This is a genomic window from Streptomyces sp. NPDC050509 (assembly GCF_044457965.1).
GTDB lineage: Bacteria > Actinomycetota > Actinomycetes > Streptomycetales > Streptomycetaceae > Streptomyces.
Genome location: NZ_JBITHL010000005.1, coordinates 512,288 through 569,958, shown reverse-complemented (window position 1 = coordinate 569,958; position 57,671 = coordinate 512,288). Strand labels below are relative to the sequence as shown.

47 protein-coding genes (2 of these 47 running past the window's edge) are annotated in these 57,671 nt (G+C 71.5%); 20 read left to right on the top strand and 27 right to left on the bottom strand.

What is annotated here, in order from left to right; all coding sequences use genetic code 11:
• On the bottom strand, positions 1 to 616 hold the beginning of the coding sequence (locus ACIBJC_RS18035) for a hypothetical protein (RefSeq protein WP_399293084.1). 1,967 nt of this gene lie to the left of the window's left edge; the window shows 616 of its 2,583 coding nt (coding positions 1–616); its start codon is at positions 614 to 616; its stop codon lies off the left edge, out of view.
• A gap of 338 nt (positions 617 to 954) precedes the next feature.
• On the opposite strand from ACIBJC_RS18035, the gene ACIBJC_RS18030 reads away from it, so the two are divergent.
• The 4 genes from ACIBJC_RS18030 (at position 955) to ACIBJC_RS18015 (ending at position 7,150) form a co-directional block, all read left to right on the top strand.
• A complete protein-coding gene (locus ACIBJC_RS18030) occupies positions 955 to 1,830 on the top strand; it encodes an isocitrate lyase/PEP mutase family protein (protein ID WP_329829598.1) in 876 nt (291 codons plus the stop codon).
• Positions 1,831 to 2,503: 673 nt separating this feature from the next.
• On the top strand, positions 2,504 to 3,580 hold the full coding sequence (locus ACIBJC_RS18025; RefSeq protein WP_399293082.1) for a bile acid:sodium symporter family protein: 1,077 nt from the start codon (positions 2,504 to 2,506) through the stop codon (positions 3,578 to 3,580).
• 355 nt (positions 3,581 to 3,935) lie between these two features.
• Complete coding sequence (locus tag ACIBJC_RS18020; protein WP_399293080.1) at positions 3,936 to 5,966, top strand: M4 family metallopeptidase; 2,031 nt, start codon at positions 3,936 to 3,938, stop codon at positions 5,964 to 5,966.
• 149 nt (positions 5,967 to 6,115) lie between these two features.
• Complete coding sequence (locus ACIBJC_RS18015) at positions 6,116 to 7,150, top strand: threonine/serine dehydratase (protein ID WP_399293078.1); 1,035 nt, start codon at positions 6,116 to 6,118, stop codon at positions 7,148 to 7,150.
• Positions 7,151 to 7,254: 104 nt separating this feature from the next.
• On the opposite strand, the gene ACIBJC_RS18010 is transcribed toward ACIBJC_RS18015, so the two are convergent.
• From ACIBJC_RS18010 to glgP, 5 genes are all read right to left on the bottom strand, one after another.
• Positions 7,255 to 8,283, bottom strand: coding sequence for an alpha/beta hydrolase family protein (locus tag ACIBJC_RS18010; RefSeq protein WP_399293076.1), 1,029 nt, complete (start codon positions 8,281 to 8,283; stop codon positions 7,255 to 7,257).
• Between the two features lie 13 nt (positions 8,284 to 8,296).
• Complete coding sequence (locus ACIBJC_RS18005) at positions 8,297 to 8,647, bottom strand: hypothetical protein (RefSeq protein WP_399293074.1); 351 nt, start codon at positions 8,645 to 8,647, stop codon at positions 8,297 to 8,299.
• Between the two features lie 14 nt (positions 8,648 to 8,661).
• The gene (locus ACIBJC_RS18000; protein WP_399293072.1) at positions 8,662 to 9,162 is read right to left on the bottom strand and encodes a TetR/AcrR family transcriptional regulator; all 501 of its coding nucleotides are present in this window, start codon (positions 9,160 to 9,162) and stop codon (positions 8,662 to 8,664) included.
• Between the two features lie 59 nt (positions 9,163 to 9,221).
• Positions 9,222 to 10,454, bottom strand: coding sequence for an alginate lyase family protein (locus ACIBJC_RS17995; protein WP_399293070.1), 1,233 nt, complete (start codon positions 10,452 to 10,454; stop codon positions 9,222 to 9,224).
• 204 nt (positions 10,455 to 10,658) lie between these two features.
• Complete coding sequence (glgP, locus tag ACIBJC_RS17990) at positions 10,659 to 13,355, bottom strand: alpha-glucan family phosphorylase (RefSeq protein WP_399293068.1); 2,697 nt, start codon at positions 13,353 to 13,355, stop codon at positions 10,659 to 10,661.
• Between the two features lie 620 nt (positions 13,356 to 13,975).
• Here glgP and ACIBJC_RS17985 point away from each other — a divergent pair.
• The 4 genes from ACIBJC_RS17985 (at position 13,976) to glgB (ending at position 22,174) form a co-directional block, all read left to right on the top strand.
• The gene (locus ACIBJC_RS17985) at positions 13,976 to 15,982 is read left to right on the top strand and encodes an alpha-1,4-glucan--maltose-1-phosphate maltosyltransferase (RefSeq protein ID WP_399293222.1); all 2,007 of its coding nucleotides are present in this window, start codon (positions 13,976 to 13,978) and stop codon (positions 15,980 to 15,982) included.
• On the top strand, positions 15,979 to 17,715 hold the full coding sequence (treS, locus tag ACIBJC_RS17980; RefSeq protein ID WP_399293066.1) for a maltose alpha-D-glucosyltransferase: 1,737 nt from the start codon (positions 15,979 to 15,981) through the stop codon (positions 17,713 to 17,715). The genes ACIBJC_RS17985 and treS overlap by 4 nt, the downstream gene beginning before the upstream one ends.
• Positions 17,716 to 17,987: 272 nt before the next feature.
• Complete coding sequence (locus ACIBJC_RS17975) at positions 17,988 to 19,622, top strand: phosphotransferase (RefSeq protein WP_399293064.1); 1,635 nt, start codon at positions 17,988 to 17,990, stop codon at positions 19,620 to 19,622.
• 278 nt (positions 19,623 to 19,900) lie between these two features.
• The gene (gene glgB / locus ACIBJC_RS17970; protein ID WP_399293220.1) at positions 19,901 to 22,174 is read left to right on the top strand and encodes a 1,4-alpha-glucan branching enzyme; all 2,274 of its coding nucleotides are present in this window, start codon (positions 19,901 to 19,903) and stop codon (positions 22,172 to 22,174) included.
• A 159-nt stretch (positions 22,175 to 22,333) separates the two neighbouring features.
• Here glgB and ACIBJC_RS17965 read toward each other — a convergent pair whose 3' ends face one another.
• Positions 22,334 to 24,676, bottom strand: a complete 2,343-nt coding sequence (locus ACIBJC_RS17965; RefSeq protein WP_399293218.1) for a HelD family protein — start codon at positions 24,674 to 24,676, stop codon at positions 22,334 to 22,336.
• 163 nt (positions 24,677 to 24,839) lie between these two features.
• Here ACIBJC_RS17965 and ACIBJC_RS17960 point away from each other — a divergent pair, with 163 nt between their 5' ends.
• Together ACIBJC_RS17960 and ACIBJC_RS17955 are read left to right on the top strand one after the other, a co-directional pair.
• Positions 24,840 to 25,097, top strand: coding sequence for a hypothetical protein (locus ACIBJC_RS17960; protein WP_399293062.1), 258 nt, complete (start codon positions 24,840 to 24,842; stop codon positions 25,095 to 25,097).
• A gap of 133 nt (positions 25,098 to 25,230) precedes the next feature.
• A complete protein-coding gene (locus ACIBJC_RS17955) occupies positions 25,231 to 25,746 on the top strand; it encodes a hypothetical protein (protein WP_399293060.1) in 516 nt (171 codons plus the stop codon).
• 155 nt (positions 25,747 to 25,901) lie between these two features.
• Here the strand turns inward: ACIBJC_RS17955 and ACIBJC_RS17950 are convergent, their stop codons facing one another.
• The 5 genes from ACIBJC_RS17950 to ACIBJC_RS17930 all read right to left on the bottom strand — a co-directional run bounded on the left by ACIBJC_RS17950 (position 25,902) and on the right by ACIBJC_RS17930 (position 32,791).
• Positions 25,902 to 27,212, bottom strand: coding sequence for an FAD-dependent oxidoreductase (locus ACIBJC_RS17950; RefSeq protein WP_399293058.1), 1,311 nt, complete (start codon positions 27,210 to 27,212; stop codon positions 25,902 to 25,904).
• Positions 27,209 to 28,756, bottom strand: coding sequence for an NAD(P)/FAD-dependent oxidoreductase (locus ACIBJC_RS17945; protein ID WP_399293057.1), 1,548 nt, complete (start codon positions 28,754 to 28,756; stop codon positions 27,209 to 27,211). Before ACIBJC_RS17945 ends, ACIBJC_RS17950 begins: the two co-directional genes overlap by 4 nt.
• Positions 28,753 to 30,189 (bottom strand): FGGY family carbohydrate kinase, encoded by a 1,437-nt coding sequence (locus tag ACIBJC_RS17940; RefSeq protein ID WP_399293055.1) that lies wholly within the window; start codon positions 30,187 to 30,189, stop codon positions 28,753 to 28,755. The genes ACIBJC_RS17945 and ACIBJC_RS17940 overlap by 4 nt, the downstream gene beginning before the upstream one ends.
• A gap of 2 nt (positions 30,190 to 30,191) precedes the next feature.
• Positions 30,192 to 31,919 carry an amino acid permease gene (locus ACIBJC_RS17935; protein ID WP_399293053.1) on the bottom strand — a complete coding sequence of 576 codons (1,728 nt, stop codon included), beginning with the start codon at positions 31,917 to 31,919 and terminating at the stop codon, positions 30,192 to 30,194.
• A gap of 107 nt (positions 31,920 to 32,026) precedes the next feature.
• The gene (locus ACIBJC_RS17930) at positions 32,027 to 32,791 is read right to left on the bottom strand and encodes a DeoR/GlpR family DNA-binding transcription regulator (RefSeq protein ID WP_399293052.1); all 765 of its coding nucleotides are present in this window, start codon (positions 32,789 to 32,791) and stop codon (positions 32,027 to 32,029) included.
• 240 nt (positions 32,792 to 33,031) lie between these two features.
• On the opposite strand from ACIBJC_RS17930, the gene ACIBJC_RS17925 reads away from it, so the two are divergent.
• Entirely contained in the window at positions 33,032 to 33,997 is a 966-nt protein-coding gene (locus tag ACIBJC_RS17925; protein ID WP_399293050.1) for a hypothetical protein, read from the top strand.
• Between the two features lie 77 nt (positions 33,998 to 34,074).
• Here the strand turns inward: ACIBJC_RS17925 and ACIBJC_RS17920 are convergent, their stop codons facing one another.
• Both ACIBJC_RS17920 and ACIBJC_RS17915 read right to left on the bottom strand, forming a co-directional pair.
• Positions 34,075 to 34,431: a thioredoxin family protein gene (locus ACIBJC_RS17920; RefSeq protein WP_399293047.1), complete on the bottom strand. Its 357-nt coding sequence runs from the start codon at positions 34,429 to 34,431 to the stop codon at positions 34,075 to 34,077.
• Complete coding sequence (locus ACIBJC_RS17915; protein WP_399293045.1) at positions 34,428 to 34,883, bottom strand: MerR family transcriptional regulator; 456 nt, start codon at positions 34,881 to 34,883, stop codon at positions 34,428 to 34,430. Before ACIBJC_RS17915 ends, ACIBJC_RS17920 begins: the two co-directional genes overlap by 4 nt.
• 236 nt (positions 34,884 to 35,119) lie before the next feature.
• Between ACIBJC_RS17915 and ACIBJC_RS17910 the strand changes: the two genes are divergently transcribed.
• Entirely contained in the window at positions 35,120 to 36,583 is a 1,464-nt protein-coding gene (locus ACIBJC_RS17910; protein WP_399293043.1) for a glycoside hydrolase family 16 protein, read from the top strand.
• A 108-nt stretch (positions 36,584 to 36,691) separates the two neighbouring features.
• Here ACIBJC_RS17910 and ACIBJC_RS17905 read toward each other — a convergent pair whose 3' ends face one another.
• The 3 genes from ACIBJC_RS17905 to ACIBJC_RS17895 all read right to left on the bottom strand — a co-directional run bounded on the left by ACIBJC_RS17905 (position 36,692) and on the right by ACIBJC_RS17895 (position 39,262).
• Positions 36,692 to 37,726 carry an alcohol dehydrogenase catalytic domain-containing protein gene (locus tag ACIBJC_RS17905; protein ID WP_399293041.1) on the bottom strand — a complete coding sequence of 345 codons (1,035 nt, stop codon included), beginning with the start codon at positions 37,724 to 37,726 and terminating at the stop codon, positions 36,692 to 36,694.
• Positions 37,727 to 37,789: 63 nt separating this feature from the next.
• Positions 37,790 to 38,776 (bottom strand): zinc-binding alcohol dehydrogenase family protein, encoded by a 987-nt coding sequence (locus ACIBJC_RS17900; RefSeq protein ID WP_399293039.1) that lies wholly within the window; start codon positions 38,774 to 38,776, stop codon positions 37,790 to 37,792.
• A gap of 66 nt (positions 38,777 to 38,842) precedes the next feature.
• Positions 38,843 to 39,262: a cupin domain-containing protein gene (locus ACIBJC_RS17895; protein WP_399293037.1), complete on the bottom strand. Its 420-nt coding sequence runs from the start codon at positions 39,260 to 39,262 to the stop codon at positions 38,843 to 38,845.
• 424 nt (positions 39,263 to 39,686) lie between these two features.
• Here ACIBJC_RS17895 and ACIBJC_RS17890 point away from each other — a divergent pair, with 424 nt between their 5' ends.
• A complete protein-coding gene (locus tag ACIBJC_RS17890; protein WP_399293035.1) occupies positions 39,687 to 40,538 on the top strand; it encodes a helix-turn-helix domain-containing protein in 852 nt (283 codons plus the stop codon).
• Positions 40,539 to 40,575: 37 nt separating this feature from the next.
• Here ACIBJC_RS17890 and ACIBJC_RS17885 read toward each other — a convergent pair whose 3' ends face one another.
• From ACIBJC_RS17885 to ACIBJC_RS17875, 3 genes are read right to left on the bottom strand one after another with little or no spacing between them, the layout of a single operon-like run.
• Complete coding sequence (locus ACIBJC_RS17885) at positions 40,576 to 42,204, bottom strand: serine/threonine-protein kinase (protein ID WP_399293033.1); 1,629 nt, start codon at positions 42,202 to 42,204, stop codon at positions 40,576 to 40,578.
• 49 nt (positions 42,205 to 42,253) lie between these two features.
• Entirely contained in the window at positions 42,254 to 42,466 is a 213-nt protein-coding gene (locus ACIBJC_RS17880; RefSeq protein ID WP_399293031.1) for a DUF397 domain-containing protein, read from the bottom strand.
• Positions 42,466 to 43,494, bottom strand: a complete 1,029-nt coding sequence (locus tag ACIBJC_RS17875) for a helix-turn-helix domain-containing protein (RefSeq protein WP_399293029.1) — start codon at positions 43,492 to 43,494, stop codon at positions 42,466 to 42,468. Before ACIBJC_RS17875 ends, ACIBJC_RS17880 begins: the two co-directional genes overlap by 1 nt.
• 108 nt (positions 43,495 to 43,602) lie before the next feature.
• On the opposite strand from ACIBJC_RS17875, the gene ACIBJC_RS17870 reads away from it, so the two are divergent.
• Positions 43,603 to 44,046, top strand: coding sequence for an ATP-binding protein (locus ACIBJC_RS17870; RefSeq protein WP_399293027.1), 444 nt, complete (start codon positions 43,603 to 43,605; stop codon positions 44,044 to 44,046).
• Positions 44,043 to 44,507, top strand: a complete 465-nt coding sequence (locus ACIBJC_RS17865; RefSeq protein WP_399293025.1) for a DUF6415 family natural product biosynthesis protein — start codon at positions 44,043 to 44,045, stop codon at positions 44,505 to 44,507. The genes ACIBJC_RS17870 and ACIBJC_RS17865 overlap by 4 nt, the downstream gene beginning before the upstream one ends.
• A 1,065-nt stretch (positions 44,508 to 45,572) precedes the next feature.
• Here the strand turns inward: ACIBJC_RS17865 and ACIBJC_RS17860 are convergent.
• Positions 45,573 to 46,592 (bottom strand): NAD(P)-dependent alcohol dehydrogenase, encoded by a 1,020-nt coding sequence (locus ACIBJC_RS17860; protein ID WP_399293023.1) that lies wholly within the window; start codon positions 46,590 to 46,592, stop codon positions 45,573 to 45,575.
• Positions 46,593 to 46,723: 131 nt separating this feature from the next.
• Between ACIBJC_RS17860 and ACIBJC_RS17855 the strand changes: the two genes are divergently transcribed.
• On the top strand, positions 46,724 to 47,296 hold the full coding sequence (locus tag ACIBJC_RS17855; RefSeq protein ID WP_399293022.1) for a TetR family transcriptional regulator: 573 nt from the start codon (positions 46,724 to 46,726) through the stop codon (positions 47,294 to 47,296).
• 4 nt (positions 47,297 to 47,300) lie between these two features.
• On the opposite strand, the gene ACIBJC_RS17850 is transcribed toward ACIBJC_RS17855, so the two are convergent.
• Both ACIBJC_RS17850 and ACIBJC_RS17845 read right to left on the bottom strand, forming a co-directional pair.
• Positions 47,301 to 48,344 (bottom strand): zinc-dependent alcohol dehydrogenase family protein, encoded by a 1,044-nt coding sequence (locus ACIBJC_RS17850; protein ID WP_399293020.1) that lies wholly within the window; start codon positions 48,342 to 48,344, stop codon positions 47,301 to 47,303.
• A 99-nt stretch (positions 48,345 to 48,443) separates the two neighbouring features.
• On the bottom strand, positions 48,444 to 48,764 hold the full coding sequence (locus ACIBJC_RS17845) for a hypothetical protein (RefSeq protein WP_399293018.1): 321 nt from the start codon (positions 48,762 to 48,764) through the stop codon (positions 48,444 to 48,446).
• A gap of 371 nt (positions 48,765 to 49,135) precedes the next feature.
• Between ACIBJC_RS17845 and ACIBJC_RS17840 the strand changes: the two genes are divergently transcribed.
• The gene (locus ACIBJC_RS17840; RefSeq protein WP_399293016.1) at positions 49,136 to 50,317 is read left to right on the top strand and encodes a Cmx/CmrA family chloramphenicol efflux MFS transporter; all 1,182 of its coding nucleotides are present in this window, start codon (positions 49,136 to 49,138) and stop codon (positions 50,315 to 50,317) included.
• Here the strand turns inward: ACIBJC_RS17840 and ACIBJC_RS17835 are convergent.
• On the bottom strand, positions 50,292 to 50,942 hold the full coding sequence (locus tag ACIBJC_RS17835; protein WP_399293014.1) for an SAM-dependent methyltransferase: 651 nt from the start codon (positions 50,940 to 50,942) through the stop codon (positions 50,292 to 50,294). The two genes, ACIBJC_RS17840 and ACIBJC_RS17835, sit on opposite strands and share 26 nt — an antisense overlap.
• A 74-nt stretch (positions 50,943 to 51,016) precedes the next feature.
• A complete protein-coding gene (locus ACIBJC_RS17830; protein WP_399293012.1) occupies positions 51,017 to 52,111 on the bottom strand; it encodes an NAD(P)/FAD-dependent oxidoreductase in 1,095 nt (364 codons plus the stop codon).
• A 201-nt stretch (positions 52,112 to 52,312) separates the two neighbouring features.
• On the opposite strand from ACIBJC_RS17830, the gene ACIBJC_RS17825 reads away from it, so the two are divergent.
• Positions 52,313 to 53,527 (top strand): cytochrome P450, encoded by a 1,215-nt coding sequence (locus ACIBJC_RS17825; RefSeq protein WP_399293216.1) that lies wholly within the window; start codon positions 52,313 to 52,315, stop codon positions 53,525 to 53,527.
• A gap of 23 nt (positions 53,528 to 53,550) precedes the next feature.
• Here ACIBJC_RS17825 and ACIBJC_RS17820 read toward each other — a convergent pair whose 3' ends face one another.
• Positions 53,551 to 54,192, bottom strand: coding sequence for a TetR/AcrR family transcriptional regulator C-terminal domain-containing protein (locus ACIBJC_RS17820; RefSeq protein WP_399293010.1), 642 nt, complete (start codon positions 54,190 to 54,192; stop codon positions 53,551 to 53,553).
• A gap of 57 nt (positions 54,193 to 54,249) precedes the next feature.
• Between ACIBJC_RS17820 and ACIBJC_RS17815 the strand changes: the two genes are divergently transcribed.
• The gene (locus tag ACIBJC_RS17815) at positions 54,250 to 55,854 is read left to right on the top strand and encodes an FAD-dependent monooxygenase (RefSeq protein WP_399293009.1); all 1,605 of its coding nucleotides are present in this window, start codon (positions 54,250 to 54,252) and stop codon (positions 55,852 to 55,854) included.
• Between the two features lie 177 nt (positions 55,855 to 56,031).
• Here the strand turns inward: ACIBJC_RS17815 and ACIBJC_RS17810 are convergent, their stop codons facing one another.
• Positions 56,032 to 57,414 carry a cation:dicarboxylate symporter family transporter gene (locus ACIBJC_RS17810; RefSeq protein ID WP_399293007.1) on the bottom strand — a complete coding sequence of 461 codons (1,383 nt, stop codon included), beginning with the start codon at positions 57,412 to 57,414 and terminating at the stop codon, positions 56,032 to 56,034.
• A 134-nt stretch (positions 57,415 to 57,548) separates the two neighbouring features.
• On the opposite strand from ACIBJC_RS17810, the gene ACIBJC_RS17805 reads away from it, so the two are divergent.
• Positions 57,549 to 57,671, top strand: partial view of an ATP-binding protein gene (locus ACIBJC_RS17805; protein ID WP_399293005.1) — the 5' end (the start) only. Its footprint extends 1,566 nt past the window's final position; only the first 123 of its 1,689 coding nucleotides appear in the window; the start codon lies at positions 57,549 to 57,551; its stop codon lies beyond the right edge, outside the window.

Here is a 57,671-nt window from a genome sequence, read left to right as displayed (position 1 = left end):
CCTGGTTTCCCTCGCCGTCCCGCGCCTCGATCGCGTCGTCCCCGCCGCCCTCCGCGGCGCAGGACATGTCGAACACCGAGCAGATACGGGCCTGGACGCCGCCGCCGATCTGCGCGGCCCCGAGCACGAGCCCCCCGATGATCGCCACGACGACGAGGACGAGACCGAGGTACTCCATCGCGGTCTGCCCGCGGTCGCGCCGCCACGTGATCATGTGGGAGAAGGAGAACGGCGGGCTCCCGGCCCGCTCGTACTCCGCCAGCGCGAACCACTCGCGGCTCCGCACCCGGCTCAGCAGCACCAGGATCACCACGGGCAGCAGAAGTTGGGTGAAGCCCTGGCCGGAGCCGTCACCGATGGTGGACAGACCGCCGAGGATCAGCCACACCTGGACGGCGACCAGCCCCCACCAGACCCGGACCCCACCGGTCGGCGCCTGCCGCACCAGCATCCAGCCGGCCACGCCGGGCAGGGCCGCGTACGCCACCACCCCGATCAGTCTGCCGTCCACCGCGCCGACCATGACGGCGGTCAGGAAGATCCCGAGACCGCCGAGAAGCGTCGCGCCGAACAGGAAGTAGACCAGCAGGCGAGCCACCACGAGCTGCCTGGGCATGGATTGTGGAACCGCACCGTAGAAAGACATGTCAGACCTCAAACTGCCCCGGTGAAAGGGCCGTTCATGGTGGCGCACCTCGCCCCACCCCCCGTTCGGGCGACAGTACGGGTAGTGACCGGAACACGTCATGGGCCCCAGGACCCAATCCCGGGCCCAATCCACCGGATCGGGACAACCAGATCCGGACAGGACGGATAACCAAATTTTGCCAAACCGGGGAATACTCCGGTGTGTCGCGTTACCGGCTCTTTGTGTTCTGTAAATCTTCTCCCGTAATCCACCGCACACCCCGTCCCGGAATCCGTCGAAGAACGCGTTCCGGACAGAGGAGAGCCATGCGCTACGGCAACGCCCTGCGAGAAGCGGTTCAATCACCGCGCACCACACCGCTCATCGGAATTTACGATATGTACTCGGCCTCGATCGCGGCCCAGCACTACAACGGTTTCTTCGTCTCCGGATTCGGGTTCGCCGCCTCGCACTACGGGCTCCCCGACATCGGATACATCGCGTGGCCCGACATGGTGGCCTTCGCCGAACGGCTCCGGCTGGCCTTCCCCAAGCACCACATGCTGGTGGACATCGACGACGGCTACGTCGACCCCGAGGTCGCCTGCCACGTCGTACAGCGGCTGGAGCGCGCCGGGGCCTCCGGGGTGATCCTGGAGGACCAGAAGCGGCCCCGCCGCTGCGGGCACGCGGACGGCAAGCTGATCCTCCCGCTGGAGGAGTACCTGGCCAAGCTGGACCTGGTGCTGCGCAGCCGGGAGGACCTGCTCGTGGTGGCCCGTACGGACGCCACGGAGGAGGCGGAGATCATCCGGCGGGCCGAGGCGCTCGCGGAGACCGACGCGGACGTCGTCCTCGTCGACGGTGTGCGCAGCGTGGAATGGATCCGGAAGATCCGTTCCGTCGTCGGCGACAAGCCCCTGCTGTTCAACCAGATCGCGGGCGGCAAGTCACCGCGGCTCTCGCTCACCGAACTGTCGGAACTCGGCGTCGACGTCGCCATCTACAGCACGCCGTGCCTTTTCGCCGCGCACGGTGCGATCGACAGCGCGCTCATCGATCTGAAAATGGAGGACGGGCGACTGCCCGACACCCGGGAAACCGGCGCCATCGGAGTGAAGGGCGCCACCGAACTGCTGGAGAAGAACATCAGCAGACATCACGACCTCCGGAATTCGGTACCGGTTCCCGCCTCCGTCTGAGCGGGGCTGCCGAACCTCGTGTCGTCGAACCTTTTCCGGGCCGGCACCGGCCGGCACCGGAACACCACCGGTGGATCCCGCCTGACACGCGGCTCCACCGCGGGCGTCGTCGCTGTCGCGAGCGCGAGCATCCTGTGCGGCGGCGCCGTCGCCCAGGCCGACGACGACGATTCGCCGACGGCCGGCCCCGTCGCCGGACGGAACGTCGGACTCGTCGTGATCGACAACTCCCATGCCGATTCCTGGCTGGAGATCGATCGCACGCTCAACACACTGATCAGCAGCAAGGGGACGGCGGGCAGCGACCACGACGGGGGCGGCGGCGCGATCGACGTACGGACCGGGGACACCGGCACCACACCGGCACCCGCACCACCAGCGGCACCCGCACCCGCACCCGGCCCCAACTCCGGGCCGGCACCAGCACCAGCACAAACACCGGCACCCGCACCCGCACCGGCACCGGCACCGGCACCGGCACCGGCACCGGCACCGGCACCCGCAAACGCGTCCGCGCCCGCATCGACGTCGGATCAGGCCGCGTCCGAGTCCCCACCGGCCCAACCCCCTCCCCCCGCACCGGCACCCGCACGGGCCGCCGGCCCCGCACCCTCCCTCCTCGGATGGATTCCGCAGATCGGCCACCCCCCGTGGCAGGGCGACGACGGCGAAGGTGATTGATGTGACTCAGGAGTCCCGGCCGCTGTCCTGGCCGGGCCGGCTGGGGAAGGCGGTCGACCCCTACGTGGCCGCCCTCCTCGGTACGGTCGTACTCGCCGCGCTGCTGCCCGCGACCGGGGGCGCGGCCGTGGCCGTCGGGGGCGCCGCCGACCTCGCCATCGGGCTGCTCTTCTTCCTCTACGGAGCGCGGCTCTCCACCCGCGAGGCCCTGGACGGCCTGCGCCGGTGGAAGCTCCATCTCGTCGTGGGCGCGAGCACCTTCGCGCTCTTCCCGCTGCTCGGGGTGGCCGCGGGCGGCGTCGTACCGTATCTGCTCACCGAGCAACTGCACATCGGCCTGCTCTTCCTCTGCGTCGTCCCCTCCACCGTCCAGTCCTCGATCGCGCTGACGTCCACGGCCCGGGGCAATGTGCCGGCCGCCATCTGCGCGGGGACGTACTCCAGCCTGGCCGGGATGGTCGCCACACCGCTGCTCGCCGCCTGGCTGATCGGCTCCACGGTCGGCTTCTCGGCGGACCGGCTGGTCGCCATCGCCGTCCAGTTGCTGCTGCCGTTCCTCGCGGGACAGGTCCTGCGCCGCTGGATCGGCGCGTTCGTGGGGCGCCACAAGAAGCCGCTCTCCCTGCTGGACCGCGGCTCGATCCTGCTCGTCGTCTACACCGCGTTCAGCCGGGGCGTGACCGAGGGAATCTGGCACCAGATCACTCCGGGGCGGCTGATCGGTCTGGTGAGTGTGACGGCGACCCTGCTGGCGCTGGCGCTCGTGACGACGTCGTGCGTCGCGCGGCGGCTCGGCTTCGGCCGGGAGGACCGGATCGCCATCGTCTTCTGCGGCTCGAACAAGAGCCTGGCGACGGGGCTGCCCATGGCGGCGGTGCTGTTCGGGGCCTCGGCGGGACCGGTGATCCTGCCTCTGATGCTCTACCACCAGATGCAGTTGATGGTGTGCGCGGTCATCGCGGCCCGCTGGGCCCGGCAGACCCCGGAGCTGACGGAACAGGCAGGGCCGACCGAGGCCACGACGTCCGTACCCCCGTCCCGTCCGGCCGCGCGGAGCACCGCCGTCTGAGCCGGAGCACAGTCAGGAACACGCCACACTGCGACCGGACCCGGGCGGGCGACCGCCCGGGTCCGGTTGACACTCCGTTCACACCTTCCGGTCCGGACGAACGCGTGGCCACGGCGCCCTGATGATCGGCGAAACGTCCGCTTAACGAACAGGCAATTTCGGGCAGCGAACGAATTCCGGCCAACTTTTTGACGCGCTCCTGACATAGGCACGCCACTGCTGCCACTCTTCCCCCGTTCTCCGCACCACCGAGTCCGACCGAGCCACACCACGCTCCACAGCCCGACACAGCTCCGCGTGCACTGTCCGGGTGACCCATCGAGCCGCCCGGTCCCCCCTCGCAGAAGGAGTTCGCGTGAGACCCACGCACAGACCCCGCCGGCGCGCCACGGCCACCGGCGCACTGATCGCCGCAGCAGCCCTTCTCACCGTCGGCGTGCAGGCCGGCACCGCCGTCGCACAGCCGGACGGCGCCCCCGCGGCGCCGGTCGCGGGCAAGGCCGACCCCGGCGCGCTGCCGCGCTCGCTCTCCCCCGCCCAGCGCGCCGCGCTGCTGCGCGACGCCGACGCGGCCAAGGCGGCGACCGCCGGGGAACTCGGCCTCGGCGCGCAGGAGAAGCTGGTCGTACGCGATGTCGTCCAGGACGTCGACGGGACCACGCACACCCGGTACGAGCGCACCTACCAGGGGCTGCCGGTCCTCGGCGGTGACCTCGTCGTCGCCGCGTCGAAGGCGGGCGCGACGCAGTCCGTGAGCAAGGCGTCCAAGGCGGCGCTCACGAACGTGGACACCACGGCCGACGTGGCGCCCTCGGTCGCCGAGAAGCAGGCGCTGAACGCCGCGGCGGCGGAGGGTTCGAAGAAGACCGGGGCCGAGCGCGCGCCGCGCGAGGTCGTGTGGATGGCGCAGGGCTCCCCCACGCTCGCCTACGAGACGGTCGTCGGGGGCCTCCAGCACGACGGCACCCCGAACGAGCTGCACGTGGTCACCGACGCGTCCTCCGGCAAGAAGCTGTACGAGTGGCAGGCCGTCAAGAACGGGGTCGGCAACACCCAGTACAGCGGCCAGGTCACCCTCGGCTCCACCGCGTCGGGCTCGACGTACAACCTCACCGACGGGGGCCGCGGCAACCACCGTACGTACAACCTGAACCGCGGTACGTCGGGCACCGGGACGCTCTTCTCCAACTCCACCGACACGTGGGGCAACGGCCTGCCCGCCAACCTGGAGACGGCGGGCGCCGACGCCGCGTACGGCGCCGCCGAGACCTGGGACTACTTCAAGAACGTGCACGGCCGCACCGGCATCAAGGGTGACGGTGTCGGCGCGTACTCCCGTGTCCACTACAGCAGCGGCTACGTCAACGCCTTCTGGCAGGACTCCTGCTTCTGCATGACGTACGGGGACGGTTCCGGCAACGCCAGGCCGCTGACCTCCATCGACGTGGCCGCCCACGAGATGTCCCACGGTGTCACCGCCAACACGGCCGGTCTGGTCTACAGCGGTGAGTCCGGCGGTCTGAACGAGGCCACCTCCGACATCTTCGCCGCGGCCGTCGAGTTCTACTCGAACACCGCGAGCGACCCGGGCGACTACCTCGTCGGCGAGAAGATCGACATCAACGGCAACGGCACGCCGCTGCGCTACATGGACCAGCCGAGCAAGGACGGCGCCTCCAAGGACTACTGGTACTCCGGCATCGGCGGCGTCGACGTCCACTACTCCTCGGGCCCGGCGAACCACTTCTTCTACCTGCTCTCCGAGGGCAGCGGCGCCAAGACGGTCAACGGGGTCTCGTACAACTCCCCGACCTCCGACGGGCTGCCGGTGACCGGTATCGGCCGGGACAAGGCCGAGCAGATCTGGTTCAAGGCGCTCTCCACCAAGTTCACCTCCACGACCAACTACGCGGCGGCCCGCACCGGCACGCTCGCGGTCGCCGGTGAGCTGTACGGCACGACGAGCGCCGAGTACACGGCCGTGCAGAACGCGTGGGCCGGTATCGCGGTCGGTCCCCGCCCGGGTGGCGGCGGTACGGGCCAGGCCTTCGAGTCCACGACGGCGGTCGCCATCCCGGACAACGGCGCGGCGGTCACCTCGCCGCTCGTCGTCTCGGGCGTCACGGGCAACGCCCCGTCCTCCCTCCAGGTCGACGTGAACATCACGCACACCTGGCGCGGTGACCTGGTCATCGACCTGGTGGGCCCGAGCGGCACGTCGTACCGGCTGAAGGCGTCGAGCAGCGGTGACTCGGCGGACAACGTGATCGAGACGTACTACGTCAACGCCTCGTCCGAGGTGGCCAACGGCACCTGGACGCTGAAGGTCCAGGATGTCGCGTCGCAGGACACGGGCCGGCTCAACAGCTTCAAGCTCACTTTCTGAGCCGTCGTCCCACCGGAAGCCGCCCGGGGTGTCCCTGCCCCGGGCGGCTTTCCGTCGCCCCGGGGAGCCGTCGCCCCGGAGCGGCCGAGCGGCGTACGGTTCACGGTGTCCGTCGGTCCCACCGAGCGTCCCATCGGCAGGAGCAGCACATGTCCGGACTCACCTACGACGACGTCAAGCAGGCGGCGGACCGTGTCGCCGGGCAGGTACGTCCCGTGTCCCTGGCACCGATGGACCCCGCCCCCGCGTCCGGCACCGGCTTCGGCTCCGGCTCCGGCTCCGGCTCCGGCTCCGGCTCCGGTACGGAGACGTGGCTGGCGCTGGAGTATCTCCAGTACACCGGCAGCTTCAAGGCACGCGGCGCCCAGAACTTCCTCCGCGCCCACCGCGCCTGCGGCACCCTTCCGGACGCGGGCGTGACCATCGCCTCGGGCGGCAACGCGGGGCTCGCCTGCGCGTGGGCGGCACGGCAGCAGGGCGTACGGGCGACGGTCTTCCTGCCGGAGACTGCCCCGCCGGTGAAGGTCGGCCGCCTCCGGTCGTACGGCGCGGACGTGCGGCTGGTCGGGGCCACGTACGGCGAGGCGCTCACGGCGTGCGAGGAGTTCGCCGCCACGACCGGCGCGCTGGCCTCGCACGCGTACGACCATCCGCTGATCGCCGCAGGCGCGGGCACCCTGATGGAGGAGATCCACGCCCGGCTCCCCGAACTGGACACGGTGGTGGTGTCGGTGGGCGGCGGCGGCCTGTTCACGGGCGTCGCCACCGCCGCCCTCCACCACGGCGTACGGGTCGTCGCGGTCGAGCCGGAGAACTGCCGCGCCCTGAACGCGGCGCTGGAGGCGGGCCACGTGGTGGACGTCCCGGTCGACTCGGTCGCCGCCGACTCGCTGGGCGCGTCCCGCGCCTCCGCCATGGCCCTCCACACCGCCGGTCAGGAGGGGGTGCGTTCGGTCCTCGTGACGGACACCGCGATCACGGCGGCCCGCCACACCCTCTGGGAGGACCACCGCATCGCGGTGGAGCACGCGGCGTCGACGGCGCTGGCCGCCCTCATCTCCGGTCAGGAGGACGGGGGTTACGGCTACCGGCCCGCCCCGGGCGAGCGGGCCTGTGTGGTGCTGTGCGGCGCCAACACCGACCTCCGCTCGCTGACTTCGGCTGCTGGTGCCCCTCCCGCATAGGTTCACCGGGTTGCTGGTCATGCCGCGTTGGCAGGACGGTGTGGTTTCGGGTGAAGCACAGCTCGATCCGGCACCAGAGGTCGGGGGGACGTCCTCGGCCGGTGTCAGTGTCGGGCGAACCGGCGCAGGGCGTCGAGTACGGGCGGCGCGAGCGTGTTCGGGTGGTCGGCGTCGTGCAGCAGATGGTCCACTCCCGGCAGCGCCACTCGGCCCGGTCCACCGGCATGCGCCTGGCGCAGGGCGGTCGTCAGGGCGTTCGTTGTGGCACAGGGGATCTGGGCGTCGTTCGTGCCGCATGTCAGCAGCACCTTGGTTCCCGGCCGGAGTGCGGCGGCGGTGTCCGGTGGGTGGACGGCGTCGTCGCTTTCCACGAACCGGGCGTTGGGGCCTTGGAATGCCTCGAAGAGCCTGGCGATCGCGAGGGGCAGGTCGGTGGTGTCGACCGGTCGGTGTTCGCGCAGGGAGGTGACGGCGGCATCGATGGCCGCGTTGACGGCGCGTTGCTGCTCCGGTGTGAACTGGCCCTGCCGGGTCGCTTCGGCGACCTGGGCCTTGAGCTGGAGCGCGACCAGGTCCAGCATGCGGATCGCCTGCGGTTGCAGAAGCGCCAGGCCGGTCGGGCGCGGGCGGACGGTCCCGCCCAGCAGCAGTCCCGTCATCGCGCCCTCGCTGTGTCCCACGACCAGCAGCGCGCGCGGGTCGGTCTCCGGCTGATCGCGCAACGACTCGTAGGCGGCCCGTGCCTGGCGGACGAATGCCGGGTAGTCGAGTTCTTCCGGGTGGTCCCGGTAGGCGCCGAGTCCGGTGCGGCCGGTGCCGTACTTGTCGAACCGCAGCGTGGCGATTCCGTCCCTGTCGAGCGCGTCGGCCAACTGTGCCAGGGTGTCCGGTGCGGTCCCGGGCGGTTGGTTGCCGTCGCGGTCGGTGGGTCCGCTGCCGGGCAGCAGCAGTGCCGCCCGCAGCCGTTGCCCGGCACGATGCTCGGGAACGTGCAGGGTGCCGTACGCGGTCGTACCGTCGGCCGTGAAGACGACCTCGCGGTCGGCGGCAGGCACGAGACCGGGCGTCGCCTCGGCCGGAGTGGCGGTGACGACGGCCAGTGCCATCAAAGCCGCTGCCAGGTGGCGAAACATGGGCCTACCTCCTTCAGACAAGGGCGTTCTCGACCAGGGCAACAGTCGCGCGGGGGTCGTCGACCTGGAGAACCAGGCGTGCGTACTTCTCGTCGGCGAGTTCGACCACGACGGCCTTCGACGGATCCTTGACGTCCCAGAAGACCTTTTCACCGTCCTGGTGGAATGTGCCCGCGGTGATCACACCGGGTACGCGGGAGCCCGGCGCGCGGATTCCCTTGGGTTCGGTGACGATACCGGGGTCGGCGGTCGCGCCACGGACGTTGGCCAGCGGGATGGTCAGGCTGCCCTTGAATGCCCAGAGCTTGTCGAGACCCTCGATCACGACGACGAGGTCGTCGCCGTCGATACGTATCAGTGCCATGTCGGGTTTCCTTTTCAGGTGAGAAGGCCGAGGTGCTGGGTCAGCGCGGTGGCGGCGTTGTCGGGGTTGCCGCGCACGAGGATGCCCAGCGCGGCGGCGGTGAGGGCGGCGGCCAGGTCGAGGGGAACGCCGAGCGCGTCGGCGATCGCCTGGTCGACGGCGGCCAACGCGGCCGTCACCTCGGAGGCGACCTCCTCGTCGACCGGTGCGCGTTCGATCGTCGCGAGGAGAAGCAGGTCGAGGTCGGCCGACGTGACGAGCCGCAGCGCCGCCGCGGCATCCGATGCGCCCGCGAGGGCGTCGAGCAAAGGGCGGACGTCGTCGGCGAGGTGGCGGCGCAGAGCGATCAGGTAGAGGCCGCGCTTGCTGCCGAACGTCTTGTACAGGCTGTTGCGGTGCACGCCGAGGTGGCTGACGAGGTCGTCGACGGACACACCGTCATACGCGCGTCCGCCGAACAGACCCACGGCGGCACGCACCGCTTCGTCCTCATCGAACGCTCTTGGCCTGCCCATGACCACTACAGTAGACAGTTGAGGAACGATCAGTCAAGAACGATCGTTCCTCAATCACCCTACTGAGGGTTGCTCGCGTTCGTGAGCGTCTCCCAGGCCACGAACAGGTTGTTGGTGCCCGCCGGGCGTTGCTGTTCCGCCAGGCGCTGCGTGTTGGTCATCGCGTAACCCAGCCGGGTGTTCAGCGCGTTGAAGCCGACCTCGGTGACCGGCCCGAGCCCGCGGGTCACACTGCCGCCGCAGAGTGAGGACGGTACGGACTCGGCCTGGATCTCGTACTTAGACTGGAAGCCCAGCGCCTGCCGCAGCCGCTCGCCGACCTGCGGGAACAGGTCCTGGCCCTGGAGGCGTGCCGTCTCGTAGACATGGGCGACGGACGAGATGCCGTAGCCGGTGTGGACGAAGTCGCGGCAGGTCTCCTGGGTGAGGCCGGTGACGAAGGTGCCCTGCCCCTGCCAGTAACTGACGATCTTGGCCCGGGTGTTGAGGTTCTGGCTCGGCACGGTCCTGGGCAGGTCGCCGTCCGAGGACAGGTAGATGTACGCGGGCACCCGGAGCAGGTAGGTGTTGACCGCCTTGTCGTAACTCGCCTTGTCGTCCAGGAAGACGGAGATGGAGACCGCCGCCTCCATCATCGTCAGCTCCCAGTTCCCGTTGGAGTTCGAGCCGTTGATGATCTCGGGCAGGTAGACGGTGCGGAGCATCTTCGCGAACCGCCCGGAGTTGGGCCAGTTGCCGTACACATGCTTGATGATCTCGGCCGCCTTGGGCCAGGAGGACCCGGCCCACCCCGTCTGGAGCGGGGCGTTGCTGTTCGTGTGGTCCTGGATCGTGGCGGACCAGGCGTCCATGAGCTGGATCGCCTTCTGCGCGTAGCGGTCGTCGCGGGTGATGTACCAGGTGAGGGCGGCGGTGTAGGCGGCGATCGCGTCCTCGCGCTCGTCCGTGCAGCCGTTGTTGGGGTTGGAGTACGAGCCGCACTCGACGACCGCGCGGGGCTTGGCGGTGCGGGAGAGGGAGGCGTACCGGCTCGCCGCCATCGCGTCGTACGCACTCTTCCAGGGCTGCGCCCCGGCCTGCACCTTGCCGCGTACGAAGTCGAGTTGGGCGGTGTTGAGGTTCACTCCGGGGTGGGTGAAGTTCGCGGGCGCGGCGGCGACGGGGGCCGCGGCCGGCACCGTCTCCGCGCCGGGGGTCTGCCGGGCGGAGGCCGGTGTCACGAGGGCCGCGGCGGTGAGCGCGGCGAGTGCGGCGGAGAGTCCGAGGACGCGGGCGATGGGTCCGGGGCGCATGTGGGGGTGCCTTCCGGTCGGTGGGGAATGCCTCTGCGATCCCCCGTTCCGATCACCCACATGAACACCGGGTGGGTTTGTGAACCGGGGAGCTGACCGTGGAACCTAGAACCCTCACCTGGGTGCGTCAAGGTCTGGACCAATCCCCGCCGTTGGGCCCGGCCATGGGCCGGACCGGTCCACAGTCCGCAACCCCCACGGCGTTCAGCGCAGCAGGACCCCCGCGCCCTCGCCCGTCGCCTCCGTCGGCAGCGCCACCAGCCCCAGGTCCGCGCTGGTGGCGAGCAGCGGGTGGGCGGGCAGGACGCGGACGGTGTAGCCGTACGGGCCCGTACGGTCCAGGGCGAGCGGGCCCTCGTACACCCAGCGGCCCTCCAGGTCGGGGCCGCCCGCCGGTTTGAGCGGGAAGGGCCGGGCGTCCACGAGCGCGTCGTCCGCGCCGACCCGGCCGGCGACGGCCTGCACCTCGACGTCGTCGGGCCGCAGTTCGCCGAGGCCGACGCCGACCCGGAGGGTGAGTGTGGAGCCCAGCTCCGTGCTGCCCCCGGCGCCGGTGGCCGCCACCGCCTCCACATGGTCGACGGAGACGTACGGCCACAGCGTGCGCGTCCGGTACTTCCAGGCGGCCAGCTCCGCCGCCCGGCCGGGGTCGAGCGAGCGGTGGGCGCGGGCGGCCGGGGCGTAGAGCCGCTCCACGTACTCGCGCACCATGCGTCCCGCGAGCACCTTCGGTCCCAGGGTGACCAGGGTGCGCCGGACCATCTCGATCCAGCGGTCCGGCAGCCCGTCCGCTCCCCGGTCGTAGAAGCGCGGCGCGACCCGGTCCTCGATGAGTTCGTAGAGGGCGTTCGCCTCCAGGTCGTCCCTGCGGTTCTCATCCGCGGTCCCGGTGTCGGCGGTGGGGATCGCCCAGCCGAAGTCCGGCTCGAACCACTCGTCCCACCAGCCGTCCAGGACCGAGAGGTTGAGACAGCCGTTGAGCGCGGCCTTCATCCCGCTGGTGCCGCACGCCTCCAGCGGGCGCAGCGGGTTGTTCAGCCAGACGTCGCAGCCGGGGTAGAGCTTCTGCGCCATGCCCATGCCGTAGTCGGGCAGGAAGACGATGCGGTGGCGTACGCGCGGATCGTCGGAGAACCGCACCAGCTCCCGCACCAGCCGCTTCCCGCCGTCGTCGGCCGGGTGCGCCTTGCCCGCGACGACGATCTGGATCGGCCGCTCGGGGTGGAGCAGCAGCTCGGTGAGCCGGTCGCGGTCGCGGAGCATCAGCGTGAGGCGCTTGTACGAGGGGACGCGGCGGGCGAAGCCGATGGTCAGGACGTCGGGGTCGAGGACGCCGTCGATCCACCCCAGCTCGGCGTCCTCGGCGCCGCGCAGCCGCCAGGAGGCGTGCAGCCGCCCGCGTACCTCGCTCACGAGCTGGGCGCGCAGCGCGCGCCGTACGTCCCAGAGCGCGGCGGCGGGGGTGGCGGCGAAGTCGGGAAGGCCGGCGAGGTCCCGCGCGCCGGGGTCCTGGCGGGTGCCGAGGCGGGTCACCTCGGGCGCGGTCCAGGTCGGCGCGTGCACCCCGTTGGTCACGGAGCCGATGGGCACCTCCTCCGGGTCGAAGCCCGGCCAGAGCCCGGCGAACATCTTCCGGCTGACGGCGCCGTGCAGGGTGGAGACGCCGTTGGCGCGCTGGGCGAGCCGCAGCCCCATGACCGCCATGTTGAACAGGTGGGGCTCGCCGCCGGGGTAGCTCTCCCCACCGAGGCCGAGGACCCGTTCGACGGGCACACCGGGCAGTTCGCCGTCGTCGCCGAAGTGGCGGGCGACCAGGTCGCGGTCGAAGCGGTCGATCCCGGCCGGGACGGGGGTGTGCGTGGTGAAGACCGTACCGGCGCGGACCGCCTCCAGCGCGGCCTCGAACCCCATCGCCGTACCGGATCCCGTACCGGATCCCGTGCCGGACAGGGCGTCGGCCGGTGTGCTGACGAGTTCGCGGATGCGTTCCAGGCCGAGGAAGCCCGCGTGCCCCTCGTTGGTGTGGAACACCTCGGGCGCGGGGTGGCCGGTGAGCCGGCAGTACGTACGGAGCGCGCGGACGCCGCCGATGCCGAGCAGCATCTCCTGGAGGAGGCGGTGTTCGCTGCCGCCGCCGTAGAGCCGGTCGGTGACCTCGCGTTCGCCGGGGCCGTTCTCCTCGACGTCGGAGTCGAGCAGCAGCAGGGGTACGCGTCCGACGTGGGCCTGCCAGACGCAGGCGTGCAGGGTGCGGTGGCCCGGCAGGGCGAGGGTGACCCGGGCCGCGGTGCCGTCGGGTTCGCGCAGCAGGGTCAGGGGCAGCTCGTTGGGGTCGAGGACCGGGTACTGCTCCTGCTGCCAGCCGTCCCGCGAGAGCGACTGGCGGAAGTAGCCGTGCCGGTAGAGCAGACCGACGCCGATGAGCGGTACGCCGAGGTCGCTGGCGGCCTTGAGATGGTCGCCGGCGAGGATGCCGAGGCCGCCGGAGTACTGGGGCAGGGCGGCCGTCACCCCGAACTCCGGCGAGAAGTAGCCAATGGCGGCGGGCAGCTCCGCGCCCCCGCTCGCGCCCCCGTCCGCTCCCGCGCTACCGGTGTCACCGGCGCGCTCCTGGTACCAGCGGGCACCGCGCAGATAGGTGTCGAGATCGGCGGCGGCGGCGGCGAGCCGGTCGAGGAAGACACGGTCGGCCGCCAGCTCCGCGAGGCGCGCCGCGGAGACGCCGCCCAGCATCCGTACGGGGTCGGCGCCCGCGGCGCGCCACCCGACGGGGTCGACGGCCTCGAAGAGTTCGCGGGTCTCGGTATGCCAGGACCAGCGCAGATTGCGGGCGAGGTCGCTGAGGGGTTGGAGTGGTTCGGGCAGGACGGGGCGGACGGTGAACCGACGGATTGCCTTCACGTGTTCCACCTTCGCAACCGGGAGGGGCGGACAGCCGGACAGCAGAAGAGCCGGGGCGGGCACACCACACGGTGCGCCCGCCTCTCCTCGAAGGTAGCCCTACCCCGACGCGCGGGGCCACGGCGCACTCGCGGGTGTGAATGCACTCCATTCGCTCCCTCCCCGGTGGTTTCCCCGGTTGTTCCGTCGGTGATATCGGGGACGTGGTGGCGACGTCGCCGTACGGACACCCATGGGGTCCAGGGTCGCGACACGCGGCACCGCCCGTATCGGCCGAAACCCACCCCCTCGCGGCACGCATGCCCCGACCCGGCCGGAGTAGGAGGAGTTAACACACCGCTGGATTACCGCCCCGAAACGAGTGGGAAGGCTCCAGCGGTACCTACCGCACACGAGCGCGTCTCGTCCCGATTTCCAGCGCTATTCGAGTGAACGCGGACAGGAGCGGCCATGCTCGCAGCCTCGCAGTCGCCCATAGAGCAGCTACAAAGAGCATCAAAACCACGAAAATCGCGCAAACCTTCTCTCTCCACGGCACTGCAGCAGCTCCACCCGCGCCACCCGCTTCACCCGCCCTGCCTGTCAAGCCCGCACAGCCCTCAGGTGATCCCGTGAAACCGCTGATCGGACGCATTCCCGTCCTGGACGTACGCCCACTCGTCGACTGCGGAAGACGCCCCGCGAAGGCGGTGACCGGTGAGTCCTTCCAGGTCACCGCGACCGTCTTCCGCGAAGGCCATGACGCCGTCGCCGCCAATGTCGTTCTCGTGGACCCGGGCGGACGCCCCGGCCCGTGGACCCCGATGCGTGAACTCGCCCCCGGCACCGACCGCTGGGGCGCGGAGGTCACCCCCACCGAGGAAGGCCGGTGGACGTATACCGTCGAGGCGTGGAGCGACCCCGTCGCGACCTGGCGCCACGCCGCGGGCATCAAGATCCCGGCCGGCACGGACGCGACCGACATCGCCCTGGTCCTCGCTGAGGGTGCCGAACTGTACGAGCGCGCCGCCGCCGGTGTGCCCAAGCGGGACGGCCGGGAGGCCGTGCTCGCCGCCGCCGACTCCCTGCGGGACACCGCGCTGCCGGCCGCCGCCCGGCTGGCCGCCGCGCTCTCCCCCGAGGCGACCGCCGCCCTCGACCGTCATCCGCTGCGCGATCTGGTCAGCTCCTCGCGCCCCGTGCCGCTGCTCGTCGAGCGCCGGCGTGCGCTGTACGGATCGTGGTACGAACTCTTCCCGCGCTCCGAGGGCGCGGTGCTCAGGAAGGGCGAGCCGCCGGTGAGCGGCACCTTCAGGACGGCGGCCGGGCGGCTGCCCGCCGTGGCCGCGATGGGGTTCGACGTCGTCTACCTGCCGCCGATCCACCCCATCGGCACCACCTTCCGCAAGGGCCCCAACAACAGTCTGACCCCCGGCCCCGAGGACGTCGGGGTGCCCTGGGCGATCGGTTCGGCCGAGGGCGGCCACGACGAGATCCACCCGGACCTGGGCACGATCGAGGACTTCGACCACTTCGTGGAGACGGCCCGCACCCTGCGGATGGAGATCGCGCTCGACTTCGCGCTCCAGTGCTCGCCGGACCACCCGTGGGTCGAGAAGCACCCGGAGTGGTTCCACCACCGCGCGGACGGCTCGATCGCGTACGCGGAGAACCCGCCGAAGAAGTACCAGGACATCTACCCGATCGCCTTCGACACCGATCTGCGCGGACTGGTCCGGGAGACCACCCGCGTGCTGCGGTACTGGATGGCGCACGGCGTACGGATCTTCCGCGTCGACAATCCGCACACCAAGCCGGTGCTCTTCTGGGAGAAGGTCATCGCGAACATCAACCGCACGGATCCGGACGTCATCTTCCTGGCCGAGGCGTTCACCCGGCCCGCCATGATGCGTACGCTCGGCGCGGTCGGTTTCCAGCAGTCGTACACGTACTTCACGTGGCGCAACAGCAAGCAGGAGCTGACCGAGTACCTGACGGAGCTGTCGGGCGAGTCGGCCTGGTCCATGCGGCCCAACTTCTTCGTCAACACCCCGGACATCCTGCACGCCTATCTCCAGCACGGCGGCCGGCCCGCCTTCGAGGCGCGGGCGGTGCTCGCGGCGACGATGGCGCCCTCCTGGGGCGTGTACGCCGGCTTCGAGCTCTGCGAGAACACCCCGGCCGCGCAGGGCGGCGAGGAGTACCTCGACTCGGAGAAGTACCAGCTCAGGCCCCGGGACTGGGAGGCGGCCGAGCGGGAGGGCCGGACGATCGTGCCCCTGATCACGGCGCTCAACCGGCTCAGACGGCGCCACCCCGCCCTCCAGCAGCTCCGTGACATCCACTTCCACCACGCGGACAACGACGCGGTCATCGCGTACAGCAAGAGGTCGGGCGCGGACATCGTTCTGGTGGTCGTCAACCTCGACCCGCACCACACCCAGGAGGCGACGGTCTCGTTGGACATGGCACGGCTCGGCCTCCCGTCGATGGAGGGGCACGAGACCGTGCCGGTGCGCGACGAGCTCACCGGCGAGACCTATCACTGGGGCAGCTCCACCTATGTGCGCCTAGAGCCGGGCGTCACGCCCGCGCACATCGTGGTTCTGCGACCGTCCCCGCCGATCGGAGGGTCACCCACATCATGATCGTCAATGAGCCGGTCCACGACACGTTCGAGGACACCCCGGCCAAGGACCGCGATCCCGACTGGTTCAAGCGCGCCGTCTTCTACGAGGTCCTGGTGCGTTCGTTCCAGGACAGCAACGGCGACGGCATCGGTGATCTCAAGGGCATCACCGCCAAGCTGGACTATCTGCAATGGCTCGGGGTCGACTGCCTCTGGCTGCCGCCGTTCTTCAAGTCGCCGCTGCGCGACGGCGGCTACGACGTCTCCGACTACACGGCGGTGCTCCCCGAGTTCGGCGACCTCGCCGACTTCGTGGAGTTCGTCGACGCCGCGCACCAGCGCGGCATGCGCGTGATCATCGACTTCGTCATGAACCACACGAGCGATCAGCACGACTGGTTCCAGGAGTCCCGAAAGGACCCCGACGGGCCGTACGGCGACTACTACGTCTGGGCCGACGACGACAAGGCGTTCCAGGACGCCCGGATCATCTTCGTCGACACGGAGACGTCGAACTGGACCTTCGACCCGGTCCGCAAGCAGTACTACTGGCACCGCTTCTTCTCCCACCAGCCCGATCTCAACTACGAGAACCCGAAGGTGCAGGAGGAGATCGTCTCCGCGCTGCGCTTCTGGCTGGACCTGGGCATCGACGGCTTCCGGCTGGACGCCGTGCCGTATCTGTACCAGCAAGAGAACACCAACTGCGAGAACCTGCCGGCCACCCACGAGTTCCTGAAGCGGGTCCGGGTGGAGATCGACGCGAACTACCCCGACACCGTGATCCTCGCCGAGGCCAACCAGTGGCCGGAGGACGTCGTCGACTACTTCGGCGACTACGCGAAGGGGGGCGACGAATGCCATATGGCGTTCCACTTCCCCGTGATGCCGCGGATCTTCATGGCCGTACGGCGCGAGTCCCGCTACCCGGTATCGGAAATCCTGGCGAAGACCCCGGCGATCCCGAGCAGCTGCCAGTGGGGCATCTTCCTGCGCAACCATGACGAGCTGACCCTCGAAATGGTCACGGACGAAGAGCGCGACTACATGTACGCGGAGTACGCGAAGGATCCGCGGATGCGCGCCAACATCGGCATCCGTCGCCGCCTCGCCCCGCTGCTGGACAACGACCGCAACCAGATCGAGCTGTTCACGGCGCTGCTGCTGTCGCTGCCCGGCTCCCCGATCCTCTACTACGGGGACGAGATCGGGATGGGTGACAACATCTGGCTGGGCGACCGGGACGCCGTACGGACGCCGATGCAGTGGACCCCGGACCGGAACGCGGGCTTCTCGTCCAGCGACCCCGGGCGGCTCTATCTGCCGACGATCATGGACCCGGTCTACGGGTACCAGGTCACCAACGTGGAGGCGGCGATGGCGTCGCCGTCCTCGCTGCTGCACTGGACCCGGCGGATGATCGAGATCCGGAAGCAGAACCCGGCCTTCGGGCTCGGCTCGTACACGGAGCTGCCGTCGTCCAACCCGGCGGTGCTGGCCTTCCTGCGCGAGGCGCCCTCCCAGGAGGGCGAGGGCGACGACCTGGTGCTGTGCGTGCACAACTTCTCGCGCTTCGCGCAGCCGACGGAGCTGGACCTGAAGACGTTCAGCGGCCGGCATCCGGTGGAGCTGATCGGCGGGGTGCGGTTCCCGGCGATCGGGGAGTGGCCGTATCTGCTGACGCTGGCGGGACACGGTTTCTACTGGTTCAGGCTGCGGAAGGACACCGCCGCCACCGCGCCTCCCGCGTGATCAGCGCACCTCTCCTGTCCGCTGGATCCGAGGGGCCCTTGTGACACGGAGTTAACCCGTGTCGTGGTGCGGGGCGGTTTCCACCGCCTCGCACGGGGCACTCTCCTCCACATCCAGTTCGATCGATTCGATCAAATTCGTATTGAGTTCGTACGGAATCGATCCGTACGGATCATCCTCACCCGACACGTCCCGCACAGACGGACAGCCGTTGCCGCAATCCGGGACACTCTGCGCATCCTGTGGTGTGCCCGGGGAAAGGACGCGATGCCATGTCGAAGGCTGCATCCACCCGGTTTACTCCGGGTCTCGCCGACAGAAGCAACCCTCCGCAGGACCCCGTCACGTCCCCGGCCCAGGACGCGCGCACCGACCACGGCGTCCCGCGAATCAGGAGTGCCCTGTCCCCCGCGCAGCCCCCCGCCCCCACCCTCTCCGACGCCCCCTCCGGGGCCTTCTCCGACGCCGAGGCGCGCGCCCTGGTCGGCTCCCTCGCGCCGCTGCTCCATGAGTGGCTGCCCCGCCAGCGCTGGTTCGCGGGCAAGGGCCGCCCCGTCACCGGCTTCGTGCCCGTCGCCGTCACGGAGTTGCTGGCCCAGAGCGCCGGCGGGCCCGGCCTGCTCCATCTCCTCGTACGGGTGGAACAGCGCGGCGCCGCGAGCCCGGCCCCCGCGAGCAGCCGCTACCAGGACTGCTACCAGCTCCTCCTCGGCGTACGCCACTCCCTGCCCGCCCCGCTCGCCGCCGCCGCGATCGGCCGCGTGGAGCAGGGGCCGCTGGCCGGCCGTACCGTCTACGAGGGCCTGCACGACCCGCGCGTCGCCGACCTGCTGCTGGAACGGCTGCGCACCCCCGACACCCGGGGACCGCTGCGGTTCTGCCGCGCGGCGCCCGTACCGGCCGGGCTCACCGGCCGCCTGCTGGACGCCGAACAGTCGAACTCCTCCCTTGTCTACGGAACAAGAGGGGACGGGACCAGGGGGGACGGGGCCGGCGCGGACGGGGCCATCGGCTCGGACGCGTACATCCTGAAGATCCTGCGCCGGGTCTTCCCCGGCCCCCATCCCGATCTGGAACTGCCGCTCGCCCTGGCCGCCGAGGGATGCGAGCGGGTCCCCGCGCCGGTCGGCTGGATCGAGGCGGCCGACCCGTCCGGCGGCGGACTGCCGGGCAGCGGGGAGACCCTGACCCTCGGTGTGCTCCAGCCGTATCTGCGCGACTCCCGGGACGGCTGGTGCCTGGCGCTGGCCGCGCTCACCGGCGACCGGGAGTTCACCGCGGAGGCGCGGGCGCTCGGCCGGGCCACCGCCGAGGTGCACACCGCGCTCGCCGCCGCGCTGCCGACCGTGACACTGGGCCGCAGGCAGACCGCGCAACTCGCCGACGGGATGACCGAACGCCTCGAAGCCGCGGCGCGCGCGGTGCCCGCGCTGCTCCCGTACGTCCCCGGGCTGCGCACCGCGTTCGACGCGCTCGCCGCACCGGCCGGGGCGGGACCGGGCAGGCTCGCGCAGCGGGTGCACGGCGACCTCCACCTCGGCCAGGCCCTGCGGACGCCCGACGGCCGCTGGTCGGTCATCGACTTCGAGGGCGAGCCCGCGAGGCCGCTCGCGGAGCGGCGCCGTCCGCAGCCGCCGGTCCGCGATGTCGCGGGCATGCTCAGGTCCTTCGACTACGCGGCGCGCTCCCACGAGCCGTGGCGCCCCGACTGGGCCACGCGCTGCCGTGCGGCGTACTGCGAGGGGTACGCCGCGGCGGCGGGCACCGATCCGCGCGCGGAGCCGGAGCTGCTGCGCGCGTACGAGACGGACAAGGCGGTGTACGAGGTCCTGTACGAGGCGAGGCACCGCCCCGACTGGCTCCCGGTCCCGATGGCGGCGATCCGCCGACTGGCCGCGGGCACCTGACCGGCGCCACCCGCCCGTCCCTCCCCCCTCCCCTCCTTCCCCCTTTCCCCTCCTTCCCTCTCTCCTCCCCCTCTCCTCCCCCTCTCCTCCCCCGTTCGACAACGAAGCCCCTTCACCGAAGCCCCTCCGAGGAGGCAGCCCCCGTGACCGCCCGCACGCCGTCCGACCGTTCGTCCGACCGGACTCCCCACCCCACGTCGAAGTCCACGTCGAAGTCGAAGCCCAAGGCCAAGCCCAAGGCGAAGCCGAAGGCCGCGTCGTCCGCCGCCGCGCTCCCGATCCCCGCCCCCGCGACGGCACCTGTCCCCGCCGGGGTCCCTGCCGCGGCGGCGCCCCGGGTGCGCGTCGCGCCGCCGCTGGACGCGGGCGACCGGGACCGGCTGCTCAGCGGGACCCACCACGATCCGCACGGGCTGCTGGGGGCGCACCCCGTGCCGGACGGTGTGGTGTTCCGCGTGCTGCGGCCGTACGCGCGGGCCGTCACCGTACGCGCCGAGAATCTGCGGGCGGAGCTGACCGACGACGGTGACGGCTTCTTCTCCGGTGTCCTGCCGCTGCGCACGGTGCCCGCGTACACCCTGCTCGTCCGCTACAGCGACGCCGACTCCGCCGCGGAGCCGGACGAGGTGGAAGTGCGGGACCCGTACGGTTTCCTGCCGGCGCTCGGGGATCTCGATCTGCATCTGATCGGCGAGGGTCGGCACGAGGAGCTGTGGAAGGCGCTCGGCGCGCTCCCGATGACCCACCAGGGGGTGACCGGGACCCGGTTCACCGTCTGGGCGCCGAACGCGCGCGGGGTGCGGATCGCCGGTGACTTCACCTACTGGGACGGTACGAGCCTGCCGATGCGCTCGCTCGGCTCCACGGGGGTGTGGGAGCTGTTCGTGCCGGGGATCGGCGAGGGCGCGCTCTACAAGTTCGACATCGCCCGCCCCGACGGCTCGCACACCCTGCGCGCCGACCCCATGGCCCGGCGTACGGAGGTGCCGCCCGCGACCGCGTCGATCGTCACCGAGTCCCACCACGTGTGGCGTGACGCGGAGTGGCTCGCGCGGCGCGGTGAACGGCCGGTGCACGAGGCGCCGTTCTCCGTGTACGAGGTCCATCTCGCGTCCTGGCGACCGGGGTTGACGTACCGTCAGCTCGCGGCGCAGCTTCCCGCGTATGTGAAGGACCTGGGTTTCACGCACGTCGAGCTGATGCCGGTCGCCGAGCATCCGTTCGGCGGTTCGTGGGGGTACCAGGTCACGGGGTTCTACGCGCCGACGTCCCGCATGGGCACGCCCGACGACTTCCGGTACCTGGTGGACGCCCTGCACCGGGCGGGCATCGGGGTGCTCGTCGACTGGGTGCCCGCGCACTTCCCGAAGGACGAGTGGGCGCTGGCCCGCTTCGACGGCCGGCCGCTGTACGAGCACGCGGATCCACAGCGGGCCGAGCACCCGGACTGGGGGACGCTGGAGTTCGACTACGGGCGTACGGAGGTCCGGAACTTCCTGGTCGCCAACGCGGTGTACTGGTGCGAGGAGTTCCACATCGACGGGCTGCGCGTGGACGCGGTCGCCTCGATGCTCTACCTCGACTACTCGCGTGAGGAGGGCCAGTGGTCCCCGAACGAGCACGGCGGCCGGGAGAATCCGGACGCGGTGGCGTTCCTCCAGGAGATGAACGCGACGGTCTACCGCCGCTGTCCCGGCGTCGTGACGATCGCCGAGGAGTCCACGGCCTGGAACGGGGTCACCCGCCCCACCCACCATGTGGGTCCCGACGGGCTCGGCGGGCTGGGCTTCGGGCTGAAGTGGAACATGGGGTGGATGCACGACTCGCTGGACTACGTCTCCAAGGAGCCGGTGCACCGCAAGTACCACCACGGGGAGATGACGTTCTCCATGGTGTACGCGTACAGCGAGAACTACGTCCTGCCGATCTCGCACGACGAGGTCGTGCACGGCAAGGGCGCCCTGGTCGCCAAGATGCCCGGCGACTGGTGGCAGCAGCGCGCCAACGCGCGCGCGTATCTCGGCTTCATGTGGGCCCACCCGGGAAAGCAACTCCTCTTCATGGGCCAGGAGTTCGCCCAGGGGGCGGAGTGGTCGGAGGGCCACGGCCCGGACTGGTGGCTGCTGGACCCGTCGTACGAGGCGGAGGCGGACCACCGGGGCGTGCGCGATCTGGTCCGTGACCTGAACACGGTGTACGGCGCGACGCCCGCGCTCTGGGAGCGGGACACCGTCCCGGAGGGCTTCGCCTGGGTGGACGGCGACGCGGGCGAGGACAACGTCTTCGCCTTCCTCCGCTTCGACGCGCAGGGCGCGCCGCTGCTGGCGGTCTCGCACTTCTCACCGGTGGTCCGCCACCAGTACCGGCTGGGCGTCCCCGAGGAGTTCACGGCCTGGACCGAGGTCCTGAACACGGACGCGGCGCGGTACGGCGGCGGTGACGTCCTCAACCCGGACCCGCTGAAGCCGGAGTCGGTGGCCGCGCACGGCAGACCGGCGAGCGTCCAGCTCACCCTGCCCCCGCTCGCGACGGTCTGGCTGCGGCCGGTCTGACCCGCCGGTCCGGCATACCATCAGGGTGGCGTGGCCCCGCCGGATCCGCTCGCCGGCGGGGCCACCACGTCGTACGGACGGGTTCCTCGGCGCACGCCGGCGCGCGGGAGTGCGCGGGCGGGCACGCCGCCCTCCTACAGGACCTTCCTACAGGCCCTCCTACAGCGTCGTCTTGAGCCGGGAGGGGACCGCGCTGTCCCTGACGATGCCGAGCCGCTGCGTCGCCCGGGTCAGCGCCACGTACAGGTCGTTCGTGCCGCGCGGTGAGCCGTCCATGATGGCCTCCGGGTCCACGACGATCACCGTGTCGAACTCCAGGCCCTTCGCCTGACGGGGGTCGAGGAGGACCACCGGCCGGGTCAGGTCGGGGGTGACGCCCCAGGACGCGTCGGGGAGTTCGGCCGCCAGGGCGGGGAGCAGAGCGGCCGGGGCGATCACCGCGAGACGGCCCGTGCCAGGATCCGTGCCGGGGTCGGCGCCCGGGTTCGCGCCCGGGCGTTCGGTCGTCAGTCGTGCGGCGGTGCGGGCCAGTTCGGTGTGTTCCACGGCGCGTACGACCGGGCCGTGGCCCGTGGACCGTACGGACCTCGGCGGTTCGAAGAGCGGGTCCGTCAGCCGTCGCACCTCCGCCGCGACCTCCATGATCTCGGTCGGCGTACGGTAGTTGACGCCGAGCTTCGTCAGCTCCCAGCGCTGCTGGACGTACGGCTCCAGAATCTGGCTCCAGGAGTCGCAGCCCGCCGCGTCGCCCGTCTGGGCCGGGTCCCCGACCAGGGTCATGGACCGGCTCGGGCAGCGGCGCATCAGCAACCGCCAGGCCATCGCGGAGAGTTCCTGCGCCTCGTCCACGACGATGTGGCCGAAGGCCCAGGTGCGGTCGGCGGCGGCCCGCTCGGCGGCACTGCGGGTGTCGGTCTCCTCGTGGCGTTCCGCGAACCGTTCGGCGTCGATGATGTCGTGCGCCGCCAGGACCTCGGAGTCCTCGTCGGCCTGGTCCTCGAACTCCTGGGTACGGGAGCCGTACGACAGCTCCAGCACGCCCTGCGCGTAGGCGATGCGCTCCTGGCGCTCCAGCGCCGCCGTGGCGCGGGCCGCCGCGTCGTCCTCGCCGAGGAGCTCCGCCGCCTCGTCGAGCAGCGGCACATCGGCGGGGGTCCAGTCGATCCGCGCGTCGGCGCCGGTGCGGGGTCCTGGGCGGCGTACGGCGGCTGCGTCGGCCGTGTCGAGGCGTACCGGCGCCGCCAGGACGTCCGCGACGAACCGCTCCGGGGTCAGGCTCGGCCAGAGCGTGTCGATCGCGGCCTGGACGTCGCGGCTGGTGGCGACCTCCTTGCCGAGCTGGGCAACGTCCGCCGGTTCGAGGAGGTTGTCGCCGCCGAGCGGGTCGGCGCCGAGCCGCTCCACGAGCTGGGCCGTGAGCGCGTCGATGATCCGGAAGGCGAAGGTGGGCCGCGCCAGGTTGTGCGGCAGGCCGGTGTCGCGGGCGCGCTGCCTGGCCTCGTACGCCGTGGCGCGGTCCAGCAGCAGGGTGCCGTACTCCTCGTGCGGGATCTCCAGGACGGGGGCGGGCAGGGTCTGCCGGTCCCGCAGCTCCTCGGCCAGGACGCGCGCCATGTCGGCCCGCCCCTTGACCTCGGCGGCCTCCGGGGTGTCCGTACCGGTGGCGTGCACCCCGGGGAAGAGTTCCCCGGTGGTCGACAGCAGCACGCCGGTCTCGCCGAGCGAGGGCAGCACCTCGCCGATGTAGCCGAGGAAGGCCGGGTTCGGGCCGACGATCAGCACGGCGCGGCGGGCGAGCTGCTCGCGGTAGGCGTAGAGGAGGTACGCGGCACGGTGCAGCGCGACGGCGGTCTTGCCGGTGCCGGGTCCGCCCTCGACGACCAGGACGCCGCGGTACGGGGCGCGGATGATGCGGTCCTGCTCGGCCTGGATGGTCTGGACGATGTCGCTCATCCGGCCCGTGCGCGCGGAGTTGAGCGCGGAGAGGAGGACGGCGTCGCCGTCCGGGTCCTCGTACCCGGTGCGGGTGGTGTCGCTGAGATCCATGATCTCGTCGTGGAGCGCGGTGACCGTGCGCCCCTGGGTGGTGATGTGGCGCCGGCGGCGCAGCCCCATCGGGGTGTGGCCGGTGGCGAGGTAGAAGGGGCGCGCCACGGGGGCCCGCCAGTCGATCAGCAGCGGGGTCCGCTCGGGGTCGTCGCGGCGCATTCCGATACGTCCGATGTGGTGGGTCACGGTGGCCCCGGGTGCGACGCCCTCCGGCGTGATGTCCTCGGACGTACGGTCGTGGAGGTCGATGCGGCCGAAGCACAGGCCGGACTCCACGGCATTGAGGGTGGACATGCGGCCGGCGTGCTCCGCGACGCTGACGTCCCGCTCGACCCTGGCCTGCCGTACGGTGCTGACCTGGCCGATCGACGCGTCCATCGCCGACTCGGCCTGCTCCCTCAGAGTGTCGAGCCGGTCATAGAGGAGGGAGACGAATTGCTGCTCGTTCCGCAATTCCTCGAAAGATTCCTCGGTTGACAATTCAGCCCCTGTCCGATATGCTGATTCTTGATGTACTGAGTTCCCGACTCCGCCAACCAATTCGGCGTGAGACATGGAAACAATCAATATACCCAGACCCGCACCCCGGCCGTCAATTCGGTACCGGGGTATTTTTGTGCGGAATTTCGCGCTGCCCTACCACCTGATCCTCCTCGATGTCGCCTGGCGGGCCTCGACGGGCTGGCCGCCGCGCGCCGTATCCGCGCGGGGCTCCGTCGGCGACCGTACCGTCGGGCTCGACAACGGCGCCGACGACTATCCGGTGAAGCCGTTCGCACCGGAGGAACTGCTCGCGCGGGTCAGGGCGCTGCCGCGGCGGCACGCGTACGACACGTACGTCCTGCGGGCGGGGTCGCCGGCGACCCGGCGCTGACCGGTCGGCGCCGGCCCGGCGGGAGCGCCTGACCGACGGCTGACGCCGCATGCTGTTACATCTCCCGGAGCGGACGATTCCGCGCGTTTCCCACCCTTTTCCCCCGTTCTCACCCCTACGAGAGGCGGCCCCCTTGTCCAGCGTCTCCGTCCCTCGCCCTCCCCGGCGCCGCGAGGAGCCCCTGCAACGGCTGCTGTTCGGCGGGGTGTACGGGACCGTGCTCGCCAGCGTGCTGGTGGCGGCCCTGGATCACGACAGCGGGCGGCCGGATCCCGGGTACGACGCGGTGTGGGTGCTGCTGGCGGCCCTCGCCTCGGCGGCGGCGCACGGCTACGCGCACGCCATCGCGCACCGTACGGCCGGGGAGACCACGGTCACCACCAGCACCGTACGGTCGGTGCTGACCGAATGGCCGCTGGTGGCCGCCGTGGTGCCGACCGTGGCCGTGCTGCTCGGCGCCTACGGGGGCTGGTGGAGCGAGGACACCGCGATCGATGTCGCGCTGCTCGTCAACACGGTCGCCCTGTTCGGGTGGGGGCTGTGGGCGGCGCGGGCCGCGGGGCGGGGGTGGGCCTCGTCCTGCCGGGCGGGCGGGGTGGACATGCTGCTCGGGTTCTTCATCGTGGGCGCGAACGTACTGAGCAAGTAGCCTCCACGCGCCGCGCGGGCACGGACTTCAGGGGGCCTCGCACAGGCTCAGGGAATCCTCCCTCCGCCCCGTCCACTCGCCATTTCCTCCTTCACCGGAACTGCGCGTCGACGGGAGAGTCGTGAGCGGAATTCAGGGGAATCCGGGAACCGAATTCACAGTCCGATCCGTACGGGCCCGTTCTTCGGGTCGATACCGCGCAGCAGATTCCACGGCACGCGGAACACCCGTCCGGGCGCCGCCGGCCACGGCACCATCCGCCGGTTGAGGACCCGGGAGCCCTGCCGGACCGTCACCCGGGGCGCGCGGACCAGCCGGTCCGTCCAGAGCAGCAGGCGTCCGCGCGGCGGCGCCGGGTCGCCGACCCGCAGCAGCCCGGGTGCCACCCAGCGGAACGGCTCGTCGGCGACGATCGGCACGGTGACGGCCGCCGGGACGAGCCCGTCCAGCCAGAGCCGTACCTGACGCGCGGCATGGCGCCCGTCCAGCGCGGCGATGTCGGCCGTGTCGACCGGGTGCAGCAGGTTCCCGGCGGCGAACACCCCGGAGCGGCTGGTCCGCAGCGCGGTGTCCACCAGCGGCCCCTTCGTCCCCGGGTCGATGTCGAGCCCCGCCGAGCGCGCGAGTTCGTGGTCGGGGATCCAGTCGCCGGTGAGGATGAGGGTGTCGCACTCGACGGTGCGGCGCCGGCCCGTGGCGATCTCCTCGATCTCGACGGCCCGCAGCCTGCCGTGGCCGATGATCCGGACGACCCGGGTGCCGGTCACCACCGGGACTCCCAGCAGCGCCCGCCCCGGCAGATGGAATGCGGCGTACGAGTCGGGCGTCGGGTGGGCGGTGGTCATCAGCTCCGTACGGCATCCCGCCTCGCGCAGGGTGAGTACGGCGGACCAGCTCACCAGCTCCGCGCCGACGACGACGGCGCGCCGTCCGACCTCGCGGTGGTGCAGGTGGACGAGGTTCTGGAGCTGCCCGGTCGTGTACACACCGGCGGGCCGGTCGCCGGGGATGAGCCGCGCGGGGCGGGGCCGCTCCCGGGCGCCGGTGGCCAGGACGACGGCGCGGGCGTCGACCCGTACCCGCCCCTGGGGCGTGGTCACGTCGAGCGAACGGTCGCCCGCCCAGCCGGTGACGGTGGCCTCGGTACGGATCGTCGCCCCGGCCAGGTGGGCGCGGCCGACGAGGGTACGGGCGTACGCGGGGCCGGTGACACACCGCTTGAGGTCGCGGACGCCGTAACCGGTGTGGTCGCTGTGGCGGGGGATGCCGCCGGCCGACGGTTCGCGGTCCAGGACGAGTACGCCGCCCCGGAGGTGCGGGGCGAGTTCGGCGGCGGCGGTGAGGCCGGCCGGGCCCGCGCCGACGATCACGACATCGGGGGTGAGCACGTCGGGGGCGGCGTCCCGCGAGGCCGCGAGGGAGGCCGTGGGCGCGCCGGTGCCGGTGCCGGGAAGGGGCGTGGTCATGTGGATGCCTCCTGGTCCTGCGCCGAGTGGGCTGGTGTCCGCGGCTCCGGCGGCTCCGGCGGCCCCGACGCGTGCCGCGTGCCGCAACCCGCGCCCGGCGCGGCGGTGCAGGGCTCGGCGCCGCCGTGCTCGGCGAGCAGGGCCTCCGTCCGCGCCCCGCAATAAAAGCCCTGGCAGCGGCCGTTCATCACGCGGGTGCGGCGGCGCAGCCCGTCGAGTCCGGCGGGCGGCAGCGGGGAGCGGAAGGCGTCCCTGATCTCGCCCTCGGTCACCCGCTCGCAGAAGCAGACGACGCGTCCGTACGCGCCGTCCCCGGCGATGAGCGCCGCGTCCTGGTACGGCCGGGTGAACGCCTCGCCCAGGTTGGGCATCGCGGGCGGTCCCGGCAGCTCGGCGCGCGGCTCCAGGGTCAGCCCGGCCCCGGCGAGGACGCCCCGTACATGCTCGGCGATGGCGAGCGACGCGGTGAGGCCGGTGGAGCGGATCCCGCCGACCAGCAGGTAGCGCCGGTCCCGGTCGGGCTCGATCAGGTAGTCGCCGTGGTCGATGGCGGCGCGCAGCCCCGCGTACGAGGCGGTCACCTCCTCCTCCAGGAGCGTGGGCATCAGCCGGGCGCCCTTGTCGAGGAGGAAGGCGAAGCCGGACTCGGAGGTGCCGGTGTCGGTGCGGTCGGTCAGATCCTCGGCGGTGGGGCCGAGCATGACGTTGCCGTAGATGGTGGGGCTGATCAGCACGCCCTTGCCGGCCTTGCTGGGCACCGGCAGCACGATGCGGTCCGCGAGCGGCCTGGCCAGCTTGTCGTAGACGAGGAGTTCGCCGCGGCGCGGGGTGACGGTGAACCGCCGGTGGCCGAAGAGGCCGTCCAGGACGTCGGCGCCCAGACCGGCCGCGTTGACCACCCAGCGGGCGGTGACGGGGCCGCGGGAGGTGAGCAGCGTGGTCGTCGGACCCGTACCGCCGTCGGCGGCGGCGGCGGCGTTCTGCCGTACGGACTCCACCCGGTGGCCGAGGAGCACCCGCGCGCCGCGTGCCTGAGCGTCGGTGGCCAGCGCCAGGGTGGTCGTCCACGTACAGATGATCGACTCGTCGGGGACGGTGAGGCCGCCGAGCGCGCCCGGGCCGAGCGCCGGGACCTGGCGGTAGACCTCCTCGGCGGTGACGGGCTCGCAGTGCTCGTACCCGTTGGCGACGGCCTTCTCGCGCAGCCCGGGGAGGGCGTCCAGCTCCTCCCGCGTCCAGGCGACGAGGAGCGCCCCGGTGCGTTCCACGGGGATGCCGGTGGCCTCGGCGTACGCGGACAGCAGGGTGTAGCCGCGCCGGACCAGGCGGGATTCGAGGGTGCCGGGCTTGGCGTCGAACCCCGTGTGCAGGATGGCGGTGTTGGCCTTGCTGGTGCCGTCGCCGACATCGTCGCGGGCGTCGAGCAGCGCCACGGAGAGCGCGTGGCCCGCCAGTTCGCGGGCGATGGCGGAGCCCACTACGCCGGCGCCGATGACGGCGACGTCGTAGGGGGCCGCGGCCGGTGGTCTGTTGTCGTCGGTCATACGGTTCCTCCTGCGGCCGGCGGCACAGTCGCGTCCACCGCCGCCAGCCAGCGGGCGCGGAACTCCTGTGCCCGGTCCTCGGACCAGCGGGGTTCGTAGGTGGTGCCGGGTGTCCACTCCGGTACCGCCTGTTCGAGGGTCAGCCCGGGCTCGACCGCCAGCCGCGCCATCGCCGCCGCGCCGAGCGCCGTGGCGTGCGGCGACGAGTAGACGTCGACGGGCATCCGGGCGAGGTCGGCCTGTGCCTGCATCAGTGTCCCGCATCGGGTGAGGCCGCCGTCCGCGCGCAGCCGGGTCAGCGGGGCGCCCAGGTCGGCGGCGACCAGCCCGGCCACCTCCGCGACCTGGGCGGCGATGCCCTGGAGCACGGCGGTGACGAGGTGTTCCCGCCGGGTCGAGAGTGTCATACCGGTGAGCGAGGCGGTGGCGTCGGGGCGCCACCAGGGCGCGGCGAGCCCGGCGAGGGCCGGTACGCACAGGACGCCCCCGGCGTCGCTCGCCGCCACCCGGTCGAGATCGGCGGCGGTCGAGACGAAGCCCAGGTCCTGGAGCCAGCGCACCGCGGAGGCGGCGGTGTAGACCTGCCCGTCCACGCAGTACGGGGTCTCGCCGCGGGCCCGCCACGCCACGGACGAGGTGAGGCCGGAGGCGGAGCGCAGCGCGGTGTCGCCGGTGTGGGCGAGGAGGAAGGCGCCGGTGCCGTACGTGCACTTGGCGGTGGCGGGGGTGAGGCAGCCCTCCGCGAAGAGGGCGGCCTGCTGGTCGACGATCAGCCCGGCGAGCGGCAGCCGCTGCCCGCCGAACGCGTCCGTCGTCCCGACGATCTCGTCGCAGGCGACGATACGGGGCAGTTCCTCCCCGTCGAGCCCGAACAGGGCGGTCAGCTCCGGGTCCCAGTCGACGGCGTCGATGCCCAGCAGCAGCGAGCGGCTGGCGGTCGACGCGTCGGTGACGAAGGCGCCGGTGAGCTGGTGCACCAGCCAGGTGTCGGTGGTGGTGACCACGCCGTCCCTGGTCAGGTTCGCGCGCAGCCAGGCCATCTTGGGGGCGGAGAAGTACGGGTCGAGGACCAGCCCGGTACGCTGCGCCACCCACTCCCTGGCGTCGGCGAGGTCCGTGCAGAGCGGCTCCGACCTGCGGTCCTGCCAGACGATGGCCGGGGAGAGGGGCCGTCCGGTGCGCCGGTCCCAGGCGAGGACCGTCTCGCCCTGGTTGGCGAGGGCGACGGCCCGCAGGGGGCGGCCCCCGGCCTGGTCGACGGCCTGGCGGCCGGCTTCCAGGACGGAGGCCAGGAGCTGCTCGGGGTCCTGCTCCACGCCGCCACCGGGCAGATGGACGGGGGTGACGGGCACCTCGGCGACGGCGACGACACCGTCCGCCGGGTCGACGACGAGGGCCTTGGTCCCCGACGTTCCCTGATCGATGGCGAGCACGGTCACAGCGAGTCGGCCTCCGGACGGGACTTCGGGCCGGCCACCGGAGCGTCCGCGGCGGGCTGGGTGCCGGTGGCGGCCTCGGCCCCGCCCTCGGCGGGCAGTTCGTCGCCGATCAGCCCCTCGCCGTCCAGGCTGGGCTGCTGCATCAGCTTCTCGCGGCGGGTGAACCAGACGGAGGCAAAGAGCAGACCGCCGACCACCAGGGTGGCCAGGGCGTACTGCTGGGCGCCGCGGAAGTCGGACGGGATCATGAAGATGCAGAGTTCCAGGACGAGCCAGATCACCGCGCCCGCCACGACGGGCTTCTCCCACTTGCCGAGCTGGAAGTCGTCCGGCCCCGGCGTGTACTTGCGGCGGGTGAAGATGAAGAGCGTGACCGTTCCCGCGTACAGGATGGCGGGCATCAGTGTGCCCGCGCCGAGGAGTTGCGGCAGCGCGTCGGCGTTGCCGGAGAAGACCGCGACGATGGCGATGGACGCGAGGGCGACGGTCAGGGTGGCCCAGGTCGGGCCGCCGGTGGGGCGCGGCACCTGGCTGAGCGTCTCGGAGAACGGCAGGCGTCCGTCACGGGCCATGGAGTGCACGAGGCGGCTGTTGCTCACCATGATGACCAGGCCGCAGGCGAAGATGGCGATGCAGACGACGACCAGCATGGCGGTGGCGACGGCGCTGCCGACGGTCGACTCGATGATGGAGGCGACGGGCGCCGAGTCGGCGGTGAGCGCGGCGACGTTGTCGCCGACGCCCGCGGTGATCACGATGAGGAAGAGCATGCCGATGCCGCCGCTGAGCAGGATGGCGCGGACCATGGCCTGCGGGACGACCTTCTTCGGGTTGTGGGTCTCCTCGGCGAGGTTGGCCGCGGACTCCCAGCCGACGAGGGTGAAGGCACCGAGCAGCGCGGAGAGCATGAACGGGCCGAGGAAGCCGTAGTACCCGTCCGCCGGGATCGTGCCGTACGAGCCGAGGTTGCTCCAGTCGCCCTTGCCGAAGAAGAGGACGGCGCCCGCGATCAGCACGGTCAGCCCGACCATGGCGATCACCTCGGCGCCCACCGCCAGGTTGTTGACCTTGGTGGTGATGGGGGTCGACCAGATGATCAGCGACATCTGGAGGAGCAGGACGATGACGGTGCCGATGGCGCCGCCGGTCGCGGTGTACGTGATGTCGAGCAGCGGGAAGAGCGCGACCTGCGTCAGCCCGTAGTCGACGGCGACGACGACGATCGCGAGGAACGCGAACGACACCCAGCCGAACCACCAGCCCAGCACGGGCGAGGCGAGGCGGCTGGCCCACTGGTAGCTGTAGCCGGAGATCGGGATACGGCTGGCGAGCATGCCGTACACGAGGGCGACGAGGACCGTGCCGAGGGTGACCAGCGGCCAGGTCCAGATGCCGGCGGGGCCCGCCGAGCCCAGCACCGTGCCGTAGGTGGTGAAGAGGCCGGTGGTGATGGAGATGAAGGAGAAGGCGACGGCGAACGACTCGAAGCGGCTCAGCGTACGGGCGAACTGCGGCTTGTAGCCGGTGGCATGGCCGTCCGCGGCGGACGCGGCGGCGATCGCGGCGGCGGTGGCCGGGTCGGCGGTACCGGTGTCCGTGGCCGGGGCCGCCGGGGTGGCCTGCGACGCAACCGAGGCGGTGTCGTTTCCGTCTGTTCTTGTGGGTGTGCCGGGGGCGAGAGGGGAAACCGCCGCGTTTTCCGCTGGTGTGGAAGACTGGGACACGATCGACTCCTTTACGTTGATAGGTGGGGATTCCGGTCATGGTCAGGTGACGTAGCCGCGTCACCTGACCGCTTTTTCTTCACGTACGCACGCTTCCGCGTTCCGCCCTAGGCGACGACGACCACACCACCGGAGCGCTCCATGCCCGCTTCCAGCGTCGGGGAGGGGCGGGCGTCGGTGATCAGCCCGTCGACGTCCTCCAGACCACAGACGCGGTACGGCGCCACCCGGCCGAACTTGCTGGAGTCCGCGAGGATGTACGAGCGGACGGTGTTGGCGAGCATCACCCGCCGGGTGGCCACCTCGTCGAGGTGGAAGTCGGTCAGTCCGGCCGAGGCGTCCACCCCGCCGGAGCCGAGGAACGCCACATCGGCGCGGATGTCCGCGAAGAACGCCAGCGCCTGCGCGTTGGAGCAGGCCAGATCGCCCACGCGCAACCGGCCGCCGCTGACCAGGACTTCGACATGCGGGCGCCCGGCCAGTTCGGCGGCGACCAGCAGCGAGCAGGTGGCGACGATGCCGCGGTGGTCGGAGGGCAGCGCGCGGGCGACCTCCACCGCCGTCGTGCCGATGTCGATCACCACGGTCTGGCCGGGACGCACCAGCGCCGCCGCTGCGGCCCCGATGGCCACCTTGGCCTGCCGCTCCATCCCGGACCGCTCGTCGAACGGCGCTTCCTCGCCGAACCCGCCCGCGGTATTGGTCGCCCCGCCGTGCACCCGTACCAGCAGGCCACGGCGTTCGAGGGTGACCAGGTCCCGGCGGACCGTCTCCTGGGAGACGTCCAGCATGCGGGAGAAGTCCTCCGTGGAGACGATCCGCTGCGCGCGAAGCGCCTCACAGATACGGCGATGTCGTTCAGCGGGCAGCACGACGAATGCCCGTTCCTGTGGATTCCTGACCGTTCACGAGGAAGAGTGTGGAGGGTGCCGTCGAGGCACGTCAAGGCTCGTACAGCCCAACTGCGGCCTCGTAACCATGAATTAATCTCCCCGGGATCGCAGCACCCCGGCGCGGGGGAGGACAGCGTCCCTTCGGGCAGAGCGATTGCCCTCGGAGAGGTACGGGCGACCGTTCCCCCGGGCACCGCCCGTCGGTAAGGGTGTGGCGAGATGAGAGCGCCGAGGCACACCCGCGAAGAAGTACGGGGCGACGGAAGGCACGGAGGGCGTGGACCTGTCCGGCCTCCCGCCCGCGCCCTGTCCCCGGAGCAGTCGTCCGGCCCGCGGACGCCGCTGTCCGATCCGACCACGCTGTCCTACGTCCAGTCCACCGCCGGCAACTCCGTCGCGGTACAGATGCTGCGCGGCGACGGACGGAACTCCGCCGAGGAGCCGGCCGTCCAGCGCGTGCCCACGGAAACGGCGGCGGCGCCGGAGCCGCGATCGGTGTTCCACTTCGACTCGGACTCCGAGACGGAATCGGAGACGGAGACCGCGACCGCGACGAAGCCCGACGCCGACGCCCTGACTCCCGAGCAGGAGGCCCGGCTGCCGTACCACAAGAGCCTGAGGGCGCTGCGGACGGTGATCCGGAAGGGCATGATCGCGCCGGAGGCACAGGACAAGAAGTGGACCGTCAAGGCGAAGATCGATCCCGGTGCGCCCTGGACGAGCAGCGAGTTCCGCGACGAGGGCGAGGTGGGACACGTCTGGCTCGAAGTCACCTCCCCGCTCGGTGAGTCGACCGAGTTCGGGTTCTATCCGCAGACGCCCTCCCCGTTCCTCAGCGTTCCCGGGGTGATCATCTGCCCCGACGGGCACGGGGGCGACAAGGAGCAGAAGACCGCGAGCGTCGGGCTCGAACAGGTGCTCCAGGGGTACCAGGCGGCGTTCGCCAGGAAGGACGCCAAGTACAACCTCACCCTGTACAACTGCGCCAGCTTCGCCTCCGACGTCTGGGAGGCCATGACCGGCAGGCCGCTGCCGAAGGGCCTGCTCATCTCCAACCCGGCGGCCGCCTCGGACTCGATCAAATCCGAACGTGATCTGCGCGCGGCGTACGGCGACAAGCGGAACGACGACACAGAAGACCTGATCGAGATGCTGACCTCCGGGCACATCCCGCCGGCCATGTGAGACCGGCGGTGCGCGGCCGACGGGGCCGGGCGAGGCGGTCGGACCCGTCGGCTCCGGTGGGCGGCCGGCGGCTCCCGTCAGCTCCGGTGGGCGGCCGGCGGGAGTACGTCCTCCAGCTCCCGCAGCAGCGTGCGCTTCGCGCGGGCGCCGACCATGGATTTCACCGGCTCGCCCGCCTGGAACACCATCAGGGTCGGCATCGAGAGGACGCCGTACCGCGCCGTGGTCGCCGGATTGGTGTCCACGTCGAGCTGGACGATCCTGATCCGGCCGCGCTCCTCCTCGGCCACGGCGCTCAGGACCGGCGCGATCTGGCGGCACGGCGGGCACCAGTCGGCGGTGAACTCCACCAGGACCGGCAGGCTCGCCTCCCCCAGCACCTTCTCGTCGAAGTCCGCGTCGGTCACGGAGTCGACGCCCTTGATCTGGATCATCTCTCATCCCCTTCGTTCGTCCATGGGTACGTTCGTTCGTCCATGGGTACGGCCGTCATCGCGCACAGCGGCTCCGTCTCCGCCGCCAACGCCTCCGCCCGGAACGCCTCGGCGCGCGCGAGCTGTTCGCCCACCTGGGCCCGTACGGAGACGAGCTGGTCGATCAGGCCGTCCAGCTCGGTCAGCTTGCGCCGGTACACGTCGAGCGAGGCGGGGCAGGAGTCCCCGGCCGGATGCCCGGCGCGCAGGCACTCGACGAACGGCCGCGTCTCCTCCAGGTCGAACCCGAAGTCCTGGAGGGTCCTGATCTGCCGGAGGAGCCGCAGATCGCTCTCGTCGTACGCGCGGTAGCCGTTCACCGCACGCCGCGCGGGCAGCAGCCCGCGCGATTCGTAGTACCGCAGGGCCCGGGTGGTGGTCCCGGCCCGCCTCGCCAGCTCACCGATGCGCATGACACCGACCGTAATCCTTGACGCCGACGTCAAGGCAACGCCCGGGACGGGACGGGACAGGACAGGAGAGGGCAGGGAGAAGGAGAGGGCGGGGACGGGGACGGGAGCAGTCGCGATCCATTGACGATCGGCCGGGGCGCCGCTACAAGACGTACTGATAGCACTGAGAGCGCTCTCACTCCTCGTGGCGACCTCGCCTGAACCATCCCCCGCACCATCCGTACCGGAGGTGTTCCTTGAGCACGAGCCACATAAGACGCACGTCCCGCACGCCCGTCCTCGCCGCGCTCATCGCCCTGGTCGTCGCCCTGGCAGGCTTCGTCGGCGTCACCGGCGCGGGCACCGCCCAGGGCGCCATCCCGCCCGCGCCCGGCTGGACCCTCCAGTGGAGCGACGACTTCAACGGTTCGGCAGGCGCCCCGCCCTCCGCCGCCAACTGGCAGACCGACACGGGCCACAGCTATCCCGGCGGGCCCGCCAACTGGGGCACCGGCGAGGTCCAGAACTACACCGCGAACGCGAACAACCTCAGCCTCGACGGCAACGGCAACCTCCGGATCACCCCGCTGCGGGACGGCGCGGGCAACTGGACCTCGGCCCGGATCGAGACCCAGCGCGCCGACTTCAAGGCTCCGGCGGGCGGCACGCTCCGCATGGAGGGCCGCATCCAGATGCCGAACGTGACGGGCAGCGCCGCGCTCGGCTACTGGCCCGCGTTCTGGGCGCTCGGCTCCCCGTACCGGGGCAACTACTGGAACTGGCCGGCCACCGGTGAGTTCGACATCATGGAGAACGTCAACGGCCTCAACTCGGTCTGGGGCGTGCTGCATTGCGGCGTCAACCCGGGCGGCCCCTGCAACGAGACGACCGGCCTCGGCGCCAGCAGGGCCTGCCCCGGGTCGAGTTGCCAGTCCGCCTTCCACACCTACCGCTTCGAGTGGGACCGCACGGCCACCCCGAACCAACTGCGCTGGTACGTGGACGACCAGCTCTTCCACTCCATCAGCCAGAACCAGATGGACGCCGCGACCTGGTCCAGCATGACCGACCACGCCGGGTACTTCATCCTGCTCAACGTCGCGATCGGCGGCGCGTTCCCCGACGCGCTCGGCGGGCAGACCCCGACCGCGGCGACCGTCCCCGGCCACCCGATGCTCGTCGACTACGTGGCCGTGTGGACCAGCGGCGGCAGCACGCCGCCCACCGATCCCCCGACCGATCCCCCCACCGGCTCCTCCACGCTGTACGCGCGTACGGGCGGCGGCCTCGGCGACTCCACCGGCTCCGCCGCGACGGCGACGATCGCCTCGGCGGGCGGCGTCAACCACGACGGTACGGTGAGCAATCCGCAGGTCTTCACCTCCGGCGCCCTCACCCGGACGTACAACGGCGGCGCCACGCAGTTCGACCTCTCCGTGGACGCGGGCACCTCGGTCGGCAACGGCCAGCAGGTGCGGGTGAGTTACGACCGTACGGGCGACGGCACCTGGGACCGTACGGAGACGTACCAGTACTTCGCGACCGACCCCGTCGCCGGGTACGAGCACTACACGCAGGCGCGGGGGCTGAAGTCGGCCACCGGATCCCACGGAAACCTGGTCAACGGCAAGGTCCGTATCGAGGTCTGGAACGCCATCGGCAACGGCGCGAGCACGCTCGGCATCGGCAACCAGTCGGTGGTACGGATCCCGTTCGGCTGACGCGACGCCGTACGGGGACGGGAACGGGACAGAGCTGTCCCCGTCCCTGTACCCGTCCCCGTATGGCCTCCGCGCCCTCCGCCGGCGTTTTCCCCGGCCCGTGACCGGTCAGGGAGTGACGAGGACCTTCAGGGCCTCGCGCTGGTCCATGGCGTGGTATCCCTCCGGGGTGTCCTCCAGGGTGACGGTACGGTCGAAGACGCGGCCGGGTTCGACGGTGCCGTCCAGGACGGCGGGGAGCAGTGCGTCGATGTAGGCGCGTACGGGGGCCGGGCCGCCGGTGAGGGTGACGTTCGGGCCGAAGAGGCTGCCGAAGCCGACCGGGGCGTCCTCGTACTGGGGGACGCCGACGCGGCTGATGACACCGCCGGGGCGGACGGCGCCGATCGCCATCTCGTAGGCGGGCATGTGGCCCACGGCTTCGAGTACGGCTCGGCTGCCCTGGCCGCCGGTCAGTTCGCGGACCTTGGCGATGCCCTCCTCGCCGCGCTCCGCGACGACATCGGTGGCGCCGAAGAAGCGTCCGAGGTCGGTACGGCTCTGGTGGCGGCCCATGAGGATGATCCGTTCGGCGCCGAGCTGCTTGGCGGACAGGACGGCGAGCAGTCCGACGGCGCCGTCCCCGATGACGGTGACGGTGTCGCCGTCCCGCACCCGGGCCTGGTGGGCGGCGTGGTAGCCGGTGCCGTAGACGTCCGCGAGCGTCAGCAGTCCGGGCAGCAGCGCCTCGTCGACGCCCTTGGGGAGCTTGACCAGGGTGCCCTGGGCCTGCGGGACACGGACGGCCTCGGCCTGGCAGCCGCCGATCCCGGCGGCGAAGAAACCGCCCTGGGGGCAGGAGGTGTGCAGGCCCTCGCGACACAGCTCGCAGGTGTTGTCGGCGTACGCGAACGGCGACACGACCAGGTCGCCACGGCGAAGGCCGGTCACCTCGGAGCCGACCTCCTCGACGGTGCCGAGGAACTCGTGCCCCATGGGCGCGGGCCCGTCGGCGGCCGTCATGGTGTGGTACGGGTGCAGGTCGCTGCCGCACACGCAGGACCGTACGATCCGCACGATCGCGTCGGTGGGCTGCTCGATGACCGGGTCGGGGGCGTCCTGGACGCGTACGTCACCGGCTTTGTACATGAAGGTGGCCCGCATGGGGACAACTCGCTTTCTCTCGTGGCTCGTGGTGGGGGTGCCGACGCGGCGCACGCGGAACGGTCAGGGAACGGTGAGGACGATCTTTCCCTGGGCCCGGTGGGAGCGGAGGCGTCCGGCGGCCTCGGCGGCGGTGTCGAAGGTGAGGGTGGTGTCGACCACCGGGCGTATCCGCCCGTCGGCGACGGCGGGCAGCAGCTCCCGGCCCGCGGCGGCGAGGACTCCGCCGAGTTCGGCGGCCCGGGAGAAGCCGAAGGACACGCCCCGGACGCGCAGCCGGCGGTAGGCCAGGGCGTCGAGATCGAGGGTGGAGGCCGGCCCGTCGAGGCGGCCGACGTTGACCACGGCGCCGCCGGCGCGGGTGGCCGGGAGGCACGCGGCGAAGGTCGCGCCGCCGACATGGTCCAGCGCCACGTCCACGCCCTCCCCGCCGGTGGCGGCCGACACGGCCCGGGTCAGGTCCTGTTCGCCGGTGACGACGACGGTGTCCGCCCCGTACTCCGTGAGCAGGTCGCGCTTGGCCGGGTCACGGGTGGTGGCGACGATCCGGCTCGCGCCCAGGACCCGGGCGGCCTGTACGCCGATCAGGCCGATGCCGGAGGTGGCACCGGTGATCAGCACCGACTGCCCGGCCCGGAACCCGGCCGCGGTGAGGGCGCCGTGCTCGGTGAGCAGTCCGGTGGGCAGCGCGCACGCCGTCCCGTACGCGAGTGGGCCGGGGACGGGCAGGGTGTGCCGGTGGTCGGCCCGTACGTACTCGGCGAAGCTGCCCGGCGTCGTCCCCATCACCCGGTCGCCCACGGCGGGCACCGCGACGCCGTCGCCGACGGCGGTGACCTCACCGGCGAACTCGAAGCCCGCCCGGTACTCCTCGCCGCTGCCGCCGGAGGACGGGTCGGCGGCGGCGAGCATGACCGCGTCCGCGTTGTTGAGCGCCACCGCGTGGGCACGCACCACGACCTGCCCGGGGCCCGGCCGGGGTACGGGGATCCGGCGCGGCGCCCACTCCGGTCCGGCGCCGCCGAACAGGGCGGTCATCGTGGACGGCATGAACGGTCTCCTTCGTGTGTCGTACGGGCGTACGGGGTGGGGGGTCTGCCGGGGGGTACGGGCGTGTCAGTGGGAGCGGGTGCGCGGGCCGGTGTACTGCGCGTCGGTGGTCTTCTCCAGCCAGGTCGTCTCCGGCCGGTCGTCACCGGGGGCCGGGGCCTCCCACAGGGCCAGGTGCTCCATGAAGCGGTCCTCGGTGGCCCCGTGCCAGTGCTCCTCGCCGGGCGGACAGGTGACCGTCTCACCGGGGCGGGCCTCGAAGACCGTGCCGTCGCGGGTACCGATCAGGGCCGCACCGGCGACGACGTGCAGGGTCTGGCCGACGGCGTGATGGTGCCAGGCGGTACGGGCACCGGGCGCGAAGCGCACCATGTTGACGCGCATCCGGGAGGGCCCGGTACCGGCGTACAGGGCGTCGAACCACACATCCCCGGTGAACCACTCCTCCGGGCCCTTGCCGGTGGCCTGCTGTTCCACGAACTTCATCTCGCGCTGTTCCTCTCGTCCTGTCGCGGGTCGTCCGGTCGCGGGTCGTCCGGTCGCGGGTCGTCCGGTCGCGGGTCGTCCGGTCGCGGGTCGTCCGGTCGCGGGCGACGGCACCCTGTCGGTGTCACCTCGCCCGGCGCCTGCACACGGGAGACCTCTTTCGGGAGGCCTCTTTCCCGTGCCGGATCCCGTAGCGGATTGCGGATTCCGCATCGGCCTTTCGGATCCGCCCATTCGGCGGCGTCCGTTCACCGGCATCCAGGCGACCGGCCGGCCGGTCGTACGACAGGTCTCCACGTGTTCTGCTCCCAGGTTCGCACTCGCGCGTGCCGCCGTGGAGAGGAGAGTTTCCTCCTGGGAGAGGAACATCCTGGGAGAGTTTTCTCCCCCTCACACGAAGGCCGCTCACTGTCACACTGGGGGCATGAGTCCGACACCGCATCTCAACGAGCTCGGCGAGTTCCTCAAGGCCCGCCGGGCGGAGCTGAGCCCGCGCGCGGTGGGCCTGCCCGAGAGCTCGGGTCCGCGCAGGGTGGCCGGGCTGCGCAGGGAGGAGGTCGCCCAGCTCGCGGCGATCTCCACGGACTACTACACCCGGCTGGAGCAGGGCCGTATGCCCGCCTCGGCGCCCGTACTGAGCGCGGTGGCCGAGGCACTGCACCTCGACGAGGATCAGCGCCGCTATCTCTTCGGCCTGGCCGGGAAGGAGACCGCGAAGCCCCGCCGCCGTGCCCTGCAAAAGGTGCAGCCGCAATTGCGCAGGGTTCTGGACGACCTCACGGCGACACCGGCCGTCGTGATGGGCCGGCGCATGGATGTCATCGCCTGGAATCCACTCGCGGCGGCGCTGGTCACCGATTTCTCCGCCGTCCCGGAGAAGCACCGTAATTACGTCCGCATTCTGTTCACCGATCCCGCGATGCGCACGCTGTACGCCGACTGGAAAGGCGTCGCACGCACCAGCGTCGCGCAATTGCGCATGGAGGCGGCGAAGTATCCGGACGACCCCCGGCTGACCGCCCTGGTCGGTGAGCTGTCCGTCCAGGACGCGGACTTCCGCCAGTGGTGGGCCGCGCACCATGTCGCCACCCTGAGCGTCGGCATGAAGGTGCTCCACCATCCGGTCGTCGGCGAACTCGCCCTGGAATGGGACACGTTGACCGCCACCACCGACCCCGATCAGCAACTGGTCGTCTGGACCGCCGAGGTCGGCTCCCCCACCGGCGAACGGCTGCGCCTCCTCGCCTCCTGGTCCGCCGACACCTCACGCATCTGACCCGGCCCGGCCCCACCGGAGCGCTCCGCACCGAGGCTCAGGACGTCGCCGGGTGCACCTTCATGACCTTGCCCTTGCTGTCGGCCTCCAGATAGCCGCTGTCGTACGCGTTCGTGAGGTAGAGCGTCAGGCCCGCCGGCGAGCCGAGGAGCGAGTTCGGCTGTCTGATCAGGAGATAGCGCGAGGTCGGCTTGTCGACGTTCAGGTCCTTCGCCGCCCGCTTGAGCAGCGCGGGGACCGCGTCCCAGTCGAACGCGTCCATGCTCACCGGCTGTTGACCTCCGACGAGCTTTCCGCTGCTCGGCCCCTTGGACACTCCCTCGCCCACGCGGTACGTGTACGTGTCGTACCGCTTGTCGCTGCCCTTGACCATGCCCTGCGCGGAGACGAAGGTCTGGTACACGGAGAAGCTGCCCACCTGGGCGGTGCCCATCTCCGCCTTGAGCGCCTTGGTCGCGGTACGGATCCCGGCCGGCGTCAGCAGATCCCGCTCGGCCTCCGGAGACCCCGACGAGGCCCCTGAAGTCCCGGGCTGCCCGGTCGAGTCGAGCGCGTTCGGCCAGGTCAGATCGCCCATGCCCGGCAGCAGGTTCCACAGGAGGACGCCGGTCAGCGCCGTACCGGCGAGCGAGGACCCGATCGCGACCCTGCGGGCCACCCGGGACCGCCCGTTCCCCGGCACCGGGACGGCCGGTCGCGGAACGTCGCCGTACGGCACGGTGGTACGCGGAACAGCCCCGGACTGGACCGCGTCCTGAGGCGTCACCGCCGGAGGCGCCAGACGGTACGACGTCGTTTCCGGCTTCCCGGATTCCGGCTCCGCCGCCCCGCGCACCACGGCCGCCAGCATGCCGTCCACGGCCTCCGCGTCCGGCCGCCCGGCCGGATCCCGTACGAGCACGGCGTTGAGGACGGCGGTCAGCGGCCCGGCCTTGACGGGCGGCGGCAGCGGCTCCTTGAGCACGGCGGCGAGCGTGGCCAGAGTCGACCCCTTCCGCAGCGGATGCCGGCCCTCCACGGCCACGTACAGCATCATCGCCAGCGACCACAGATCGGAGCCTGGCCCGCCGTCGTCCCCACTGATCCGCTCGGGGGCCATGTAGTCGGGGGTGCCGATGATGGACCCGGTCGCGGTCAGCGCGGTCGCCTCCCGGATCGCGGCGATCCCGAAGTCGGTGAGAACGGGCCGGCCGTCCGGCCGCAGCAGCACGTTCGCGGGCTTCACATCGCGGTGCTGAATGCCCGCACCGTGCGCCGCCCGCAACGCGGCCAGCACTTCCCGCCCCAACTCGGCCGCCTCGACCGGCTCCATCGGCCCCCGGGCCAGCCGGTCATGGAGCGTCCCGCCCATGACCAGCTCCATCACGATCCAGGGGTACGGATACGCGTCACTGTCCACGACATGGTGAATGGTCACGACGTTGGGATGGTTGACCCGCGCCAGCGCACGGGCCTCCCGCAACACCCGGGCCCGCAACAGATGCGCGGCCTCCGGGTCGTACTCGGCCAGCGCCGGATCGAGCAGGCGCATCTCCTTCAGCGCGACGGCCCGGTCCAGCACCACATCCCGGGCACGCCACACCGTCCCCATCCCACCCCCGCCGAGCCGCGCCTCCAGCTCGAACCGGCCGTCGATGACCCGTCTGCCGCTCTCCCCGTCACTCATGGCCGGGAGCATACGAGACGTCGGTATCCGGCCGATGGGTGGCCGGTACCTACGGCCGGGCGCAGACGGCCCCGACGAAGGCGGCCCACGCGGGGCCGGTGAAGACGAAGGCGGGGCCGTGGGGGTTCTTGGAGTCGCGCACGGCTATGGCCCCGGCCGGGAGGCGGGCGCCTTCGACGCAGTCGCCATTGCCGTCATTGCAGTAACTGGACTTGAACCAGCAGACACAGGCCAGCCCGTCAGCCACGGCCACCGTAGGCATCAAAGCTCCTCCATTACATTCTTGATCAGCTTCAAGGATTCTTCCGGCCCAGGAGCCATGGCTTGCAGGTCGTTGAACGCGTTCTCATACAGTTCTACGTCAGCGTCACGCCTCAGCACCCAGTGATCGGCCAGGTGTTCCAGGTGCACGATCGGCTTGAGTGCGAAGTCATCTCGAAACCGAAAGCTTGAGAAGGCACCGTTCATACACCGATGAACACCGGCCTCAAAAGGAACCACTTGGACCGTGATATTCGGCGCGGACGCAGCTTCGATGATGTGGGCGAGCTGCGCCTTCATGACCGACGGCCCCCCGACTTGACGCCGGATAACACCCTCGCCGACGATCGCGGCGTACCTCAGCGGCGGTTTTCGAAGCAAGATCTCCTGCCGAGTCAACCTCAGCTCGACCATGCGGTCGATCTCCTCATCGGGTCGGCCACAATTGGCATGCTGATGGAGCACCCGCGCATAATCCGCTGTCTGGAGCAGACCGGGGACGTACTCCGACTGATACGTGTGCACAACGGAAGCCGAGGACTCCATGCCGAAGAGCGCCCTGTTGCCGGGGTTGAGAAGTGGCCGAAACGCTGTCGCCTGCCACCACTCCCGCTTCGTCTTGGTGACTACGGCGTAATCCTTGAGCTGCCTGGCAGTCTCCTCATCGACCCCGTAGATCTGGCAGAGCGCCATGACGTCCGCAGGCTCAACCGTTGCGTTCTCTCCCGTCTCCAGCCGGGTCAGCTTGGACGGGCTCCAAATGAGCTTCTTGACGACCTGAGTTGACGTCAGCCCCCTCTTGAGCCGGATCTGCCGCAGCTCACTGCCCAGTTGCAGTCGGCACAGAGTGGGGGTTGCCGCCTGCGTGTCCGTCATCATCTGCTGTCCTCTCCTGGCACTGCACGACAGAACGTTCTGCGTTTCCTCGGGAACTACCGAACGGCGGGCTAACGGCCAGCGCATGAGCAGGAATTCACGACAGAACCTGCTCTCACAATTTCGCCAGAACACTTCCGGGGCTACCGCCACGATGCGAGGCTATACCCGCCACTCACGCAGCGCAGCCGTTTCACTCCATAACGTGAGCACACTCCGCGCTGCGACGGCACCCCGAAGGTTCGACCGTAAGGACTCTCGATGCCTCCCTCCACCCAGAGCGCAACTCCCCCTCCCGTCACCTCCGTCGAGATACGGGACGCTCTGCGGCTGAGCCTCACCTTCCGCGCCCACCCCCACCGCGTCGCGCACATGCGGCGCATCGCCGGCACGGTGCTCCGCCAGGACGACATCGGCGGTGACGCGGTCGCGACCGTACAACTCCTGGTCAGCGAGATCGTCACCAACGCGGTGGTCCACGGGAAGGCGGAGCGGGTGCGGTTCTCGCTGTCGTACGACCGAACCGGCATCGTGCTGATCGAGGTGGACGACCACTCCCCCGCCCCCGTCGCCGTGCGTCTGCCCGGCCCCGACGAGGAGAGCGGGCGGGGCATGTTCCTGGTCTCCGAGCTGGCGCGGGCCTGGGGCAGGCGCGGTTCGTGTACGTGGTGCACCGTCGCCACGCGGGAGGTGGCGGCCGGATGACGCTCACGCCCCGCACCCCTGGCGCCCATTGGCACAACCATGCCGATCCGCGCTTCACGTCCGATGCGAACACACTGCGACGCCTGCGCGCCGCGCTGAGCCGGTGGCGCCTCCAGGAACGGCCGGTCGCCGAAGGCGACCCGGCGCCCCCGATCGACGTGGCGACCATCTCCCGCACCGTGGACGAGGCCCTTGACCAGCGCACCGCCCTCCCCGAGCGTGAATGGGTCGACGCCACCGTGTTCCTTCTGCGCGGCCACCTCGAACTGCTCGTACGCGAGTACCGAGGCACCACCGACACAGCTGCCGTGCGGCAACTGCACCGCGACGCCTATAAGTTGCTCGAACTCGGCAGACGGTTCGGCGCCGACACACCGCCCCTCCACCTCTACGAGCTGATGCTCGCCCTGGCCACCACCGCGCACGCATTCCTCGCCCTGCACCAGAGGGGCCGGGCCTGACGTGTGGTGCGGTGGGTGGAGGTTCGGGCGGGGTCTGTCGGGGTGGGCCGGTGGTGAGTTGGGCGCCGTAGCCCGCCCCCTCCCTGGTTCGATGATCGCGGCTCCGGGGTGTGCGTCAAGGGCGCTCCTGCGTCGCGTCGGCTCCGCCGATGGCCTCCGGCCACCCTTGACCCACACCCCTCCACCGCTGGAAAAGGCGTGGGGAGGGGGCGGGGGGAGGGGTCCCCTGGGAAACACCGATGTCCCTGGGGTCGGTCCCAGGCTTGCGGTCGGCTCGCCCTGCGGGGCGCGCGGTAGTGGAGTGGGGTGGTGGCGCGTCTCGTCAAGCGTCCGTCGACCGGTCGTGCGCTGGGCTTCATGCCCCGCTGGTCATTCGCCGTGGGTGGGGCCGGTGGTGAATGCGGCGTGGAGCGGGGCGACTTGGCGGAGAGGGCCCACTTGGCGGAGCCGGGGTGGTGGGGTGCCGGGGCGGAATGCGGTGCGGGAAGACCGATCGGGGGCTACCGTACCCAAAAAGCATGCGTTATGCCCCAGTTTGCCCCGGCTGATTGGGGGGTTGGCTCCGTTGTTCCGCTACTGCGCGCAGCCAGCGCACCTATGCGGGACTCCCAGCACACACTCCCCCGTTGCACACCCCTCCCGCCCCACACATCACATCCGCCCCGACTCCACCCGGCCTCCCCACCCACGGCGAGTGACCAGCGGGGCATGAAGCCCAACCGTCATCCGGTCGACGGACGCTTGACGAGACGCGTCACCGCCCCACTCCACTACCGCGCGCCCCGCAGGGCGAGCCGACCCGCAAGCCTGGAACGGAGCGGGAGTGCAGCCGTGTTTCCCAGGGGACCCCTCCCCCCCGCCCCCTCCCCACGCCTTTTCCAGCGGCGCAGGGGTGTGAGTCAAGGGTGGCCGGAGGCCATCGGCGCAGCCGACGCGACGCAGGAGCGCCCTTGACGCACACCCCGGAGCCGCGATCATCGAACCAGGGAGGGGGCGGGCTACGGCGCCCAACTCACCACCGACCCACCCCGACAAGCCAGCCCGAACCCCCACCCCCCAAGCCCCTCAGAGCTCCAGCACCGCGCGGTAGCGCGCGCGTCCGTGTCGTACGTGGGCGAGCGCTTCGTCCATGCGTGCGACGGGGAACGTCTCGACCTCTGGCCGGATATCGTGCCGTGCCGCGAAGTCGAGCATCTGGCGGTTCTCGGTGGGTGAGCCGGGGATGCCGCCGACCAGCTTCTTCTCGCCCGGCAGCAGGCTCAGCGCGTCGACGCTCAGCGCCTCGTGCGGGAGGCCGACGACGCACAGCGTCCCGTGCGGGCGCAGCGTCGCGAGGTAGGCGTCCCACGGCAGATCGGCGGTGGCCGCCGAGAGGACGAAGTCGAACGAGTCGGCGATCGGGTCGAGTCCGTCGCTCGCCGCGTGGAACGCGTGCGCGCCGAAGCGGCGGGCGTCCGCCGCCTTCTCCGGGGTCGAGGAGATGGCCGTGACGTGACAGCCCCACTTCGCCAGGAACTGGATCGCCAGGTGGCCGAGGCCGCCCACCCCGATCACGGCGACGCGGTCCGTCGGGCGGACTCCGTGTCGCAGCAGTGGCGCGAACACCGTCGCGCCGGCGCACAGCAGGGGCCCGGCCTGTTCGGGGCCGATGGCGTCGGGGAGGGGGTAGACGTGCCGCCAGTCGCTCGCGCGTACCTGGGTGGCGAACCCGCCGCCTTCGCCCCGGAACACGGTCTGGTCCTTGTCGGGGCACAGGTACTGCCGCCCATCGAGGCACCACTCGCAGGCGAAGCACGACCCCGCGATGGCGCCGACGCCCACGCGCTGCCCGACCGCCAGGCGCGTACCGTCGACCGCGCTGCCCAGGGCCCGGAGGACGCCGACCGCCTCGTGGCCCGCGACGATCGGGTATCCGGTGATGCCGTGCACGTCGTCCAGCATGTCCACGTCCGTACGGCAGATGCCGCAGTGGGTCACGTCGACCGCGACCTCCAGGGGGCCCAGGGGCCCGGGCTCGTACTCCCGCATACGCACGGGGCCGCCTGGCTGTTCCACCGCGTACGCGCGCACTGTCGTCACCGTCATCGGTTGCCGCCTTCCATGAGCTCCCACGAGCTTTCACGAGCTTTCACACAGGAAACTAACTAGTTGGTTTTGCGTGACCGTAGACGCCGCCGCCCCCTGACCGCAACTAACCGGTTGGTAAACTGCTCCGCGTGTCCCCCGCCAAAGCTGACGCCACCCGTCGCCGTCTCCTCGACGCGGCCACGGCCGACTTCGCCGCGCACGGCATCGCGGGCGCCCGTGTCGACCGCATCTCGGCCGCAGCGGGTGTCAACAAGGCGCAGCTCTACGCCTACTTCGGCGACAAGCTCGCCCTCTTCGACGCCGTCTTCGGTGTGCACGCGGACGCCGTTGTCGACGCCGCGCCGTTCACGGCCGACGATCTCCCCGGCTACGCCCTGGGGCTGTACGACGCCTGTGTCCGGCGGCCCGAGCTGGTCAGGCTGGTCACGTGGGCGCGGCTCGAAGGCGTGAGCACCGAGAAGCGGGGGATCAACACTCCGGCGGGCGCTGCCAAGCTGCGGGCGATCGGCGAGGCGCAGCGCGACGGCCTCGTCCTCGCCTCGATCGCCCCGCAGGATGTGCTCGCGCTGCTGATGTCCATGGCGATGACCTGGTCGTCCGCCGGCCTGTCCGGCGCGGCGGCTGAGGACGCGCCGCCCGCCGAGCACGAGCGGCGCAGGCGGGCGCTGGCCGAGGCGGTGTCCAGGGCCTTCGTCCTGTGAAGCCCTACGGGGCGGTGTGCGGGGTGATGACGGTGATGCCCGCGGCCGAGCCGTCGCTCAGCGCGGCCAGGGCGGCGGGGGCCGAGTCCAGGGGGATGGTCGTGGACACCAGCAGGTCGGGGCGGAGCGTGCCCGCGTCGATCTGGCGCATCATCTCCGGGTAGGCGTGGGCGGCCATGCCGTGGCTGCCCAGGATTTCGAGTTCGCGGGCGACGACGTGGGCCATCGGTACGGGCGTACGGTCCGCCGGGAGCAGGCCGACCTGTACGTGCCGGCCCCGGGTCCGCAGGCCCTTCACGGACGCCGCGCAGGTCGCCGCCGAGCCGAGTGTGTCGAGGGAGACGTGCGCGCCGCCGCCCGTCGCCGCCCGTACGGCGGACGCCGTGTCGGGGACCGCCCCGGCGTTCACGCACACCGACGCGCCGAACTTCCTGGCCAGCTCCAGGGCGCCCGGGGTGACATCGACGGCGACCACGCGCGCGCCCGCCGCCACCGCGATCATCACGGCGGAGAGGCCGACCCCGCCGCAGCCGTGGACCGCGACCCACTCGCCGGGGCGGGTGCGGCCCTGGGCGACGACGGCGCGGTAGGCGGTGGCGAAGCGGCAGCCGAGGGCCGCCGCCGTGGCGAACGACAGGGTGTCGGGGACGGCGACGAGGTTGGTGTCCGCGCGGGGCACGGTGACGTACTCCGCGAACGATCCCCAGTAGGTGAATCCGGGCTGCTCCTGGCGCTCGCAGACCTGCTGGTCACCGGCGACGCACGCCGCGCACGTACCGCAGGCGCAGACGAAGGGGACCGTGACCCGGTCTCCCACACGCCAGTTCGCGACGTCGCCCCCCACCGCCACCACACGCCCGGCGAGTTCATGGCCGGGCACATGGGGCAGGGCGATCCCTTCGTCGTGGCCCATCCAGCCGTGCCAGTCGCTGCGGCACAGGCCGGTCGCCTCGACCCGTACGACCACACCGGCCGGGGCGGGCTCCGGGTCGGGAACGTTCCGTACCTCGGGCAGTTGCCCGAACTCCTCGAACACCACGGCCCGCACGCGCACCACTCACCTTTCCCGATGGTCCCGGACGCCCATTGGACCACCCGGAGCCCCCGGAGCCGCCGGAACCGGCGCCGCGTCGTACCCCCGCCCGCCTCAGAGCACGGCCATGAGCACGACGGTCGGCGCCAGGGTCAGCAGCGTACTGGCCGGCCAGTACAACCGGGAGGCCATCGGAATCCTGCGCCGCACGGGGTAGTTGGCGAGCCACCAGAGCAGGGCGAACCCGACCACCACGGGCACGATGATCACCAGCCACAGGAGCATCCCGTCGTTCTCCGTCGGCTCCCGCTGGGTCCATCCGAGGTCGGCGAGCGGCCCGTTCGCGGCGAAGTACCAGCACAGAAAGATCGGTACGACCGCGGGAACGCCCAGCAGCAGGTTCACCACCACGGACGTCAACGACCATTTCCACATGGGGTCAGTATGGGTCAGCCGTCCGGTCCGCCGGGAAATGAGGTGGACGGGGCGTACGGGTGCTGGTTACGGTGCCGTCATGTCCAGCCCTGAGGCGTCAAGACTCTAGCCACCGGCCGTCCGGTGGCGAGTCCGCGTGTGCCCGGCCGTAGCGCCGGCACGTCTCCATGTACCCGCATGACGTACCCACGTGACGTATCCCCGTGATGCATCCACGTGCTGTCTCCACGCGTACATGCGCTGTCGCGACTCCCGCTCCTCCCCACCTCACCGGATCCGCCGGGCCCGCGCACACCTGCCGTCCACCGGCCGGTGCGCGATGACATGCGGTCATTTCCACGCTTTCCACGATGTGGTGACGGAGTCTCGTTGTGCCTTTTGCTCTCTACCTGCTCGGACTGGCGGTTTTCGCCCAGGGGACGTCCGAGTTCATGCTCTCCGGCCTCGGGCCGGACATCGCGCGCGATCTACAGGTGTCCATTCCGGCCGCCGGCTCGCTGACCTCGGCGTTCGCCGTGGGGATGGTGGTCGGCGCGCCGTTGATGGCGGTGGTGAGCCGCCGCTGGTCGCGGCGGCGCGCGCTGCTGCTCTTTCTGGTGACCTTCCTGGTGGTCCATGTCGTCGGGGCGCTCACCACGAGCTATGCCGTACTGCTCGTCACGCGGGTCGTCGGGGCGCTGGCCAATGCCGGGTTCCTGGCGGTGGCGCTGGTGACGGCGGTCGCGATGGTCGACCGTACGAAGACAGGACGGGCCACCTCGGCGCTGCTCGGCGGTGTGACCATGGCGTGTGTCGTGGGTGTGCCCGCCGGTGCGGTGCTGGGGCAGGTCTGGGGGTGGCGCTCGGCGTTCTGGGCGGTGGCCCTGGTGTCGGTGCCGGCCGTCTTCGCGATCCTGCGGGCCGTACCGTCGTCGAGCGCCGCTCCGACCGCGGGCGCGGCCGGGGGTGTGCGTGCGCGGGCCGAGTTCCGGGCGTTGCGTGAGCCGCGGCTGCTGGTCACGCTGGTGCTGGGCGCCCTGGTGAACGGCGCGACGTTCTGCACGTTCACCTATCTGTCCCCGCTGGTCACCTCCGTCACCGGGCTCGGCACGGTGTGGGTGCCCGTGATGCTGGCGCTGTTCGGGGTGGGCTCGTTCGTCGGGGTCACCGCCGGGGGCCGGATCGCCGACGTACGCCCTGTGCCGCTGCTGGTGGCGGGCGGCCTCGCGCTGGTGGCCGGCTGGGTCGTTCTCGCGGTGACGGCGGGGAGCCCGGCGGCGGTGACGGTGCTCGTCCTGGTTCAGGGGGCGCTGTCGTTCGCGGTCGGATCCACCCTGATCTCGCAGGCGCTGTACGCGGCGACGGGTGCGCCGACCCTGGCGGGCGGATTCGCGACGGCGGCCCTCAACGTGGGCGCCGCCGCCGGGCCGTGGTGCGGCGGGCTCGCCCTCGCGGCGGGGCACGGATTCCGCGCGCCGGTGTGGGTGAGCGCCGCGCTGGTGGCCCTGGCGCTCACCACGGCGGGGGCGGCGGCGACCACGGCGACGGTCAGGGGCGCGCGCGTCGGAGCTTGAGCGCGTTGTCCGTACGGGTGACCTGCTCGCCGTCCGGGGCGGTCTGGAGGCGTTCGTGCTCCGCGCTGAGCAGTACCTCCCACTGGCCTTCCGGGAGTTCGAGGGAGGCCAGGACCTCCTCGGGGGTGGGGAGGTGCACGTTCGGCGGGTTCGGGTCCCAGGACGGGAAGCCCGCGTGGCCGACGATCAGCAGGGTGCCGCCCGGGGCCACGGACGCGGCGGCGGCGCGCAGGATCCGTTCACGGGGGAACTCCTCGCTGGGCGAGTGCAGGAAATGGGCCGAGACGAGGTCGAATCCGCCCGTCGGGAAGGTGGCCGTGAGGTCGTGCCACTGCCAGTCGATACGGTCGGCCACCCCCGCGTCCGCCGCGTGCCGGGCCGCGCGGCCCAGGGCGACGCGGGAGATGTCGGTGGCCGTGACGTGCCAGCCGCGCTCCGCGAGCCAGACCGCGTCGGCCCCCTCGCCGCAGCCCAGGTCCAGGGCGCGGCCGGGCGGCAGGCCGGTGGTTTCACGGACCAGGACGGTGTTGGGCTCGCCGCTCCAGATCCGCTCGCCGACCCCGTAGCGGCCGTCCCAGAACTCCTCGTGGGACCCGCCCGGGGCGATGGTGTGGTGGTCCTGCATGCGTGTGGCTCCCCTTGTGCTTCGCGTTGTTCGTCACGGACAGGAAATGGGAAAGCGGACGACGGGGTGGACGGTCATGCCGCGCTGACGAGGGCCCGCCGCTCGGCGACGGCGCGGGCCGTCTCCTCGGCGATCAGGTCGGCGTTGATCATCGAAGCGGCGCGTACGGCCGCCGCGGCGGCCCCGATGACGGTCTCCGCCATGCCGGTGACGTTGCCGGCCACCCACACGCCCGGTATCGATGTCGCGCCGGAGGCGTCGGACGGCACGGTGGCGCCGATGACCTCTCCGGCCATCTCCTGGTCGGCCACGTCCAGGCCGAGCCCCTTGAGGAAGCCCGCGCGTGCGGTGAAGCGCGGTCCGGTCACCAGGGCGCCGCGGGGGATCACCCGGCCGCCGGCCAGGGTCACACCGGTGAGGCGGTCGTCGGTGACCTCCAGGGCGGCCACCTCGCCCTCGACCACGGCGACGCCCCGGGCCGCGAGCCGCTCGTACTCCTCGTCGGCGAGTTCGGGCCTGGTGTGCGTGAACAGGGTCACGTCGTCGGTCCACTGCCGCCACATCAGCGCCTGGTGGACGGCGAGCGGGCCGGTCGCCAGGACGCCGACGGGCTGGTCGCGGACCTCCCAGCCGTGGCAGTACGGGCAGTGCAGGACGTCGCGTCCCCAGCGCTCGGCCAGCCCGGGGACGGGGGGCAGCTCGTCCAGCAGGCCGGTGGTCACCAGCAGCCGGTCCGCCTCGACCGCGGTGCCGTCGGTGAGGACGACGCGGAAGCCTCCCGCGGGGGCCGGGGAGTCCGGATCCGAGTAGTCCGGGGCCGAGGAGTCCATGGGCAGGGAGTCCGGGGCCGGCGAGGCCGGGGCGTCCGGGGCCGGCAGGCGTTCCGCCGTGGCCACCTCGCCCTGAAGGATCTCGGCGCCGTACGCCGTCGCCTCCTCCCGGCCCAGGTCCAGCAGCCGCGCCGGGGCGGTCCCCTCGCGCCCCAGGTAGTTGTGGATGTGGTCCGCGGGGGCGTTGCGCGGGTGTCCCGCGTCGATCACCAGCACCGAGCGGCGCGCCCGGGCCAGGGTCAGGGCGCCGCTGAGTCCCGCCGCTCCTCCGCCGATGACCACGACCTCGTAGCGCTGTGCCCGCCGGGTCCCGTCCGCCTGTCCTTGTGGCTCAGTCATGTGCAGTACCTCCGTTCACGGAGATGGTCCGCCCGTACCCGGGGCCACGGCAAACACACTTGCCGATACCGCAAATATTCACGGACGGCGACTCATAGCCATTTGCCCGATAGCAGGCATATCCCCGATATGGGGGAGGTACGTATCCCTCGTTCCGTGACACCCGTTCAGAACACCGACGCGCCCGTGCTGGAGTACGCGATGACCGAGACCGGTACGACCGGTACGACCCCCACCTGCCCGTTCGACTTCAGCGAGGGCCTGGAGTTCGATCCCTCGCTCGCGGAGCTGATGAGCCGGGGGCCCGTCACCCGGATCCGGCTGCCGTACGGCGACGACGAGACCTGGCTCGTCACCGACTTCGACGAGGTACGGCAGGTGACGATCGATCAGCGGCTCAGCCGGGCCGGTGTCGTGGGGCACGACTATCCGCGGATGACCCCGGAGCCGATGGTCTTCGCCGAATCGCTCAACGTGCTGGACCCGCCCCGCTCCACCCGGCTGCGCCGGCTGGCCTCACAGGCGTTCACGAAGAGTGAGGTGGACCGGATGCGGCCCGCCGTCGAGGGGGTCGTGGACGAGTTGCTGGACGCCATGGCCGAGCAGGGACCGCCCGCCGATCTGGTGCGCCACCTGTCGGACGAGCTTCCGCAGCAGACCATCTGCTCGCTGCTCGGGATCGCGCCCGCCGACCGGCCGACGATGCAGCGGCACGCCCACAGCCTGCTGTCGACGGCCTCGGAGAAGGGGCAGGACGCCGCCGACGCCAAGCGGGAGCTGCGCACGTACTTCAGCACCCTGGTCACCGAGCGGCGGCGCGTCCCGGGTGACGATCTGATCAGCGTCCTGGCCGCCGCGAAGGACGGCGACGACGTCTTCGACGACCAGGATCTGGCGGTCATGTCGCTGACCCTGATGCTGAGCGGCCACGACACGGCGACGTGCCAGATCAGCAACATCGCCTATCTGCTGCTCACCCGGCCCGAGCTGATGGAGCGGGCGCGCGGCGGCGCGGAGAGCCTGTCCCGGCTGCTGGACGAACTGCTCCGCTACATCCCGTTCCGCAAGGGGGTCGGACTGCCGCGCATCGCGCTGGAGGACGTGGAGCTGGGCGGGGTGACGATCAAGGCGGGCGACTACGTCCAGGTCGCGTATCTGACGGCCAACCGCGATCCGAAGCGATTCGCGGAGCCGGACGTCATCGATCCGGACCGTCCGCCGACCCCGCACATGACATTCGGCTGGGGCGGCCACCGCTGTATCGCCGCCCCCCTGGCGATGGTGGAGCTGGAGGCGACGTTCACGGGGCTGCTGGCGCGCTTCCCGGACCTGCGGCTGGCGGTGCCGGCCGAGGATCTGACCTGGGACACGGAGACCATCCGGCGCTTCCCGCACACCCTGCCGGTGGCCTGGTAGCCGACCGGCACGCGGGCGCGGGGCTACGCACCCCGCCCCGCGGCCCTCAGTGAGCCCAGGATCAGCTCCAGCCCGTAGTCGAAGCGCTCGTCGAACGTCGCCTCCGTCAGGTGCGGCGCGCCCCGGCTCAGCTCGGGGTACTCCCCCGTGGCGAGCACCCGCGCGAGGCGGTCGCCGACCTCGTCCGGGGCCGCCTGCTCCTCCTGCGTCAACCCGAGCACGTAGTAGACGAGGGTGAAGCAGGCCCACGCGGCCTCGCGCTCCCCGAGCCCGCCCGCGCGCAGCGCCGCGACCAGCGCCTCGGCGCTGCACAGCGTCGCGGGCTCGGCGGCGTACGTCCCCGCCACGATCGCGGCTCCGTCGCGGTGGGCGAGCAGCGCGCGGCGGTAGCGGGTGGCCAGTTCGCGCACCCGGTCGTCCCAGGGCTCCGGCAGCCCGTCCAGGGGCATGGCGGCGACGATCGCGTCCGCCATCAGGTCCAGCAGCCCGGCCTTGGTCTTCACGTGCCAGAGCACGGTGTTCATCCGGACGCCCAGCCGGTCCGCGACCGCGCGTACCGACACCGCGTCGGCACCTTTCTCCGCGAGCAGGTCCAGCGCCGCGCGCGCCACGGCGGCGGGGTCGAGCCGGGCCCTGCCGGGGTCGACCGGTTGCTTTTTGGTCACTGACCTAGTCTACTCGTCCCGAGGCTATTGGTCAGTGACCAGGAAGTGAGGGGAACCATGGGGACCCTAGTACGGACCAGGGAAGAGGTGGTCGTCGTCGGCGGCGGCCCGGTCGGGCTGTGGCTGGCGGCGGAGCTGCGGCTCGGCGGCGCGTCCGTCACCGTCCTGGAGGCGCGGGCGGCCAGGGGCCCGCACTCCAGGGCGCTCACCGTCCATCCGCGCACCATCGAGAACCTGGCCATCCGCGGGATCGCGGAGCCGTTCCTCGCGGAAGGGGTACGCATCCCGGAAGGCCATTTCGGCGGGCTGACGGAGCGGATGGACTTCGCGGCGCTGGACACGCCGTTCCCGTTCACCCTCGCGCTCCCCCAGACCCGCACGGAGGAGCTGCTGGAGGCGCACGCGCGGGCGGCCGGAGCGCGGGTCCTGCGCGGCCACCGGGTGACCGGGCTCGCCCAGGAGGCGGACGGGGCGGAGGCAGCCCCGGAGACGGGCCCACAGGCCGGCTCAGGGACCGGCTCGGGCCCCGGGACCGGCTCGGGCTCAGAGGCCGGGGCGGGCTCGGTGACCGTGCAGGTGGAGGGGCCCGACGGTCCGTACGCCCTGGAGGCGGCGTACGTCGTCGGCTGCGACGGCACCCGCAGTACGGTGCGCTCCGCCGCGGGCATCGACTTCCCCGGCACCGACGCCACCGTCTGGGGGTGGCTCGGCGATGTCGTGCTGGACGACCCGCCCGCGGAGGTGGGCCTCACCGCGTGGGGCCCCCGGGGCGGGCTGCTCGCCGTGCGGCTCCCCGGCGGCCTGCACCGCTTCGTCGGGGCCACCCCGGAGGACTTCGGGGCCACCCCGGCCGGCGACCCCACCCTGGAGGAGCTGCGGACCAAGGTCGCGGGGATCACCGGCCGGGACTTCGGTATGCGCGACCCGGTCTGGCTCTCCCGGTTCGGCAACGCGACCCGGCAGGCCGCGCGCTACCGCGCCGGGCGGGTGCTGCTCGCGGGCGACGCCGCGCACATGCACTTCCCGTCCGGCGGCGTCGGCCTCAACGTGGGCATCCAGGACGCCACCAACCTGGGGTGGAAGCTGGCCGCGACCGTGCGGGGCACGGCGCCCGCGGCCCTGCTGGACAGCTACCACGACGAGCGGCACCCGGTCGGGGCCGAGCTGCTGGAGAGCACACGGGCGCAGACCGCCCTCATGACGGGCTTCTCGACGGAGGGGCTGGCGCTGCGCGCGTTCATCGGCGGGCGGATCGCGTCCGTACCGGCCTTCTCGAAAGACCTCGCCGAGCGGCTGTCCGGGCTGGCCGTGGCCTATCCGCCCGCGCCGGGCGACCCCGTACACCCGCTGACCGGGCGGCGCGCCCCCGACCTGGCGCTCGACCCGGCCGGTACGGGCGACACGGGCGGCCCGGGCGCCGAGGGCGCGGCCGGCCCGTACCGGCTGTTCGATCTGCTGCGCGACGGCCGGCACGTCCTGCTCGACCTCGCCGGAGGCGGAGCCGACGGGGGCGCACCCGAGACCCCGCCCGGCACCGTCCCGTACCGCGCCCGCCTCGCCTCCGCGCACCCCGGCTGGTCCGGCGTGCGCGCGGTGCTCGTACGCCCCGACGGCCATGTGGCCTGGGCGGCCGACGCCACCGTCCCGCCCACGCCCCGCTGAGCGGCACCCCGCCGCACATCACCCGCTGAACAGCGGACCGGCCCGTACGGAAGGCGTCTCCGTACGGGCCGGTCTTTCGCGGGGCCGGGGTCGGTGGGAAGTGGGGGGTGCCCCGGCCGGGGTTCCTCGTGGATCCGCGCGGCTCTCGGCGGCTCCACGCGGCCTACCGCGTCGGGGTCAGACGCCGGCCTTCTCGCCGTCGCGCGGCGCGGGCGCCGACTCCTTCGGCGCGGCGTCCGCGGCCGTACCGTCGTCGTGACCGCCGCCGTGGCCGTCGTCCACGAGCGTCTTCTCGTCGAACGGCCGGTTGCCCGCGAGGACCTCGGCGACCTGGTCCTTGTCGATCTCCTTCGTCCACGTACCGATCAGTACGGTGGCGACCGCGTTGCCCGCGAAGTTCGTCATCGCGCGCGCCTCGCTCATGAAGCGGTCGATGCCGACGATCAGGCCGACACCGTCGACCAGCTCGGGGCGGTGCGACTGGAGCCCGCCGGCCAGGGTCGCCAGACCCGCGCCGGTGACACCCGCCGCGCCCTTCGAGGCGATGATCATGAAGAGCAGCAGCGAGATCTGCTCCCCGATCGACAGCGGGTTACCCATCGCCTCGGCGATGAAGAGCGAGGACATCGTCAGGTAGATGGCGGTGCCGTCGAGGTTGAAGGAGTAGCCGGTCGGCACGGTGATGCCGACGACGGGCTTGCTGACACCCAGGTGCTCCATCTTCGCGATGAGGCGCGGCAGCGCCGACTCGGAGGAGGAGGTGGAGAGGATCAGCAGGAACTCGCGGCCCAGGTACTTCAGCAGCGAGAAGATGTTCATGCCCGCGACCAGGCGCAGCAGCGCGCCGAGGACCAGGAAGACGAAGAGCGCACAGGTGACGTAGAAGCCGATCATGATCATCGCGAGCGACTTCAGCGCGTCGATGCCCGTCTCGCCGACCACGGCGGCGATGGCGCCGAAGGCACCGACCGGAGCGGCCCACATGATCATCGCGAGGATGCGGAAGACCAGGCGCTGGATGTGCCCGATCCCGCGCAGGATCGGCTCGCCGGACTTGCCCATCGCCTGGATCGCGAAGCCCGCGAGCAGGGCGATCAGCAGGGTCTGGAGGACCGAGCCCTCGGTGAAGGACGAGACCATCGTCTTCGGGATGATGCTGAGGAGGAAGTCCGAGGTGGTCTCGCTCGCGCCTTCGGCCTGGGCCGCGCCGACGCCCTTGCTGGCCTCCGTGATGTGGAGACCCGCACCGGGCTGGAGAATGTTGCCGACGAGCAGGCCGATGCCGAGCGCGGCGGTCGACATCAGCATGAAGTAGCCGAGGGCGAGGCCGCCGACCGCGCCGACCTTGGCGGCCTTCCTGACGGATCCGACGCCCAGCACGATGGTGCAGAAGATGACTGGCGAGATCATCATCTTGATGAGGTTGACGAAGCCGGTACCGAGCGGCTTCAGCTCGACGGCCACCCCGGGAGCCGCGAAGCCCACCGTGATGCCGAGTACCACGGCTGCGATCACCGCTATGTACAGAAAGTGGGTACGGTCCCGCTTTGCTGCGGCCACGGGTCCTCCTTGACTCGTCCCTGCGTTCCCCCATCCCTGTCCGAGGGGTCCCGGTGACTATCCACCACCGTTGTGACGCCGGTCACCCTTACGTTCATTTCGTTCATATGAATCAGGCCAGGCATTCTTGTTTCATGCATCTGCCCCGCCCCCGCAGTCTCGCCGCGCAGCTCTTCGCGATGCAGGTCGTCCTGGTCGCGGCCGTCGTCGTGGGGTGCTCCGTCTTCGCCTACGTGACCAGCCGTACCCACGCGGAC

Excerpts from the sequence above, each read along its gene's own strand:
- ACIBJC_RS17860 (WP_399293023.1), bottom strand. The coding sequence starts at position 46,592 with ATGACGGTGACGACAGTGCGCGCGTACGCGGTGGAACAGCCAGGCGGC.
- ACIBJC_RS17845 (WP_399293018.1), bottom strand. The coding sequence starts at position 48,764 with ATGTGGAAATGGTCGTTGACGTCCGTGGTGGTGAACCTGCTGCTGGGC.
- treS (WP_399293066.1), top strand. The coding sequence starts at position 15,979 with ATGATCGTCAATGAGCCGGTCCACGACACGTTCGAGGACACCCCGGCC.
- ACIBJC_RS17920 (WP_399293047.1), bottom strand. The coding sequence starts at position 34,431 with ATGATCCAGATCAAGGGCGTCGACTCCGTGACCGACGCGGACTTCGAC.
- ACIBJC_RS18030 (WP_329829598.1), top strand. The coding sequence starts at position 955 with ATGCGCTACGGCAACGCCCTGCGAGAAGCGGTTCAATCACCGCGCACC.
- ACIBJC_RS17945 (WP_399293057.1), bottom strand. The coding sequence starts at position 28,756 with ATGACCGACGACAACAGACCACCGGCCGCGGCCCCCTACGACGTCGCC.
- ACIBJC_RS18005 (WP_399293074.1), bottom strand. The coding sequence starts at position 8,647 with ATGGCACTGATACGTATCGACGGCGACGACCTCGTCGTCGTGATCGAG.
- ACIBJC_RS17890 (WP_399293035.1), top strand. The coding sequence starts at position 39,687 with ATGAGTCCGACACCGCATCTCAACGAGCTCGGCGAGTTCCTCAAGGCC.
- ACIBJC_RS18000 (WP_399293072.1), bottom strand. The coding sequence starts at position 9,162 with ATGGGCAGGCCAAGAGCGTTCGATGAGGACGAAGCGGTGCGTGCCGCC.
- ACIBJC_RS17905 (WP_399293041.1), bottom strand. The coding sequence starts at position 37,726 with ATGCGGGCCACCTTCATGTACAAAGCCGGTGACGTACGCGTCCAGGAC.
- ACIBJC_RS17950 (WP_399293058.1), bottom strand. The coding sequence starts at position 27,212 with ATGACCACGCCCCTTCCCGGCACCGGCACCGGCGCGCCCACGGCCTCC.
- ACIBJC_RS17975 (WP_399293064.1), top strand. The coding sequence starts at position 17,988 with ATGTCGAAGGCTGCATCCACCCGGTTTACTCCGGGTCTCGCCGACAGA.
- ACIBJC_RS17825 (WP_399293216.1), top strand. The coding sequence starts at position 52,313 with ATGACCGAGACCGGTACGACCGGTACGACCCCCACCTGCCCGTTCGAC.
- ACIBJC_RS17915 (WP_399293045.1), bottom strand. The coding sequence starts at position 34,883 with ATGCGCATCGGTGAGCTGGCGAGGCGGGCCGGGACCACCACCCGGGCC.
- ACIBJC_RS17885 (WP_399293033.1), bottom strand. The coding sequence starts at position 42,204 with ATGAGTGACGGGGAGAGCGGCAGACGGGTCATCGACGGCCGGTTCGAG.
- ACIBJC_RS17900 (WP_399293039.1), bottom strand. The coding sequence starts at position 38,776 with ATGCCGTCCACGATGACCGCCCTGTTCGGCGGCGCCGGACCGGAGTGG.
- ACIBJC_RS17880 (WP_399293031.1), bottom strand. The coding sequence starts at position 42,466 with ATGCCTACGGTGGCCGTGGCTGACGGGCTGGCCTGTGTCTGCTGGTTC.
- ACIBJC_RS17830 (WP_399293012.1), bottom strand. The coding sequence starts at position 52,111 with ATGACTGAGCCACAAGGACAGGCGGACGGGACCCGGCGGGCACAGCGC.
- ACIBJC_RS17815 (WP_399293009.1), top strand. The coding sequence starts at position 54,250 with ATGGGGACCCTAGTACGGACCAGGGAAGAGGTGGTCGTCGTCGGCGGC.
- ACIBJC_RS17865 (WP_399293025.1), top strand. The coding sequence starts at position 44,043 with ATGACGCTCACGCCCCGCACCCCTGGCGCCCATTGGCACAACCATGCC.
- ACIBJC_RS18015 (WP_399293078.1), top strand. The coding sequence starts at position 6,116 with ATGTCCGGACTCACCTACGACGACGTCAAGCAGGCGGCGGACCGTGTC.
- ACIBJC_RS18010 (WP_399293076.1), bottom strand. The coding sequence starts at position 8,283 with ATGTTTCGCCACCTGGCAGCGGCTTTGATGGCACTGGCCGTCGTCACC.
- ACIBJC_RS17870 (WP_399293027.1), top strand. The coding sequence starts at position 43,603 with ATGCCTCCCTCCACCCAGAGCGCAACTCCCCCTCCCGTCACCTCCGTC.
- ACIBJC_RS17925 (WP_399293050.1), top strand. The coding sequence starts at position 33,032 with ATGAGAGCGCCGAGGCACACCCGCGAAGAAGTACGGGGCGACGGAAGG.
- ACIBJC_RS17835 (WP_399293014.1), bottom strand. The coding sequence starts at position 50,942 with ATGCAGGACCACCACACCATCGCCCCGGGCGGGTCCCACGAGGAGTTC.
- ACIBJC_RS17995 (WP_399293070.1), bottom strand. The coding sequence starts at position 10,454 with ATGCGCCCCGGACCCATCGCCCGCGTCCTCGGACTCTCCGCCGCACTC.
- ACIBJC_RS17895 (WP_399293037.1), bottom strand. The coding sequence starts at position 39,262 with ATGAAGTTCGTGGAACAGCAGGCCACCGGCAAGGGCCCGGAGGAGTGG.